Annotated in this window: 57 protein-coding genes (2 of these 57 only partly in view); 46 read left to right on the top strand and 11 right to left on the bottom strand. The window is 40.1% G+C overall.

Translation table 11 applies throughout. The annotated features are described in order from the left end of the window. The 30 genes from BN997_RS20140 to hfq form a co-directional block, all read left to right on the top strand. Positions 1 to 1,148, top strand: partial view of a M16 family metallopeptidase gene (locus BN997_RS20140; RefSeq protein ID WP_042534955.1) — the 3' portion only. It extends 79 nt beyond the left edge of the window; the window shows 1,148 of its 1,227 coding nt (coding positions 80-1,227); the start codon falls outside the window, past its left edge; the stop codon is at positions 1,146 to 1,148. A gap of 101 nt (positions 1,149 to 1,249) precedes the next feature. Beyond that, on the top strand, positions 1,250 to 1,501 hold the full coding sequence (locus tag BN997_RS20135; RefSeq protein WP_042534953.1) for a YlmC/YmxH family sporulation protein: 252 nt from the start codon (positions 1,250 to 1,252) through the stop codon (positions 1,499 to 1,501). Between the two features lie 334 nt (positions 1,502 to 1,835). After that, entirely contained in the window at positions 1,836 to 2,720 is an 885-nt protein-coding gene (dpaA, locus tag BN997_RS20130; protein WP_042534952.1) for a dipicolinic acid synthetase subunit A, read from the top strand. Next, positions 2,717 to 3,322: a dipicolinate synthase subunit B gene (gene dpaB, locus BN997_RS20125; protein ID WP_042534950.1), complete on the top strand. Its 606-nt coding sequence runs from the start codon at positions 2,717 to 2,719 to the stop codon at positions 3,320 to 3,322. Before dpaA ends, dpaB begins: the two co-directional genes overlap by 4 nt. A 39-nt stretch (positions 3,323 to 3,361) precedes the next feature. After that, positions 3,362 to 4,414, top strand: a complete 1,053-nt coding sequence (locus BN997_RS20120; RefSeq protein WP_042534948.1) for an aspartate-semialdehyde dehydrogenase — start codon at positions 3,362 to 3,364, stop codon at positions 4,412 to 4,414. A gap of 161 nt (positions 4,415 to 4,575) precedes the next feature. Beyond that, positions 4,576 to 5,805 carry an aspartate kinase gene (dapG, locus tag BN997_RS20115; RefSeq protein ID WP_042534946.1) on the top strand — a complete coding sequence of 410 codons (1,230 nt, stop codon included), beginning with the start codon at positions 4,576 to 4,578 and terminating at the stop codon, positions 5,803 to 5,805. A 178-nt stretch (positions 5,806 to 5,983) separates the two neighbouring features. After that, complete coding sequence (locus tag BN997_RS20110; RefSeq protein WP_139089224.1) at positions 5,984 to 6,721, top strand: ClpP family protease; 738 nt, start codon at positions 5,984 to 5,986, stop codon at positions 6,719 to 6,721. Beyond that, positions 6,718 to 6,924, top strand: a complete 207-nt coding sequence (locus BN997_RS20105) for a YlzJ-like family protein (RefSeq protein WP_042534942.1) — start codon at positions 6,718 to 6,720, stop codon at positions 6,922 to 6,924. Before BN997_RS20110 ends, BN997_RS20105 begins: the two co-directional genes overlap by 4 nt. Positions 6,925 to 7,191: 267 nt before the next feature. After that, positions 7,192 to 9,534, top strand: a complete 2,343-nt coding sequence (locus BN997_RS20100; protein WP_042534940.1) for an FtsK/SpoIIIE family DNA translocase — start codon at positions 7,192 to 7,194, stop codon at positions 9,532 to 9,534. 177 nt (positions 9,535 to 9,711) lie between these two features. Beyond that, positions 9,712 to 10,437 carry a GntR family transcriptional regulator gene (locus BN997_RS20095; RefSeq protein WP_042534938.1) on the top strand — a complete coding sequence of 242 codons (726 nt, stop codon included), beginning with the start codon at positions 9,712 to 9,714 and terminating at the stop codon, positions 10,435 to 10,437. Between the two features lie 99 nt (positions 10,438 to 10,536). After that, complete coding sequence (yfmF, locus tag BN997_RS20090) at positions 10,537 to 11,826, top strand: EF-P 5-aminopentanol modification-associated protein YfmF (protein WP_042534936.1); 1,290 nt, start codon at positions 10,537 to 10,539, stop codon at positions 11,824 to 11,826. After that, positions 11,819 to 13,114, top strand: a complete 1,296-nt coding sequence (yfmH, locus tag BN997_RS20085) for an EF-P 5-aminopentanol modification-associated protein YfmH (RefSeq protein ID WP_042534933.1) — start codon at positions 11,819 to 11,821, stop codon at positions 13,112 to 13,114. The genes yfmF and yfmH overlap by 8 nt, the downstream gene beginning before the upstream one ends. Next, positions 13,111 to 13,827, top strand: coding sequence for an elongation factor P 5-aminopentanone reductase (gene ymfI, locus BN997_RS20080; protein WP_042534931.1), 717 nt, complete (start codon positions 13,111 to 13,113; stop codon positions 13,825 to 13,827). The genes yfmH and ymfI overlap by 4 nt, the downstream gene beginning before the upstream one ends. 210 nt (positions 13,828 to 14,037) lie before the next feature. After that, a complete protein-coding gene (locus tag BN997_RS20075) occupies positions 14,038 to 14,289 on the top strand; it encodes a DUF3243 domain-containing protein (RefSeq protein ID WP_042534929.1) in 252 nt (83 codons plus the stop codon). Between the two features lie 478 nt (positions 14,290 to 14,767). Beyond that, entirely contained in the window at positions 14,768 to 15,553 is a 786-nt protein-coding gene (locus tag BN997_RS20070) for a DUF3388 domain-containing protein (RefSeq protein WP_042534927.1), read from the top strand. A gap of 301 nt (positions 15,554 to 15,854) precedes the next feature. After that, positions 15,855 to 16,757: a helix-turn-helix domain-containing protein gene (locus BN997_RS20065; protein WP_042534925.1), complete on the top strand. Its 903-nt coding sequence runs from the start codon at positions 15,855 to 15,857 to the stop codon at positions 16,755 to 16,757. Between the two features lie 194 nt (positions 16,758 to 16,951). Next, complete coding sequence (gene pgsA / locus BN997_RS20060) at positions 16,952 to 17,530, top strand: CDP-diacylglycerol--glycerol-3-phosphate 3-phosphatidyltransferase (RefSeq protein WP_042534923.1); 579 nt, start codon at positions 16,952 to 16,954, stop codon at positions 17,528 to 17,530. Beyond that, positions 17,527 to 18,774, top strand: coding sequence for a competence/damage-inducible protein A (locus BN997_RS20055; RefSeq protein ID WP_042534921.1), 1,248 nt, complete (start codon positions 17,527 to 17,529; stop codon positions 18,772 to 18,774). Before pgsA ends, BN997_RS20055 begins: the two co-directional genes overlap by 4 nt. 198 nt (positions 18,775 to 18,972) lie before the next feature. Beyond that, positions 18,973 to 20,016 carry a recombinase RecA gene (gene recA, locus BN997_RS20050; RefSeq protein WP_042534919.1) on the top strand — a complete coding sequence of 348 codons (1,044 nt, stop codon included), beginning with the start codon at positions 18,973 to 18,975 and terminating at the stop codon, positions 20,014 to 20,016. 269 nt (positions 20,017 to 20,285) lie between these two features. Then, on the top strand, positions 20,286 to 21,848 hold the full coding sequence (rny, locus tag BN997_RS20045; protein WP_042534917.1) for a ribonuclease Y: 1,563 nt from the start codon (positions 20,286 to 20,288) through the stop codon (positions 21,846 to 21,848). A gap of 551 nt (positions 21,849 to 22,399) precedes the next feature. Then, a complete protein-coding gene (gene ltrA / locus BN997_RS20040) occupies positions 22,400 to 23,674 on the top strand; it encodes a group II intron reverse transcriptase/maturase (protein WP_042528596.1) in 1,275 nt (424 codons plus the stop codon). Between the two features lie 230 nt (positions 23,675 to 23,904). Further along, entirely contained in the window at positions 23,905 to 24,702 is a 798-nt protein-coding gene (locus BN997_RS20035) for a TIGR00282 family metallophosphoesterase (protein ID WP_042534914.1), read from the top strand. Positions 24,703 to 24,793: 91 nt separating this feature from the next. After that, positions 24,794 to 25,054 (top strand): stage V sporulation protein S, encoded by a 261-nt coding sequence (locus tag BN997_RS20030; protein WP_042534912.1) that lies wholly within the window; start codon positions 24,794 to 24,796, stop codon positions 25,052 to 25,054. Positions 25,055 to 25,309: 255 nt separating this feature from the next. Beyond that, positions 25,310 to 26,869 (top strand): tRNA (N6-isopentenyl adenosine(37)-C2)-methylthiotransferase MiaB, encoded by a 1,560-nt coding sequence (miaB, locus tag BN997_RS20025; RefSeq protein WP_042534909.1) that lies wholly within the window; start codon positions 25,310 to 25,312, stop codon positions 26,867 to 26,869. A gap of 1 nt (position 26,870) precedes the next feature. Further along, positions 26,871 to 27,299 (top strand): YlbF/YmcA family competence regulator, encoded by a 429-nt coding sequence (locus BN997_RS20020; protein ID WP_042534907.1) that lies wholly within the window; start codon positions 26,871 to 26,873, stop codon positions 27,297 to 27,299. Between the two features lie 255 nt (positions 27,300 to 27,554). Further along, entirely contained in the window at positions 27,555 to 28,127 is a 573-nt protein-coding gene (locus tag BN997_RS20015) for an outer spore coat protein CotE (RefSeq protein ID WP_042534905.1), read from the top strand. A gap of 209 nt (positions 28,128 to 28,336) precedes the next feature. Then, a complete protein-coding gene (gene mutS, locus BN997_RS20010) occupies positions 28,337 to 30,934 on the top strand; it encodes a DNA mismatch repair protein MutS (protein ID WP_042534903.1) in 2,598 nt (865 codons plus the stop codon). A 25-nt stretch (positions 30,935 to 30,959) separates the two neighbouring features. Further along, the gene (gene mutL / locus BN997_RS20005; protein WP_042534901.1) at positions 30,960 to 32,846 is read left to right on the top strand and encodes a DNA mismatch repair endonuclease MutL; all 1,887 of its coding nucleotides are present in this window, start codon (positions 30,960 to 30,962) and stop codon (positions 32,844 to 32,846) included. Between the two features lie 39 nt (positions 32,847 to 32,885). Further along, positions 32,886 to 33,818 (top strand): tRNA (adenosine(37)-N6)-dimethylallyltransferase MiaA, encoded by a 933-nt coding sequence (miaA, locus tag BN997_RS20000; protein ID WP_042534899.1) that lies wholly within the window; start codon positions 32,886 to 32,888, stop codon positions 33,816 to 33,818. A gap of 44 nt (positions 33,819 to 33,862) precedes the next feature. Next, positions 33,863 to 34,087 (top strand): RNA chaperone Hfq, encoded by a 225-nt coding sequence (hfq, locus tag BN997_RS19995; RefSeq protein WP_042534897.1) that lies wholly within the window; start codon positions 33,863 to 33,865, stop codon positions 34,085 to 34,087. A gap of 194 nt (positions 34,088 to 34,281) precedes the next feature. On the opposite strand, the gene sigK is transcribed toward hfq, so the two are convergent. The 9 genes from sigK to BN997_RS19950 form a co-directional block, all read right to left on the bottom strand. Continuing rightward, a complete protein-coding gene (sigK, locus tag BN997_RS19990) occupies positions 34,282 to 34,989 on the bottom strand; it encodes an RNA polymerase sporulation sigma factor SigK (RefSeq protein WP_042534895.1) in 708 nt (235 codons plus the stop codon). A gap of 229 nt (positions 34,990 to 35,218) precedes the next feature. Then, complete coding sequence (mnhG, locus tag BN997_RS19985) at positions 35,219 to 35,569, bottom strand: monovalent cation/H(+) antiporter subunit G (RefSeq protein WP_319022568.1); 351 nt, start codon at positions 35,567 to 35,569, stop codon at positions 35,219 to 35,221. Continuing rightward, entirely contained in the window at positions 35,562 to 35,840 is a 279-nt protein-coding gene (locus BN997_RS19980; protein ID WP_042534890.1) for a Na(+)/H(+) antiporter subunit F1, read from the bottom strand. The genes mnhG and BN997_RS19980 overlap by 8 nt, the downstream gene beginning before the upstream one ends. Continuing rightward, positions 35,840 to 36,316 carry a Na+/H+ antiporter subunit E gene (locus BN997_RS19975; RefSeq protein WP_042534888.1) on the bottom strand — a complete coding sequence of 159 codons (477 nt, stop codon included), beginning with the start codon at positions 36,314 to 36,316 and terminating at the stop codon, positions 35,840 to 35,842. The genes BN997_RS19980 and BN997_RS19975 overlap by 1 nt, the downstream gene beginning before the upstream one ends. Before the next feature lie 5 nt (positions 36,317 to 36,321). Next, on the bottom strand, positions 36,322 to 37,806 hold the full coding sequence (locus BN997_RS19970) for a Na+/H+ antiporter subunit D (RefSeq protein WP_042534886.1): 1,485 nt from the start codon (positions 37,804 to 37,806) through the stop codon (positions 36,322 to 36,324). Then, entirely contained in the window at positions 37,799 to 38,137 is a 339-nt protein-coding gene (locus BN997_RS19965; RefSeq protein WP_042534885.1) for a Na(+)/H(+) antiporter subunit C, read from the bottom strand. The genes BN997_RS19970 and BN997_RS19965 overlap by 8 nt, the downstream gene beginning before the upstream one ends. Continuing rightward, positions 38,137 to 38,565 carry a Na(+)/H(+) antiporter subunit B gene (locus BN997_RS19960; protein ID WP_042536329.1) on the bottom strand — a complete coding sequence of 143 codons (429 nt, stop codon included), beginning with the start codon at positions 38,563 to 38,565 and terminating at the stop codon, positions 38,137 to 38,139. Before BN997_RS19960 ends, BN997_RS19965 begins: the two co-directional genes overlap by 1 nt. Continuing rightward, on the bottom strand, positions 38,565 to 40,985 hold the full coding sequence (locus BN997_RS19955) for a Na+/H+ antiporter subunit A (RefSeq protein ID WP_042534883.1): 2,421 nt from the start codon (positions 40,983 to 40,985) through the stop codon (positions 38,565 to 38,567). Before BN997_RS19955 ends, BN997_RS19960 begins: the two co-directional genes overlap by 1 nt. 420 nt (positions 40,986 to 41,405) lie before the next feature. Continuing rightward, the gene (locus BN997_RS19950) at positions 41,406 to 41,546 is read right to left on the bottom strand and encodes a sporulation histidine kinase inhibitor Sda (protein ID WP_042534881.1); all 141 of its coding nucleotides are present in this window, start codon (positions 41,544 to 41,546) and stop codon (positions 41,406 to 41,408) included. A gap of 1,178 nt (positions 41,547 to 42,724) precedes the next feature. On the opposite strand from BN997_RS19950, the gene BN997_RS19945 reads away from it, so the two are divergent. The 11 genes from BN997_RS19945 to BN997_RS19895 all read left to right on the top strand — a co-directional run bounded on the left by BN997_RS19945 (position 42,725) and on the right by BN997_RS19895 (position 51,515). Next, complete coding sequence (locus tag BN997_RS19945) at positions 42,725 to 43,240, top strand: YqeG family HAD IIIA-type phosphatase (RefSeq protein ID WP_042534879.1); 516 nt, start codon at positions 42,725 to 42,727, stop codon at positions 43,238 to 43,240. A gap of 2 nt (positions 43,241 to 43,242) precedes the next feature. Beyond that, positions 43,243 to 44,355, top strand: coding sequence for a ribosome biogenesis GTPase YqeH (gene yqeH / locus BN997_RS19940; protein WP_042534877.1), 1,113 nt, complete (start codon positions 43,243 to 43,245; stop codon positions 44,353 to 44,355). A gap of 83 nt (positions 44,356 to 44,438) precedes the next feature. Beyond that, positions 44,439 to 45,284 carry a shikimate dehydrogenase gene (gene aroE, locus BN997_RS19935; RefSeq protein WP_042534875.1) on the top strand — a complete coding sequence of 282 codons (846 nt, stop codon included), beginning with the start codon at positions 44,439 to 44,441 and terminating at the stop codon, positions 45,282 to 45,284. Beyond that, on the top strand, positions 45,271 to 45,561 hold the full coding sequence (gene yhbY / locus BN997_RS19930) for a ribosome assembly RNA-binding protein YhbY (protein ID WP_042534873.1): 291 nt from the start codon (positions 45,271 to 45,273) through the stop codon (positions 45,559 to 45,561). Before aroE ends, yhbY begins: the two co-directional genes overlap by 14 nt. 101 nt (positions 45,562 to 45,662) lie before the next feature. Continuing rightward, on the top strand, positions 45,663 to 46,232 hold the full coding sequence (locus BN997_RS19925; protein ID WP_042534870.1) for a nicotinate-nucleotide adenylyltransferase: 570 nt from the start codon (positions 45,663 to 45,665) through the stop codon (positions 46,230 to 46,232). Beyond that, a complete protein-coding gene (yqeK, locus tag BN997_RS19920) occupies positions 46,219 to 46,800 on the top strand; it encodes a bis(5'-nucleosyl)-tetraphosphatase (symmetrical) YqeK (protein WP_042534868.1) in 582 nt (193 codons plus the stop codon). The genes BN997_RS19925 and yqeK overlap by 14 nt, the downstream gene beginning before the upstream one ends. Then, positions 46,797 to 47,153, top strand: coding sequence for a ribosome silencing factor (gene rsfS / locus BN997_RS19915; protein ID WP_042534866.1), 357 nt, complete (start codon positions 46,797 to 46,799; stop codon positions 47,151 to 47,153). The genes yqeK and rsfS overlap by 4 nt, the downstream gene beginning before the upstream one ends. Before the next feature lie 5 nt (positions 47,154 to 47,158). Continuing rightward, positions 47,159 to 47,905, top strand: a complete 747-nt coding sequence (locus BN997_RS19910) for a class I SAM-dependent DNA methyltransferase (protein WP_042534864.1) — start codon at positions 47,159 to 47,161, stop codon at positions 47,903 to 47,905. Positions 47,906 to 48,014: 109 nt separating this feature from the next. Next, entirely contained in the window at positions 48,015 to 48,623 is a 609-nt protein-coding gene (locus tag BN997_RS19905) for a helix-hairpin-helix domain-containing protein (RefSeq protein ID WP_042534862.1), read from the top strand. 25 nt (positions 48,624 to 48,648) lie between these two features. Continuing rightward, positions 48,649 to 49,227 carry a ComE operon protein 2 gene (locus BN997_RS19900; protein WP_042534861.1) on the top strand — a complete coding sequence of 193 codons (579 nt, stop codon included), beginning with the start codon at positions 48,649 to 48,651 and terminating at the stop codon, positions 49,225 to 49,227. Further along, positions 49,224 to 51,515 carry a DNA internalization-related competence protein ComEC/Rec2 gene (locus BN997_RS19895; protein WP_042534860.1) on the top strand — a complete coding sequence of 764 codons (2,292 nt, stop codon included), beginning with the start codon at positions 49,224 to 49,226 and terminating at the stop codon, positions 51,513 to 51,515. Before BN997_RS19900 ends, BN997_RS19895 begins: the two co-directional genes overlap by 4 nt. Before the next feature lie 83 nt (positions 51,516 to 51,598). On the opposite strand, the gene BN997_RS22790 is transcribed toward BN997_RS19895, so the two are convergent. Next, positions 51,599 to 51,733, bottom strand: coding sequence for a YqzM family protein (locus BN997_RS22790; protein ID WP_040980284.1), 135 nt, complete (start codon positions 51,731 to 51,733; stop codon positions 51,599 to 51,601). A gap of 369 nt (positions 51,734 to 52,102) precedes the next feature. On the opposite strand from BN997_RS22790, the gene holA reads away from it, so the two are divergent. Further along, positions 52,103 to 53,107, top strand: a complete 1,005-nt coding sequence (gene holA, locus BN997_RS19885; RefSeq protein ID WP_042534859.1) for a DNA polymerase III subunit delta — start codon at positions 52,103 to 52,105, stop codon at positions 53,105 to 53,107. A gap of 76 nt (positions 53,108 to 53,183) precedes the next feature. Here the strand turns inward: holA and rpsT are convergent, their stop codons facing one another. After that, positions 53,184 to 53,444: a 30S ribosomal protein S20 gene (rpsT, locus tag BN997_RS19880; protein WP_042534858.1), complete on the bottom strand. Its 261-nt coding sequence runs from the start codon at positions 53,442 to 53,444 to the stop codon at positions 53,184 to 53,186. 349 nt (positions 53,445 to 53,793) lie between these two features. Here rpsT and gpr point away from each other — a divergent pair, with 349 nt between their 5' ends. From gpr to lepA, 4 genes are all read left to right on the top strand, one after another. Beyond that, entirely contained in the window at positions 53,794 to 54,891 is a 1,098-nt protein-coding gene (gpr, locus tag BN997_RS19875; protein ID WP_042534857.1) for a GPR endopeptidase, read from the top strand. A 123-nt stretch (positions 54,892 to 55,014) separates the two neighbouring features. After that, positions 55,015 to 56,187, top strand: coding sequence for a stage II sporulation protein P (spoIIP, locus tag BN997_RS19870; RefSeq protein WP_042534856.1), 1,173 nt, complete (start codon positions 55,015 to 55,017; stop codon positions 56,185 to 56,187). A 33-nt stretch (positions 56,188 to 56,220) separates the two neighbouring features. After that, positions 56,221 to 56,526 (top strand): hypothetical protein, encoded by a 306-nt coding sequence (locus BN997_RS19865; protein WP_042534855.1) that lies wholly within the window; start codon positions 56,221 to 56,223, stop codon positions 56,524 to 56,526. Positions 56,527 to 56,650: 124 nt separating this feature from the next. Then, positions 56,651 to 57,671 carry the 5' portion of a translation elongation factor 4 gene (lepA, locus tag BN997_RS19860; protein ID WP_042534854.1) on the top strand. The gene runs 788 nt beyond the window's last position, so only the first 1,021 of its 1,809 coding nucleotides appear in the window; the start codon lies at positions 56,651 to 56,653; its stop codon lies beyond the right edge, outside the window.

Raw genomic sequence — 57,671 nt, 5'->3', positions numbered from 1 at the left:
GTATTTGGGTTAAAATTGGATCTAGAAATGAAAATCTCCATAATAATGGCATTTCTCATTTTTTAGAGCATATGTTTTTTAAAGGAACGAAAACAAGAAGCGCACAGGATATTGCAGAAGCATTCGACTCTATCGGCGGGCAAATCAATGCTTTTACATCGAAGGAATATACATGTTTTTATTCAAAGGTTTTAGATACACATAAAGAATTTGCTTTGGAAGTATTAGCGGATATGTTTTTTGAATCTACATTTGATGAAGATGAAATGGAAAGAGAAAAAAAGGTTGTCTACGAAGAAATAAAAATGTGCGAGGATACACCGGATGATATCGTTCATGATTTGCTGGCCGAAGCTGCCTATGGTGAACACCCATTGGGATATCCAATTCTCGGAACAGAAAAACAGCTGGCATCTTTTGATCAAAAGCAATTACAGGAGTATGTAGAAGCTAATTATACACCTGATAATGTAGTTGTTTCGGTTGCCGGCAATGTATCCCATTCATTTATCAATGAGATCGATGCTTATTTTGGCTCTTTTACAAGAAAGGCATCTGAAGAAACAATCATCAAGCCCGCCTTCTTGCAGGAAGCAATTTACCGGAGCAAGGATACAGAGCAGGCACATCTTTGCCTTGGCTATAATGGATATGAAGCGGGAGACAAGCATCTATATCCATTATCTATCATGAATAACGTGCTTGGGGGCAGCATGAGCTCACGTTTATTCCAAGAAATACGTGAGAAAAAAGGACTGGCCTATTCTGTTTTTTCTTATCATGCAGCATTTATAGATGATGGCTTGCTGACCATTTATGCCGGCACAAGAAAAGATCAGCTGGGTCAATTAGAAGAAGTGATGAATTCTACACTTCATCATTTTATAGAGCATGGGTTAACAGAAAAAGAATTACGAAACAGCAAAGAACAGATTAAAGGAAATCTGATGCTGGGATTAGAGAGCACCAACAGCCGAATGTCACGGAATGGACGGAATGAATTATTATTGCAAAGACATCGTACCTTAGATGATTTGATTTTAGAGATTGATGGGATTACCAATGAACAAGTTACAGATGTTATTAAAAATGTGTTTAAGCAAAAGCCGTCACGGGCATTGATAGCACCGGAAGATACGCGCAAGTAAAAGCATGTTTTTCTTATTTTGGACATATAGTATATAAACGAAACTTCATTATTCTAAGGCTGTGACTGACTGCCTTCAGAACAGAGAAAAGGAGTTTTTCTATGGTACGCTTTCGAGATATGGGAGATAAGGAAATCATCAACGTGAACGAAGGGAAAAGGCTTGGGATGCTTGGGCAGACCGATTTAGAAATCAATCCGAAAACCGGGCAAATCGAAGCGTTTATTGTGCCGAGCTATAAATGGTTCGGCCTTGTAAAAGAGGGAGAAGAAACAAAAATCCATTGGAAGTCTATCAAAAAAATAGGGACAGATATGATTATGATTGATACAGAACTCCCTGAAGAAGGCTAAACAATGTAAAGCTTGTTTATTTTGCAGAACAAGGTAATCAGACACACCTTTTCCTGCCGGATAAACAGGCTTTTTTTCTATGTTTTTTTCCCATCGGGACTGCGATTACTCGCCCCATCGAAAACCGTCGCAGCGGACATCTACTCGGCAAGAACCCGATGTTTTAAAGAACAAGCGGTATTCTTGGTTTTTCTTATTTTTCGAAAATAGGTTTTCACCCTTCTTGCCAGGAAGTCGGTATTTTAATGGCTAAATTGTTCACCACTGAATTAAAAATTCATAAACTATATCGAATCATGAATACGTGAAAAGTTGTCTGGAGGTTATACGTAAAATGAGTCGACGGATTGCAGTAATTGGTGGAGATGCAAGGTATTTAGAGTTAATAAAAATATTGAAAAGCAATCATGCTAATGAAGTAATTCTTTGTGGTTTTGATAAATTAGAGCAGGGATTTACAGGATTAAACGAATCAGCACTGGATGAATTGGACCAGAGCAAGCTGGATGTCGTTGTTTTACCGATAACAGGTACTGATTCAAAAGGGAACGTAGAAACTGTTTTTACAGATAAAAAAATTCATTTAGATGAAGCCTGGTTTCAAAAATTACATTCGGAATGTATGATTTTTACCGGGATGACGAATGCGTACTTAACAAGTATGGCGGAAAAAGCGGGCGTTACCTTAGTGCCGCTGCTTGATCGTGATGATGTTGCCATCTATAACTCCATTCCAACAGCGGAAGGAGCCATTATGATGGCTTTTGAGCATACCGATCAGACCGTCCACTCTTCCCGGGTGATGGTTGTAGGATTTGGAAGGGTAGGGAATACGGTAGCGAATAAATTTTCTGCGCTGGGAGCCAAGGTTTCTGTTTGTGCCAGGAGTATAAGGGATTTAGCGCGTATTACGGAAATGGGTTTACAGGCTGTGCCTTTACACGAATTAAGCAATCATACAGAGAACTGTGATATTTTAATCAATACTATTCCGAGCTTAGTAGTAACCAAAGAAGCGATTCAAAATCTGCCGACAAATGCAGTTATTATTGATCTGGCATCCAAACCCGGCGGAACAGATTTTGATTTTGCGAAAAAGCGTGGTATTCAAGCTATACTGGCGCGCAGTCTGCCGGGAATCGTAGCACCAAGAACAGCGGGGAAAATCCTTGCTAATGTGATGGAACAAATTCTGGAGGAGGAGCGTGCGTCAGAATGACATTCAAGAATAAGCGAATCGGCTTTGGCTTAACAGGATCGCATCATACCCTTCCTCATATTTTTCCAATTATCGAGGAATTGATTGAACAGGGAGCAGAAGTCATTCCATTTATAACAGAAATGGTTCAATACACCGATACGAAGCATGGAAAGGCTGCGGATAACGTGAAGAGGCTTGAAAAAGCAGCCAATCATCCTATTATTACCACTATTCCTGATGCAGAGCCCTATGGACCGGATAAACCACTTGATGTGATGGTGATTGCCCCGCTGACAGGGAATTCGATGAGCAAGCTGGCGAATGCCCATACAGATAATCCGGTTTTAATGGCTGCAAAATCAACGCTCCGAAATGAACATCCTTTATTATTAGCTTTAACAACCAATGATGCGCTTGGGTTAAATGCCAAGAATCTAGCTGTATTGCTTAATGCAAAGCACATCTATTTTGTGCCGTTCGGGCAGGATAATCCGCATCAGAAGCCCTCCTCGCTCTCAGCAAATCTGGATCAATTAATCCCTGCTGCAGAGGCAGCGTTAAAAGGAAAACAAATTCAGCCGATTATTGTACCTTATTCCACGAAAAATGTGTTAAAATGAAGTTTAGTTGACATTTAATAAGTGGAGGGAGTTATTGGAATGGCAGAGCAACAAACATATAATGTAGCCATTGTAGGTGCTACAGGGGCAGTAGGTCAGAAAATCAAACAAATACTCGAAGATAAAAAGTTTCCGGTAAACCAGCTTAAATTACTATCTTCTGCCCGTTCGGCAGGAAAAGAAGAAACTTTTAACGGGGAAACGATTATTGTTGAAGAAGCTGCGCCAGAATCATTTGAAGGAGTAGATATTGCACTATTTTCTGCGGGCGGTTCCATTTCTAAACAACTGGCACCTGAAGCTGTTAAAAGAGGGGCAGTTGTGGTAGATAATACAAGTGCTTTTCGTATGAATGAAGATGTACCGCTTGTTGTACCAGAAGTAAATCCGGAAGATATTGCAAAACATCAAGGGATTATCGCCAATCCAAACTGTTCTACCATTCAAATGGTTGCAGCTTTAAAACCGATAAAGGATGCATTTGGTATAGGGAAAATCATCGTTTCTACTTACCAGGCAGTATCTGGTGCCGGAAATGCAGCGGTAGAAGAGTTATATGAGCAGTCAAAAGAATATTTAGACGGTAACGAAGTAAAAGCAGAGATTTTGCCGGTTAAAGGAGATAAGAAGCATTTCCCGATTGCGTTTAACGCATTGCCGCAAATTGATGTTTTTGAAGATAATGGTTTTACATTTGAAGAGATGAAAATGATTAATGAAACGAAGAAAATCATGCATGATGAGGCATTAAATGTTGCGGCAACCTGTGTGCGCCTTCCATTTGCTACCTCCCATGCCGAGAGTGTTTATATTGAAGTAGATCAGGAAGGCCTGAATGTAAAAGATATTTGGAAGACACTGAAATCTGCAGATGGAATCGTCCTTCAGGATAATCCGCAGGAGCAGGAATATCCGACACCGCAATCTGCTGAAGGCAAAGAGGAAGTTTTCGTAGGGCGCGTAAGGAAAGATTTAGATAATCCAAAAGGATTCCATTTATGGGTAGTATCTGATAATTTATTAAAAGGCGCAGCATGGAATACCGTGCAAATCGCACAAACGTTAGTAAAAAGTGACGGCTTTAAAAAGTAATTAGATATCTTAGTATGTGTTTAAGAAGGCTGATAAAAGAAAAGATGCTTTTCTGGAATAATATTTTCATCTCCCTTCTTGAACCTTCTTGTAAATAATGATGTAATCAATCTATTAGACATCCAGAGTGTAACTTCTTGGATAGTGTTGAGGTGTTAATATTGCAAGTATTAGTACAAAAATTCGGAGGAACTTCCGTACAATCAGAAACGAACCGGGAACATGTTATCCGTCATATTAAAGATGCACTTGTTCAAGAATATAAGTTAGTCGTTGTTGTTTCTGCATTGGGAAGAAAACCGGATCCTTATGCAACAGACAGTTTATTAGGCTTAATTGATTTTCCGGCGAATAAAAACTCAAATCGGGAGCTTGATTTGCTGATGTCATGCGGTGAAATTATTTCATCCGTTGTGCTTTCTAATGAGCTGCAAAAAAACCATGTTTCTGCAACAGCTTTGACTGGTGCACAGGCTGGTTTTGTAACGAGTGAAGATTTTAATCGTGCAAAGATAAAAGAAGTCAATCCGGCCCGTATTTTACAGGAATTAGAAACGCATGATGTCGTTGTGGTTGCTGGTTTTCAGGGCCAGAGCGAGTCCGGAGAAATAACAACGATTGGCCGGGGCGGCAGTGATACTTCTGCAGCTGCCTTAGGTGTTGCGTTGGACGCAGAGCGTATTGAGATTTTTACAGATGTGGAAGGAATCATGACCGCAGATCCGCGTGTCGTAAAAAGTGCGCGTCCGCTTGATGTAGTAACCTATACAGAGATTTGTAATCTTGCTTATCAAGGGGCAAAGGTCATTCACCCTCGTGCTGTAGAAATAGCCATGCAGGGGAAAATTCCGATGCGTATCCGCTCCACCTACTCGGAACGGCTGGGAACACTTGTCACATCTTCCCGGATTGAAGAAGCTGGCGCAGATATTTCCGAACGAATGATAACGGGTATTGCGCATATTGCAAATGTGACACAGATTAAGGTGCAGACGAAAGAATCAGCGTACCGGGTACAGTCGGAAGTATTTAAGGCAATGGCTGAAGCAGGTATCTCTGTGGATTTCATTAATATTTCGCCGACAGGTGTTGCTTATACTGTGCCGGCTGAGCTTACGGCAAAAGCAATTGAAATTTTAGAGGTGCTGGGTTTCCAGCCGGAAATTACCGAGAGCTGTGCAAAAGTATCAGCTGTAGGAGCCGGCATGACAGGAGTACCCGGCGTTGCATCTAAAATCGTGCAGGCATTAACCGATTCTGGAGTGCAGATATTGCAGTCAGCAGACAGTCATACAACTATCTGGGTCTTGGTACATGACCACGAGCTAGTTACAGCAGTTAATGCATTACATGATGTGTTTGGTTTAAGCACAGAGGAAGTATCGCTTTAGAATCATGTAAAAAAACATGAAGCAGGATTTTGGCTGCTTCATGTTTTTTTATGGACTCTAAAATATAAGTTTGGACCGGAAATTTCACTTTATTTCTGCATCTCTTCTTCCGTATGATTTTTAACCGATTGTTTATACTAATCGTATATAAATAGCTGGAAGGAGTTTTTGTATGCGAATGGATACGGATGATAACAACGAAAATCAAGGAGAAGAGGAAAATCAGCCGAATGCATCCTCTCTTGTCGAAAAAATTCAGCAGCTGGGACAGGCGAATGTTCCGCAGGCGCCCGATTCAAATATCCATGTTTTATCCATTATCGGACAGGTAGAGGGACATCTTCAGCTGCCGCCGCAAAATAAAACAACAAAATATGAACACTTGCTGCCGCAGCTGATCGCCGTAGAGCAAAATCCTAAAATCGAAGGATTAATTATTCTTTTAAATACAGTCGGCGGGGATGTAGAGGCTGGACTGGCTCTGGCAGAAATGATTGCGTCGATGTCGAAGCCGACTACTTCGATTGTATTAGGAGGCGGTCACTCCATTGGTGCGCCAATTGCCGTTGCTACCGATTATTCCTTTATTGTGCCGACAGCAACCATGACAATCCATCCGGTCCGGTTAACAGGAATGGTTATCGGTGTTCCGCAAACCTTTGAATATCTGGACAAGATGCAGGAGCGGGTCATTCAGTTTATTGTGGAGCATTCCAATATCGACTCGGAAAAGCTGAAAGAGCTGATGTTTGCAAAAGGCAACCTGACTCGTGATATCGGTACAAATGTAGTTGGCAAGGAAGCAGTGGATTATGGATTAATTGATGAAGTCGGCGGGGTTAAGGAAGCAATACAAAAGTTAAACCATATGATTCAAGGGGTACATCCCGAAAAAGAAGAAGGAGATGCTTCATGATCCTCTATACACCATTATCTTATCAGGATATTTTTCCGGAATCGCAAGGAACTGGAAATGAAATACAAGCAGTAGAGTGGCAGGGAAGAACGGTTTTTGTATCAAAAAATAACGATGGCCATTACCAAATTAATCAGCTAATTTCGAGTAATCCGAATGATTATCTGAATCCGGATTTTTTACCAGGAAGAATTATCAGCTGATGGTAATCTATGCTATAATATAGAAATGGTAAAGAGATAAAATGAAGAAACAATACTGGGTGATATTATAACTGGAACAGCAGCCTCTTTAAAGAGCAGACCTGGAAAAGAAGCATGAATACTTTATTTTCCTGATAAAGTCTCTCTGTCAGCATAAAGAGAACTGATTCCAGTTTCCTTGTTTGTTACCCGGGAGAAGAATATTTTTCTTATTTTAAATCTAGCATTATAGTAATCTTTATTTGTTTTACATACGGGGGTGAGAAAATGGCTGCCAAAAAGAGAAAGAAAAGAAAAAAACGGACAACGAAACAGACGAAAGGCCTGCAAATGGAATTGACCGGGTTATTATTGATTTTTATTGCTATATTCGGAAGCGGGGCAGCTATGTTAAGCGGCGGTGCCATCCCTGATTGGCTAGGAAATATCTTTCAGTTTTTTATGGGGATATGGCATTTCCTTATTCCTGTTGCATTATTTTTGATTGGTTTTTATCTTATCTTCAAAAGAAAGGCGCCAGATTTTTTAACAAGAAGGCTGATAGGTTTTTATATTTTGCTGGCCGGTGTTTTATTGCTGACCCATGTACAAGTCATGGAAAGGCTGCTCGCTAATACAGCAGATGTATCTATACTTCGGCTGACCTGGCAGCTTTACTTTCAATATTTAGATGGGACAGGCACCTTGGTGCAGACTGGCGGGGGGATGATTGGCGCGCTGTTATTTACCGTCTCCTTCTTTTTATTTTCAATTGCAGGGTCCCGGATAGTTGTATTTTTCTGCTTATTGATCGGGATTATTTTTATGACAAATCTATCTATCGGCGATTTTGTTAAAAAGGTAGCAGCAGGGTTTAAAGCCACTTTTGCTTATTTTGGGGAACGTATCCAAAGATCCAGAGCAAATCGGGCGGAGCGGAGAGAAGAAGAACAGAAGCAGAAAGAGATTGCCGACACGGTCGTGCCAAATCAGGAAGAGGCTGGCAATGCGGTTCCGGAAGAACAAGAGTACAGTGCTGAAGAGCTTCTGATTAATAATTTTACCGACGTTGCCTATCAAGACCAGCCGGAACCTGAGAAGAACAAAGGGAAAACAACCCCTTCCAAGGAAAAAACGGCCAATATCGATACAGAAGAAGAAACGCATGAAACCATGCCAATGACAGCAACAGAAAATCATGATTATCAATTGCCTTCTATGGAATTATTAGCTAGCCCGGCTCATAATTCACAGCAGCAGGAGAAATCGCATATTCAAGCAACCGTCCGCAAGCTGGATCGTACGTTTCAAAGCTTCGGCGTCAAAGCGAAAATAGCCAAAGTGCATGTCGGTCCGGCGGTAACGAAATATGAAGTATATCCAGAGTCTGGTGTGAAGGTGAGTAAAATCGTCGGTCTTCATGATGATATTGCGCTGGCTCTTGCTGCGAAGGATATTCGAATCGAAGCACCAATACCTGGCAAATCAGCAGTCGGAATTGAAGTGCCTAACAAGGAAATATCGATGGTTTCGCTCCGGGAGGTTTTAGATAAACAATCGTCTAAAGCAAATAAATTGGCATTTGCTTTAGGCCGGGATATTTCTGGAGAAGCGATAGCCGGCGAATTGAATAAAATGCCTCACCTGCTGATTGCCGGGGCGACAGGAAGCGGGAAAAGTGTCTGTGTAAATGGCATCATTACGAGTATTTTAATGCGTGCCAAACCGCATGAAGTGAAAATGATGATGATTGACCCGAAAAAAGTAGAGTTGAATGTGTATAACGGCATTCCGCATTTATTAACACCTGTTGTGACAGATCCGAAAAAAGCATCCAGAGCGCTGAAAAAAATTGTTGCGGAGATGGAGCGGAGGTACGATCTGTTCTCCGATAGCGGTACACGAAATATGGAAGGCTATAATGCATATATCCGCAAACAAAATGCAAATGCAGGCGAGGAGGAACAGCAGCCTTACCTGCCGTATATTGTGGTTCTTGTGGACGAGCTGGCCGATTTAATGATGGTGGCTTCGAGTGATGTAGAAGATGCAATTACCCGGCTTGCACAGATGGCGCGTGCTGCAGGAATCCATTTGATCATTGCAACTCAGCGTCCATCCGTAGATGTAATAACGGGTGTAATCAAAGCCAATATTCCATCCAGAATTGCTTTTAGTGTTTCATCTACAACGGATTCACGTACTATCCTTGATTCGGGCGGAGCTGAGAAGTTACTGGGCCGGGGCGATATGCTTTATGTTCCTGCCGGAAGCTCCAAGCCTACCCGTGTACAGGGAGCATTTCTGTCAGACGAAGAGGTCGAGCGTATTGTAGACCACTGTATTGAACAGCAGCAGGCAAGCTATCAGGAAGAAATGATACCGGAAGAAACGAATGAAGTAACAGAAGAAGTGGACGATGAGCTTTATGAAGATGCTGTCCAGATGATACTTGAAATGCAAAGTGCAAGTGTCTCCATGCTTCAGCGCCGTTTCCGGATTGGATATACCAGGGCAGCCCGGCTGATTGACGCCATGGAAGCACGTGGCATTGTCGGGCCATATGAAGGAAGCAAGCCTCGTTCGGTTCTGGTATCGAATCAGGAAGAAGAGCATTCCACGACATCATAGAGAAACGCGGTTTATCTGCTAAGGATAAGCCGCGTTTTTAAAATACGGAATTATTAAAGTTCAAAATTTACAGAAGAAGTGGTAGGATAAAGTTAGACTGCCAACAGTGTGCGGAATGTACATCCGCCGCTCAGTGTAAAAGACGAACACATCATTTTTACTGAAAGAGGTGAAGAAATGACTTTACGTGAAGATGCCAGACATTTATATTTGCAGGTAATGGATAAAATAAAAGCAGGTATTGAAGCTGGAACGTATAAAGAGGAAGAAAAATTGCCGTCAGAGTATGAGCTTTCCAAACATTTAGGGATTTCCCGGGCAACGTTGAGAGAGGCGTTAAGAATGCTGGAAGAGGATAATATTGTTACGCGCAGACATGGCGTCGGCACGTTTGTAAATTCAAAGCCGCTGTTTCAAGCAGGCATTGAGGAGCTTAACAGTGTGACACAAATGATCAAACAATCGGGAAAGAAGCCGGGAACACAATATATCAGTACAGAGGTATTAGATGCTGCTGAACAAGAGCAGCGTGATTTCAATTTACCTGATCTAGAATTTGTAACGACCATTGAAAGAATCCGCACTGCTGATGACGCTCCGGTTGTCTTTTGTATAGATACGGCACCGTCGTCCTATCTGTCTTTAGAAAAACTATGGGAGAAGGCATCTATATTCAGTACGATTGAAGAAGCTTCCAATAAGCAAATCGCTTATGCAGTAGCGGATATTGAGCCAATTACATATCATGAACGCATCTATAGTATTTTGCAGTGTACACCGGATGAATCACTTCTTTTATTAAAACAGATGCATTATACAAATGAAGATGAAGCTGTTTTATATTCGATGAATTATTTTCGGGCAGATATGTTTCGTTTTCAGGTTGTCCGGAGAAGGGTATGATATATAAAGCAAATATTTCAGGCTTTCTTTCGATATAATGGTTTATAAAGGAGAGAAAAGCGTAAAATAGAAATAGATCGTAAAGAATGGAGGATAACTATGAGCGTGAAGGAAATCAAACAGGTGGAAAATGATATAAACTTTCATATGCTTCCCAATAAAAAGCATAAAACAATTACTTTTGCAGTTAAGTTCCGTGCCCCATTGGAAAGGAAAACTATCACGAAACGGGCACTGCTTCCCTATATCTTGAAACAAGGTACGGCCTCTTTTCCAACGCGTAAAGAATTGCAGGAAGAGCTAGCTGAATTGTACGGCGCAGTATTATCTATTGGCGGTGCTAAAAAAGGAGAAAACCACATTATAACGTTCTATTTGGAAGTGCCGAATGAAAAATTCCTTCCAGACAGCAGTTCTCTGATTGAACGGGCGATTCAATTGCTGCATGAAATTGTTTATAAACCGAATCAGGAAGGACAGGGATTCTCTCCGCAGGTATTTGACAGGGAAAAAGGGATTCTTCGTCAAAATATACATTCCATCAAAGACGATAAGGCAAGTTATGCGAACATTCGCTTAGTAGATGAAATGTGTGACGGAGAGCCGTATAGTATTCATGCGCAAGGTTATGAAAAGGATCTTTCTTCCTTTTCTAATCAAGAACTGTTTACGTATTATGAAACTATCCGCGACGAAGAAGTGATGGATATTTATGTGAGCGGTGACTTTGAAGCGGATCAAATGCTGCAGCTCTTAACCGGTCAATTTAAACGAACGCTCAAGAAAAAGGAAAGCACGCCTTTTAACCAGGAAGCTTTAAAGCGGACAACTGATGAGAAAGAGCTGATTGAAGAAGATCAGATTCAGCAGGCAAAATTAAATATCGGTTATCGGACGAATATTCTTTACCGGGATGAAAAATATCCGGCGTTGCAGGTTTTTAACGGTATGTTTGGCGGTTTTCCAAGCTCTAAATTATTTATCAATGTAAGAGAGAAAAACAGCCTGGCTTATTATGCTGTCTCTCGCGTAGAGAGTCATAAAGGGTTATTATTTGTGATGAGCGGGATAGCGCCGGAGGACTATGAGAAAGCACTTGCGATTATCCGTGAACAGAAGGAAGCAATGCAGAATGGTGATTTCACAGAAGAAGAATTAGAAGAAACGAAATTGCTTATTATTAATCAATTAAAAGAAACCTTAGACCATGCGCAGGGCATGATTGAATTTATGTATCAGCAAGAGGTGGGACATAAAGAAATGCCGGTGGATGAGCTTTTTGAGGGCATTCGGCAGGTAACCAAAGAGCAGGTTATTGAAGTAGCGAATCAAGTGCAGGAAGCTATGGTTTACTTATTAACAAGCGAAGGAGGGGCGGGTCATGAATAAGCGGTATTTTGAAACAGTTGACGAAACCCTATATGAAAAAAAACTGGATAACGGACTGCAGGTTTGTCTGTTGCCAAAGCCGGAGCTGACAAAGACGTATGGTGTTTTTATGACAAATTACGGCTCGATCGACCAAAGCTTTGTTCCTATAGGTCAGACGGAAGCAATCACTGTACCGGATGGAATCGCTCATTTCTTAGAGCATAAATTGTTTGAAAAAGAAGATCGCGACGTTTTTACAGACTTTACCAAGCAGGCGGCTTCTCCAAATGCATTTACCTCTTTTACCGAGACAGCTTATTTATTTTCTGCAACGAGCAATATTGAGAAAAATGTTTTAACATTGATTGATTTTGTACAGGATCCGTATTTCTCAGAGCAATCGGTAGAAAAGGAAAAGGGGATTATCGCCCAGGAAATCAATATGTACGATGACCAGCCTGATTGGCGCCTGTTTATGGGAACGAATAAAGCATTATTCCATAACCATCCTGTCAATATTGATATTGCCGGGACGGTAGATTCTATTTACACGATTACAAAGGATGATTTGTATACCTGTTATCATACATTTTATCATCCGGAAAATATGATTTTATTTGTCACGGGGAATTTTGATCCAGAGCAGATGATGCAATTGATTTTAGAGAACCAGGAGAAAAAATCATTTGACAAGTTAGAGGAGATTCAGCGGGAATTTCCGGAAGAGCCTGATTACGTGAAAGAAAAGAATTTACAAATTAATATGCCGGTGTCTATCCCGAAATGCGCTGTCGGTATCAAAGAGCCTAACCAGCAGCTACAGGGAGAGGATTATTTAAAACGTGATTTATTAACAGATATGGTGCTCGATTATTTCTTTTCAACCGGCGGGGAATTTTATCAAAAACTATATGAGGAAGATATCATTGATAACAGCTTCTTTTTTGAAAGTAATCTGCAAACCTCCTTTGGTTATGTTTCCATCGGATCCAATACGAACCAGCCTGACGTATTCTCTGCACGGGTACAAGAAATGCTATTATCAACCAGAGAGATGGAAATTAGTGAAGCTGCCTTTGAACGTATGAAAAAGAAAAAAATGGGGCAGCTGCTCCGTGCGATGAATTCGTTGGAGTTTATTGCTAATCAATTTGCTACATTATCGTTTAAAGACGTGAATTTACTTGATATCGTGCCATTCATCCAAAAACTGACTGTCCAGGATATCAATGACTTTTTAAATACATGGATTGAAGAAGACCGTCTGGCAACCTGTACGATTCAAAAGCAGACGGTGGAAAAATGAAGGGGAATATCCTCTTAATCGGAGCAAGCGGAGATATCGGTTCTGCTGCTGCCAAAAAACTGATGAGTGATGGATATCACCTTATCCTGCATTATCATTCCAATCAGGCCTCAGTAGAAGCATTGATGGAAGTCGATAAACAACATGCTGTTTTAGCTGCTTATCAGGCAAATTTAGCAAATGAAGCAGAGGTGAATGCGTTTATCGAAGAAATATCCTTTGCGGTGGATGGGATTGTTTTCGCCGGCGGTCATGCTCATTATGGGCTGTTTCAGGATATGAAGCCGAAAGAAATGGATGATTTACTACAGGTTCATGTGAAATCACCGTGGCTGATTACCCACCATTTTTTACCGGATATGATTCGCCAGAAACGGGGCGCTATTTTATTTGTGACAAGTATGTGGGGAGACCATGGGGCAAGCAACGAAGTGGTTTACTCCAGCGTAAAAGGCGCTCAAAATATATTTGTAAAAGCTTTGGCGAAAGAAGTGGCGTTATCAAATGTTCGTGTAAACGCAGTAAGTCCCGGTTTTATTGATACGAAAATGAACCATAACCTATCTGCGGAAGAGACACATGCTTTTATTGACGAGATCCCTGCTAATCGTGCCGGACGACCGGAAGAGGTTGCTAATGCAATCAGTTATTTACTCAGTGAGGAATCCAGTTATATCCAGGGAGAAATTATCCGCATTAATGGCGGATTATAAGAACAAATGGACATGTATAAATTCCTCATTTCCTCAAATACTAAAGATGCTTAAGGCGAGTTACAGAGCATGCTGTTTAAAAGCCCGTATCAGGCGGGGTTATAGTAATGCTTTAGGCTGAAAGGCTTTATCTTTGGCAGCAGAGTAACCAGCAGGCAGATGGAGGAATCCTTCATTTGCACAAGAATACGTTTGAGGAGGCATGGCCAAATGTCAGTATTAGATAACTTTGATTCATGGAAAGGCTTTTTAAAAGGACGTTTGCAGCAAGCTGAGGAAAATGGTATCAACCATGATACGTTAACAAATTTAGCAGCTGAAGTCGGTGATTACCTCGCAGAAAGTGTAGATGCAAAAACACCGGAAGAAGAGGTATTGAAGGAGCTGTGGAGCACAGCTTCTGAAGAAGAGCAGCAAGCTCTTGCCAGCGCGATGATTAAACTTGTCCAAAAGCATGATTAAAATGATGAATAATAAGAAGAGGAGCTGTATAGGATTATCTATATAGCTTCTTTTTGTGTATCCTTTGAGAAATGGATTTCATTTGTGCCAAAAAGTATTTCGATGCAGTAAAAAAACATCATTCATTTTTTTATTTTGAAAAAACGTTAAAGAAAACGGAGTAAGCCAAACCTGTAAAGGCGTAGGATTTTCTACGTCAGGGATGGGACTACGATTACCAATGTTGTCAGGTTAGTGAATTTTATTAATTTTGATACAGATAGTTATAAAACCATGATGCTTATACTTTTTTCCTTGAATTCATTATATTTTCTCAAAGTGCAAAAAATGAATGGAGAAAAAGGGATTAGTAGTTTAGGAAATATAGAAAAAATGGTATATTATAATAGAAGGTTCATCTATTTTTCGATATGATAGTACATAGTATGACATAATAAGTTGCCTGACCAGAAAAAACTACTTCTAAAAGGAGCTTACAATGGATAGAACACAGTGGTATCTAGAATATGAAAATTTAAAAAATCGTCCGGGATTATTAGGTGAAATCTCCTCTCTGCTTGGAATGCTTTCAATAAATATTATTATGATCAATGGGGTTGAAAATTCCCGGAGAGCCATGCTTATCCTGTCTAAATATGATGAAAATATAACAAGACTTAAATATATTTTAGAAACAATGGATGCAATAAAAGTACATAAGCTTCGTAAGCCTAAACTGCGGGATAAAATTACCGTCCGGCACGGAAAATTTATTCATCACGATAATGAAGACCGTAAAACAATCCGTTTTGTGCGAAATGAGCTTGGACTTTTAGTTGATTTTATGGCTGAATTATTTAAAGTGGAAGGGCATAAGCTTATTGGGATAAGAGGGATGCCCAGAGTAGGAAAAACGGAGTCCGTCGTTGCAGCAAGCGTCAGTGCAAACAAAAGGTGGTTGTTTGTATCCAGCACCATGATTAAACAAACAGTACGCAAAAACTTAATTGAAGGAGAATACGATTCGGACAATATCTACATTATTGACGGCATTGTCTCTAAAAGAAAAATGAACGAAGAAGAGCATTGGCAGCTTATCAGAGAGATTATGCAGCTGCCGACCGTTAAAGTAATTGAGCATCCAGATATATTCGTTCAATCTACAGAATACAGCATACAAGATTTTGATTACATTATTGAGCTGAGAACACATGAAGATCAAGAAATCACTTATGAGACAGTAGAAAATGAGGATTTGCGACAAGACGGATTCTCGATGTTTTAAAAAGAAAAGCGTAGAGCGCCCGTTTAAAAACGTAGAGATTGGAGCGGCACAACTGAGATAAAGGAATCACGGTGAGGTGACGAACCGATGATGACTTTCACCCGCGGGGCATAAGTGCGACTATCGCTCTGTCTGCGCCTGCCGGCTTGCCAATCACTAAGTCTTCTTTATCGTAGGGCGTGACGTGAAATCTCTAAAGTTTGGCGCTCGGAGCTAGACAGTTATATCTCTAGCTTGAGATTAAATTTACGGAATAAGTTATACTCTCTTAGTTTAATTAAAAAGGTGGAAGGTGTTTTAAATGGATGTTGGTGAAAAGCTGAAAGAGGCACGGCTGGCGAAGGATATTTCTTTGGACAGCCTGCAGGAAAAAACAAAAATTCAAAAAAGATACTTGGTTGCCATTGAAGAAGGCAACTTTGATATTCTTCCGGGAAAGTTCTACACACGTGCATTTATTAAAGAATATGCGACAGCAGTAGGAATTAATCCGGATGAAATCATGACCGATCATAAAGAGGAGCTTCCTGCTACAGAAGAAGAGAATGTACAATACAGCAGGATACAGCGAACGAGAAAAGAAAGCAGATCAGATAAAGAATCACGTTCCTCGTCTATTATTCCAACGGTAACTGTGGTTTTATTGATTATCGCTATTATCGCGGTAGCTATCTTTTTCATCCGTCAGAGCTCTTCTCCGAGTGACGGGGAACCAGTTGAGGAAGAAAACAGCAACGATGGCGGCATGATTATTGATGATTCCGGTGAGGGAGACGGTAATGGCGCTGCGGATGATAATGCAGATGACAGTGAAGGTGGAACGGAAGATGAATCGGCAGAAGAGGAGGAGACAGAAGAAAATGAAGAAGTCTCCGTAGAGGTCGTTGAAGAAGGAACAGGTAATTCTCCAACTTCTGAACTTGAAGTCACTGGTGCTGGTGAAGAAGCTACATTAATTTTGGAATCTGCAGATGATGAACAGAACAGCTGGCTGGAAATAACCGGAACAGATGATGAATCTTTATTTAGCGGGAATTTTGATGCAGAAGCATCTCCTGTAGAAATTGATTTAGCTGATGAAGAATCGATTTCGTTGAACATAGGTAATTCATCAGCAGTGACGATTTCTATCGATGGAACAGATATCGAGTATCCGACTTCTGCTATCCATCAGCGCATCAATTTACAGATGAACAATGAATGATTGGAGTAAAAGTAAACCCTCCTTTTATATAGGAGGGTTTACTTCTTGCCCATTGGGAAATTATAAAATAAATGCATCCTTCGATAGGGCTAATAATTCTGGTATGGTCTTTAAGAAGGATGTCAACGCAGCTAACATGTTAAACAACAAAGTATAGGAAAGCTGCGCAGCAAGTTTTTGATGGAGGGTGTAAAATGAATTTACCAAATAAGTTAACTTTTTCTCGTATTTTAATGATACCTCTTTTTATTATATTGATGAGTGTTCCGTTTCCATGGGGAAGCTGGGATATTGGAAATGCAGAATTGCCTGTTGCCCACTTTGCGGCGGCCTTGATTTTTATCATTGCAGCCTGCACAGATTGGGTGGATGGCTACTATGCAAGGAAGTATAACTTAGTTACTAATTTAGGGAAGTTTATGGATCCTTTAGCGGATAAACTTCTTGTTTCGGCGGCTCTCATTTTGTTAATAGAAATTGAACTGGCTCCGGCTTGGGTAGTTATTATTATTATCAGCAGAGAGTTTGCTGTTACGGGATTAAGACTCGTTGCAGCAGGCGAGGGAACCGTAATGGCTGCCGGCAGCATGGGCAAATTAAAAACAGCAACACAAATGATTGCAATTGCTGCTTTGTTATTGCATAACTTTCCATTTTCTTATATGAATTTTCCATTTGGTACAATTATGTTATATCTATCCTTAGTATTCACCATCATTTCAGGGGTGGACTACTTTGTTAAAAACTGGAGTATAATGAGGGATTCGAAATGACAAAAAATTATCAAGCAGAAATCGTTGCAGTAGGGACAGAGTTATTGCTTGGACAAATAGCGAATACAAATGCACAGTGGCTGTCGGAGCAGCTGGCTACGTATGGAATAAATGTTTATAACCATACTGTGGTGGGAGATAATTTAGATCGTGTTGAACAGGCATTTCGTCTGGCGCAGTCACGTTCAGATATTGTAATTGTTACTGGCGGGCTGGGACCGACGGAAGATGACCTGACACGGGAAGGCTTTGAACAATTAACAGGCCTTGAAATTATAGAAGATAAAACAACAATGGAAAAGATAGAAAGCTATTATAAAGAGCGAAACCGCACGATGACACCGAATAATCGGAAGCAGGCCCGTGTTTTCAAAGGTGCCACTGTATTAAAAAATAATGCAGGGATGGCTCCGGGAATGTATATCGACTATCAGGATACGCATTGGTTCTTTCTGCCGGGCGTTCCTCGGGAAATGAAGCAAATTTCTTCAGAAGAGCTATTTCCATTTCTGGAAAACTTAACGGGTAAACAGCAGGTTATTCAATCTACTGTGTTGAAATTTATCGGCATCGGCGAATCCAATCTGGAGCATGAATTAACAGATATGATTCATGAACAGACAAATCCGACGATTGCTCCGCTGGCACAAGACCAAGGAGTGGTTATCCGGGTTACTGCGAGTGCTGCATCGAAGGCTGAGGCACAAAAACTGGTTGCAGATAAAAAACAAGAAATTTTAGCGCGTATTGGAGCATACTGCTTTGGTGAGGATGAGCAGACGATTGAGAATAAAGTAATGGAGCTGTTGGCAGAAAAAGGAAAAACATTAGCTGCCGCAGAAAGTTTAACAGGCGGATTATTCTCTAGCAATCTTGTATCGGCGGCTGGAGCATCGAATGTCTTTGCCGGCAGTCTGGTAACGTATCAGACAGCAGCAAAAGAAGCTTTATTGGGCTTGACGCCGGAATGGATTTCGGAATATGGGGTCGTAAGCAAGGAATGTGCCGAAGCAATGGCAGAGCAGGCTGCCACGAAATTAAATACACCTACCGCTATTTCCTTCACCGGAGTCGCTGGTCCGGAAACGCAGGAAGAAAAGCCGGTCGGACAAGTTTATATTGCCATTTACGATGAGGGGAAAATAGTGGAATCAAGTTCTATTCTTTTATCAGGCAACCGTAATAATATTCGTGAAAGAGCTGCTTTAAAAGGGTTTGAATTATTATATCAATATTTGAAATAAAAGTTTAAAAAAGGAAGTTTTAATAATTAACCCTTACCTGACTTAGAGATTTCCTTTTTTAATACGTTTTTACAAGTGATTTTAAATTTTAAGGCAAATTCTGTCTTGAAAATATAAGAACATTTATTCGTCTTTTTGCTTGTTAAATTGATGAAATCATTGTATGATGGATACAGATAGATAAAGGAGGAATTTTCGGTGAGTGATAAACAACAAGCTTTAGATATGGCTTTAAGACAAATAGAGAAGCAATTTGGTAAAGGTTCCATTATGAAAATGGGAGAGAATGAAATACCGAAGATTGCTACGATTCCAAGCGGATCGCTGGCTTTGGATGTATCCCTTGGAATTGGTGGATATCCAAAAGGAAGAGTAGTAGAAATATATGGTCCGGAATCTTCCGGTAAAACAACAGTAGCGCTCCATGCTATTGCAGAGGCGCAAAAACAGGGCGGGCAGGCTGCTTTTATTGATGCAGAGCATGCACTTGATCCTGTTTATGCAAGAGCGCTTGGTGTGAATATTGATGAGCTTTTATTATCACAGCCAGATACAGGGGAACAGGCTTTAGAAATTGCTGAAGCACTTGTACGAAGCGGCGCAGTAGATATTGTTGTCGTCGATTCTGTAGCAGCACTTGTACCGAAGGCAGAGATTGAAGGGGAAATGGGAGATTCTCATGTCGGCTTGCAGGCCCGGTTAATGTCACAGGCACTCCGTAAGCTTTCAGGAGCAATCAATAAATCGAAAACAACAGCTATCTTCATCAATCAGATTCGTGAAAAAGTAGGCGTGATGTTCGGGAATCCGGAAACAACTCCCGGCGGCCGTGCGTTAAAATTCTATTCCTCTGTGAGACTGGAAGTGCGCCGTGCTGAAACCCTTAAAATCGGCAATGACGCTGTAGGGAATAAAGCCCGTATTAAGGTTGTAAAAAACAAAGTAGCGCCTCCATTTAAGCAGGCAGAAGTAGATATTATGTATGGCAAGGGCATTTCAAAAGAAGGGGAAGTTCTGGATATTGGTTCAGACCTTGATATCGTACAAAAAAGCGGTGCCTGGTATTCTTATAATGGAGAACGGTTAGGTCAGGGCAGAGAAAATGCAAAACAATACCTGAAAGAAAATGAAGAAGTATTTGAAGAAATCAGCAAGACCATCCGTGATCACTATGAACTGGACAAAGAGCCGGAACAAAGTGAAGAAAAATCAAAAGAAGAGCAAGAAAGTCTGGACCTTTAATATAAACTAAAAAACCATAGTCAGTGCTATGGTTTTTTAGTATCTTCTAAAATACATATTCAGTATGTACGCAGATGATTTATCAAGATTTCCAATATATTATAATTTATATCGGGAGTTCCTTGACATTCAAGCTTGTGAGAATTAATATTAATAGTGTATAATTTTATAATTTGTATTATGAAATTACCTTTATTTTATGCATTTGAAAATGTGATATGCCGACAAATACGCAATTTACAATTTTATAGGCAATAGGAGGTGAAGTTATGAACACTGTGATTATTATCATCTCCATTTTGCTTGCTCTAGTCGTCGTATTTGTTGTTGGTTATCTGGTACGTAAATCTATTGCAGAAGCTAAAATTTCTAGTGCGGAAACCTTAGCGAAACAAATTATGGAAGAAGCACGCAGAAATGCAGATACTGCTAAGAAAGAGGCGCTTCTAGAAGCAAAAGATGAGAATCATCAGCTTCGGAGCCAAGCCGAAGATGAGATTCGTGAGCGTCGTATGGAAGCTCAGAAGCAAGAAAATCGTCTGATGCAAAAAGAAGAAAATCTGGACAGAAAAGGTGAAACATTAGACAAACGTGAGGTTCTGCTCGAACAGAAAGAACAAACTCTTGTGGAACAACAACAACAAATGGAAGAAATGAAAAGCAAAGTGGAAGCTATGAAAGACGAGCAGCAAGCTGAGCTTGAGCGCATTTCAGGATATACAACCGAGCAGGCGAGACAAGTTATTTTAGAGCGCATCGAAAAAGAAGTACAGCATGAATCAGCAGTCATGATTAAAGAAGCTGAAAATCGTGCGAATGAGGAAGCTGATAAGAAAGCAAAAAATATCTTATCGCTTGCACTGCAAAGATGCGCAGCTGACCACGTTGCTGAAACTACGGTTTCTGTTGTGAATTTGCCGAATGATGAGATGAAAGGCCGTATTATTGGACGGGAAGGCCGAAATATCCGTACCTTAGAAACATTGACAGGAATTGATTTAATTATTGATGATACACCTGAAGCGGTTATTCTATCCGGTTTTGACCCAATACGGCGTGAAATCGCACGAATGGCGTTAGAAAGACTTGTACAAGATGGCAGAATCCACCCTGCGCGTATTGAGGAAATGGTTGAAAAATCGAGACGTGATGTTGACGAATATATACGTGAAGTGGGCGAGGAGACAACATTTGAAGTTGGTATCCACGGATTACATCCGGATCTTGTGAAGATTCTAGGTCGTTTAAAATATCGTACAAGCTACGGTCAAAATGTCTTGAAGCACTCAATGGAAGTTGCTTACTTGTCAGGACTGCTGGCAGCGGAATTAGGAGAAGATATAAATCTTGCTAAAAGAGCTGGTCTGCTGCATGATATCGGAAAAGCGATTGATCATGAAGTAGAAGGCAGTCATGTTGAAATTGGTAAAGAATTAGCAATGAAATACAAAGAACCAGAAGTGGTTATTAATTCAATTGCTTCCCACCATGGAGATGAGGAGGCAACCTCTGTTATAGCTGTATTAGTTGCAGCTGCAGATGCACTTTCTGCCGCCAGACCGGGAGCTCGAAGCGAAACCCTTGAGAATTATATCAAGCGTTTAGAAAAATTAGAAGAGATATCTGAGTCGTTTGAAGGCGTAGAGAAGTCATTTGCCATCCAAGCCGGTCGTGAAATTCGTATCATGGTTCGTCCTGATGATATTGATGACATGGAATCAGCGAGAATTGCACGTGATATCAGAAAACGTATTGAAGGGGAGCTCGACTACCCTGGACATATTAAGATTACGGTTATTCGGGAAACAAGAGCAGTTGAATACGCAAAATAAAGCAAGGGCGGCAGATGTCGCCTTTGTTTTTTTATGTGCGCCAGGCATGGCGACTATCTAGGTGGTGGAAATCCACTGTGGAGGTACACATCGACCAACCACTAGAGAAGCGCAAAGCATTTATCGTGAGGTAAAGGCTGAAGGAAGCGTGTATCAAAATCTTGGCTCGACGGACAGAAATCTGATACGAAGGCTCTGTAGGCGGATAAGGCTCCATAACAAGTCAAAATCCAAAAGATGTGCGTAACCCTGCAGAGTAAATTAGGCGAGTAAAAGAGGAAAGATAGTTGTCTTACCCTGGGAGGTCTCACGGACAGCTGAGGAGTCCCCTAAAAAGAAAGCTGGTCGAAAAAGGTTTATCGTGAGAAGTCAGCCGATGCCGTAGTAGTGATGAAAATCATGAAGGGCTGAACAATTTATAGTGTTTCTACGCCATGAATGCACGAAGAATAAACTTCTGAATGTGTTAATGATGAAAGTATGAGCGTATCTCAGAGGATAGTCAAAATAGAAGTGTTCTCCGTCACATGAAAGGAAAGGAAGAAACGAGTGTGGAAATTTTAGAAAAGATTTTAAGCGATCAAAATATGAACGAAGCCTATCTTCGAGTGTACCGAAACAAAGGTGCAGGTGGGGTAGACGGCGTAACAGTAAATGAACTGAAAGCATACCTAAGGAAACACAAAGAGGAATTGCGAACGCAAATCCAGAAAAGAAAATACAAACCAATGCCAGCACTGCGCGTAGAAATTCCGAAAGAAAATGGAAAGATGCGCAAATTGGGTATTCCAACAGTGGTTGACAGAGTTGTCCAACAGGCAATTAGTCAAGTGCTCAGCCCGATATTTGAAAAACAATTCAGTGACTACAGTTATGGTTTCAGACCAAGAAGAAGTTGCGAAATGGCAATCACGCAAGTATTGGAATATATCAATGACGGATACCAGTGGTTAGTGGATATTGACCTGGAACGATTTTTCGATACTGTCCATCATGATAAGTTAATGCGAATAATCTCGCACACAATCAAAGATGGTGATGTCATTTCTCTGATACGAAAATACCTCGTAAGTGGTGTGATGGTCGATGGGAAATATGAAGATACAACTATAGGAACCCCACAGGGAGGCAACCTTAGTCCACTTCTAAGTAACATTATGTTGAATGAGTTAGATAAGGAACTGGAGGCAAGAGGTCTGCGTTTCGTAAGATACGCAGACGATAGCCTTATCTTTGTCAAAAGTGAAAAGGCGGCAAATAGAGTTCTTACTTCCATTACAACATTTATCGAAGAGAAACTGGGGCTAAAGGTAAATATGGAGAAAAGTAAAATCTCACGCCCTACGAAAACAACATTTCTAGGCTTTGGTTTTTACTATGACTCAAATAAGAGGAAATTTCAACCGAGACCCAGTAAAACGTCGGTTCAAAAATTCCAAAGGAAACTGCGCCGATTAACAAAGCGAAATTGGAGTATTTCCTTAAACGACAGAATCATCAAGTTAAAACAGGTCATGTATGGTTGGGTCAACTATTTTAGGGTAGCTAATATGAAGAGCGTTTTAGAGTCTATAGATGCGAAGTTGCGCTCCAGAATAAGAGTAATTATCTGGAAACAATGGAAGAACAACAAAAAGAGAATTAAATCTCTCATACAACTTGGTATACCAAAGGAAGAAGCCAAGGGGCTAACCTATTGTAGGAAAGGTTTCCGATTTACTGGGTTGTCGAAAGTTGTTCAGAGAGCATTGTCTAATAAAAGACTAAAGCAAAGAGGTATCCCCTTTGCCTTAGACCGTTATCTAAAAGTACACACTGAAATATAAATTGAACCGCCGTATACGGAACCGTATGTACTGGTGGTGTGAGAGGGGCGAAAAGTTATTTAGCTTTTCCCTCTACTCGATTGACTTAGAATAGCAAAAAAAGCGTTATGTCACAAAACAAATCAGGGAAAGATACAAACGAGTACAGTGAATGCTTGGCCTGTTGTCTTTCATAGCGGCTGAGATAACATAATGATATCGTTTATATGGAAAGAAGAGAGGTAGAAAAAATGAAAATTTTATTTATTGGTGATGTGGTAGGTTCTCCAGGAAGAGATATGGTCGCAGAGTATTTGCCTAAATTAAAAGAAAAATATAAGCCAAGTGTAACTATTATTAATGGAGAAAATGCTGCTGCAGGAAAGGGTATTACGGAAAAGATTTACAAGCAATTTTTACAAGCTGGAGCACAAGTAATTACAATGGGAAATCATACGTGGGATAAAAAAGAAATTTTTGAGTTTATCGATCAGGCTCCTGCGCTGATTCGTCCAGCGAATTTTCCAGAGAATAATCCGGGAAAAGGAATTGCCTATACAAACATTAACGGAAAAGAAGTTGCTGTAATTAATTTACAGGGAAGAACCTTCCTTCCGCCAATTGATGATCCCTTTGATAAAGCAGATCAATTAGTAGAGGAAGCGAAGAAAAGAACCAATACGATTTTTGTAGACTTTCATGGTGAAGCAACAAGTGAGAAACAAGCAATCGGCTGGTATCTGGACGGAAGAGTAACGGCCGTTGTCGGGACGCATACGCATACGCAAACTGCAGACGAAAGAATATTGCCCAGAGGTACTGCATATATATCTGATGTGGGGATGACAGGACCGTATGATGCGATATTAGGTGTGGAGAAAGAATCTGTTATTAAAAGATTCCAAACTTCCCTTCCAGTACGTTTTGAAATTGAAAAAAAGGGAAGAACACAACTAAATGGAGTATTCATTAGTACGGACGATTCGACGGGGAAAGCAGCAAAGATTGAACGGATCCTTATTAATGATGATCATCCTTTCTTTGCATAGTATTTGCCCGTGATGCAGTCGAACAAGGTATACATCTCCAGAAGAAATAGTAGCAATAAAAGTATAAATAGCACATGAGGAGGTACTAGTGATGGAAGTTTTAAAAGTTTCAGCAAAATCAAATCCAAACTCAGTGGCAGGGGCTTTGGCAAATGTACTTAGGGAACGAGGTACGGCTGAAATTCAGGCAATCGGTGCGGGAGCGCTGAACCAATCCGTCAAAGCAGTTGCTATAGCTCGCGGTTTTGTAGCACCAAGCGGAGTCGATTTAATCTGTATACCGGCATTTACAGATATACTAATTGATAATGAGGAACGGACAGCGATTAAGTTAATTATTGAGCCGAGGTAATGAATATTTCAAAGGGTTGTCGTTCCAAAAGAAAAACAGGCAGCCCGGATTGGATAGGGGCATGCCCTTCTCAAATTAACGGGTGATTTAGGACTTATTCCTTTATGAAGCAGAAAAATCTCTTTTTTCCTACGTGAAAAAAGAGATTTTTTATATGTTTCAGACGTTGAGTATTGTACAATTATTATGTAGGCTTTATACTGTAAGTTAGTGCATCAATACATATGAATCGATGAAAGAAAGGGGATCAACCTGATGAACGAAGAACAGCGAAAACAACAGGCCCAGATTCGTAACGAAGAAGCTAATATAGAACGAATTAAAAATACATCCAGCGAAGAGTTCATTGCTAAATATTTTCAAATGGAGTATGAGCCGCAATCTCCAGATATAAAGAAAGCAAGAAAGCGTCGCAAGGAGGATATTCAATTTCATTATGATTTCTCCATCCCGGAGGATATGCAGCGAATTGGCGAGGGCAAAAAATTTCTGATCCGCACCTATGGCTGCCAAATGAATGAGCATGATACAGAGGTGATGGCCGGTATTTTGTCTGAAATGGGCTATGAATCCACCAATGTAACAGAAGAGGCCGATATTATATTGCTTAACACGTGTGCTATTCGTGAAAATGCGGAAAATAAAGTATTCGGTGAAATTGGCCATTTAAAACCATTAAAATTAGAAAACCCGGATCTTATTATCGGTGTCTGCGGCTGTATGTCACAAGAAGAATCCGTAGTTAACCGGATTTTGAAAAAACACCAGCATATCGATCTAATATTTGGGACCCATAATATCCACCGTCTACCGCACCTTGTTAAAGAAGCGTTATTCGGAAAAGAAATGATTGTTGAAGTGTGGTCTAAAGAAGGCGATATAATTGAGAATCTGCCGAAAGTACGTAAAGGAAAGACCAAAGCATGGGTAAATATCATGTATGGCTGTGACAAGTTCTGTACGTACTGTATTGTCCCTATGACCCGCGGGAAAGAGCGCAGCCGCCGTCCAAAGGATATTATTCAGGAAGTCCGCCACCTCGTCGCACAGGGCTATAAGGAAGTCACTCTTCTTGGACAAAATGTGAATGCATATGGAAAGGACTTTGAAGATATCGAATACGGTTTGGGCGATTTAATGGATGATATTCATAAGATTGATATTCCGCGTGTCCGCTTTACAACTTCCCATCCGCGTGACTTTGATGACCGTCTGATTGAAGTGCTGGCTCAGGGCGGGAATCTTCTGGATCATATTCATTTGCCGGTTCAATCCGGAAGCAGTGAAATACTGAAGAAAATGAATCGGAAATATACACGGGAAGATTATTTAGAGTTAGTTAGAAAAATCCGTGAAGCCATGCCGCATGCCACATTGACTACAGACATCATTGTAGGCTTCCCGAACGAAACAGAAGAGCAGTTTGAAGAAACAATGACATTAGTGGAAGAAGTAGGCTTTGAAGCAGCTTATACATTTATTTATTCACCTCGTGAAGGGACACCGGCTGCAAGGAAAAAGGATGATGTACCTGAAGAAGTAAAAAAACAGCGCTTATATCGTTTAAATGAACTTGTTAATAAACAATCAGCAGCTTCCATGAAATCTTATCAGGGTGAAGTTGTCAAGGTGCTTGTCGAAGGGGAAAGCAAGAAAGATCCAGATGTTCTTGCCGGCTATACAGAAAGAAATAAATTAGTAAACTTTAAAGGACCAAAATCCGCGATTGGCCAAATTGTAGAAGTAGAAATTACAGAAACGAAAACCTGGTCATTGAATGGTATTATGGTAGAAAATAGAGTTGAGGTGGAATAAGATGGCGATGTATGAACGTAAAGAAGTACTTGATGAAGCCAGAAAGTTAGCGGCAATGCTATCGAACACAGAAGAAATCGAGCGTTTTAAGCAAGTAGAAGCTAAATTAAATGAAAATAAAAAAGTCCAAAGCTTGATTAAGAAAATTAAGACGCTGCAAAAACAGGCAGTTAATTTTCAAGCATATGATAAGAAGGAAGCTTTACAGCGTATCGAGCAGGAAATTGACAGATTGCAAAATGAAATTGATGAAATTCCGGTAGTTCAGGAATTTAAAGAGACACAAATCGTGGTCAATGATGTTTTACAGCTGGTTTCCAAAACAATCTCCCGTACGGTTACAAATGATATTATTGAATCAACAGGCGGCGATGTGCTTAAAGGCGAAACCGGCTCCCAAACACAGAATAGTTCCAGCTGTGCGCACTAAACTGAGGATTGTTTAATAAAATAAATAAACAGACGAAGCCGGGCAGTGAGCTGTCCGGCTTTTTGTTACCTCGCAGCGTGTTTCAAGTTGTCAATAAGCAATTTTTGGGCATCCGATGATAGCCCATTTTTTCAAAATAAAAACCTTTCAAGCTCTCCTTCGCGCCTGCTTTTCTTTTTTCTTGGCAATAGTTATGCACTTTAGGTATTTGCCGTGCATAAAATGACTATGAAAAAAGAGGAGGTAAAATATATCATGACTTTTCTTGATAAAGAATATAGAGAAATCATTACGAAAGCAGTATGTGGTAAAGGCAGAAAATTCACAAAAGATACCCATACAATAACTCCAAGCCATCGTCCGACAAGTATTCTTGGGTGCTGGGTGATCAATCATTTATACCACGCGAAGAAGAAGTCTGAGGATACTGTCATTATCAGTGGCAGTTATGATATTAATGTATGGTATTCTTACAATGATAATACGAAAACAGAGGTTATCACAGAAAGGGTGGAATACACAGATGTAGTTCCGTTATCTGTTAAGGACGATAATTGTATCAATGATGAATACGATATTATCGCAAAGGTACTTCAGCAGCCTAATTGTTTAGAGTGCATGATTTCAGATAAGGGCGGCAGTATTACCGTCGATATTGAACGTGAATTTGTCGTTCAAATTATTGGCGAAACCAAAATCTGTGTAAAAGTAAAACCTAACTGGAAGAGCGATGACGAAGAAGATGATTTTATGTGGGACTATGAAATGACTGATGATGAGGCAGAGGATATCAGACCGGACTTTATCCATCACAAACACAAAGATTAACATGAAACGAGGGTAGCCATACTCTCGTTTTCTTTTACACCCTAAGGAAATGATAAAAACGAAGCATTCCTTTCTTTTTTAGTGAATGTTTCGTTTTTCTAAGAACAGGATGGGACAAGAATCGGGGAGATTATGCTATAATGGAGTTCGATTCCATTTAAAGATACGTGAAAAAAATAGATAATTTAGCAAGCTGGAGGAACTATTTCATGACAAAATTAACACCAATGATGCAGCAATACATAGACATTAAGTCGCAATATAAGGATGCTTTTTTATTTTATCGGCTTGGAGATTTTTATGAGTTATTTTATGAGGATGCTACAAAGGCTGCGCAGGAATTAGAAATTACCTTAACGAAGCGGGCCGGGGGCAATGATCCGATTCCGATGTGCGGTGTTCCTTATCATTCTGCAGAAAATTATATCAAGGTATTAATCGATAAAGGGTACAAGGTAGCCATCTGTGAGCAAGTTGAGGATCCGAAGACAGCGAAGGGCGTGGTCAAACGGGAGGTTGTCCAAATGATCACCCCGGGTACGGTGATGGAAAGTAATATGCTTGTGGAAGGTGAAAACAATTATATCGGCAGCCTGTCTCATTTTGGAGATGGTTCCTTTGTCATTGCGTATAATGACTTATCAACTGGAGAGAGCCGCCTGGCTTTAATGCAGGATGGCTGGGACAGTGTGATTCATGAATTTTATCATCAGCCGGTAAAGGAAATCGTGATTTCCTCTTCTTTGCCGGAAGAATTGCAAGCGCAGCTCAAGGAGCGGCTGCAGGTTACATTATCCTATCAGGATGAAGTGAATTTTAATGCGGAATTTCGTGAGCTGAGTGAGAATTTAAATGATGAACGTCTGATGGAGGCCTTCAGCAGATTATTGAATTATATCCAGAACACACAGAAGCGTTCCTTAGATCATCTGCAGCCGGCAGAAGTGATTGAGCTCAAGCAATATATGAGCCTGGATATGTATTCCAAACGCAATTTAGAGCTGACAGAGTCGATTATGAAAAAATCAAAGCACGGCAGCTTATTATGGGTTTTGGACAAAACGGTAACCGCAATGGGCGCAAGAATGCTGAAAAAATGGCTGGAGCGGCCGCTGTTAAATCAAGTTAAAATAAATCAGCGGTTAGAAGTCGTCGAGACCTTTCTGAATGCTTTTATGGAACGGGAAAACCTGCGGGAAAGCTTAAAGTCGGTATATGACTTAGAGCGCTTATCCGGAAGAATTGCATTTGGGAATGTCAATGCAAGAGACTTAATCCAATTAAAGCAATCCCTGCAAAATATTCCGGCGATAAAAGAGACGCTCAATGCGCTTCATGTTCCTGAAGTGAGCGAGCTGGCAGATGCCCTGATTTATCCTGATACTATTGTTGAAGTGCTGGAAAACAGCTTAGTCGAAGAACCGCCGCTTTCTATTAAAGAAGGGGCTTTGATAAAAGAAGGCTATCATGAAGAATTAGATAAATACCGCGATGCGTCTAAAAACGGAAAACAATGGATTGCATCCCTGGAGAAAAAAGAGCGGGAAGTAACTGGAATCAAGTCGCTGAAAATAGGATATAACCGTGTGTTTGGCTATTATATTGAAGTGACGAGACCTAACCTGCCTTTATTACAAGATGACCGCTATGAACGGAAGCAGACGCTTACCAATGCAGAACGCTTTATCACACCGGAGCTGAAAGAAAAAGAAACACTTATCTTAGAAGCAGATGAAAAAAGCGTAGAGCTGGAGTATGATTTATTTATTAAAATCAGAGAGCAGATAAAGCAGGATATTCCGTTAATTCAGCAGCTTGCGCAAATTATCAGTGAAATAGATGTATTGCAGGGCTTTGCGACAATCAGTGAAGAAAATAATTATAAACGTCCGGCTTTCCAGGAAGGTGTCTTCTCTGTAGAGGGAGGACGGCACCCCGTTGTCGAGCAGGTGATGAAGACCGGAACCTTTGTACCAAATGATGTACAGCTGGATGCTGACAACCAGATGCTGCTTATTACCGGCCCGAATATGTCTGGTAAAAGTACCTATATGCGTCAAGTAGCATTAATCGCTATCATGGGACAGACTGGCTGCTTTATACCGGCTGAATCAGGAATCTTGCCTGTTTTTGATCAAATTTTTACACGGATCGGTGCAGCGGATGATCTAGTTTCTGGACAGAGTACCTTTATGGTAGAGATGCTGGAAGCCAGGCATGCGATTCAAAATGCTACCGCCAACAGTCTGATTTTATTAGATGAAATAGGACGTGGAACAAGTACGTACGATGGCATGGCCTTGGCTCAGGCGATTGTAGAGTATATCCATAACCATATTCACGCCAAAACCCTTTTCTCCACGCATTATCATGAGCTGACAGCACTGGAGGATTCCTTAGAGCATTTAAAAAACATTCATGTCCGTGCGGAAGAGCATGAAGGAAATGTTGTTTTTCTTCATCAAATCAAAGAAGGAGCAGCAGACCAGAGCTATGGTATCCATGTTGCTAAATTGGCCGATTTGCCGGATGAGTTAATCAATCGTGCTTCTGTTATTCTGGAAAGCTTTGAAAATAATGATTCCAAAGAAGCGCAGAAAGAGGAAGCTCCTTCTCTTGAACCAGAAGAGGCCGAATCAGCTCAATTATCCTTTTTTGCAGAGGAAAACAGTAAAGAACATAAGCCAGCGAAGTTAACTAATAAAGACAATGCAGCCTTAGAGGAGCTCAAAAGCTTAAATATATTAGAGATGAACCCGTTAGAAGCTATGAATGAATTATATCGCCTGCAGAAGAAATTAAAGTAACACGCATTTAGAGGAAGGTGATAATATGCCAATTCAACAAATGCCGGATAGTCTGGCAAATAAAATCGCAGCAGGAGAGGTGGTAGAACGTCCTGCTTCGGTAGTTAAGGAAATCATTGAAAATAGTATCGATGCAGGTGCCACCTGGATACGCATCGATGTACACGAAGCCGGATTATCGGAAATACGCATTGTCGATAATGGGGCTGGTATTGCTGCAGAGGATGTGGAGAAGGCTTTTTTGCCGCATGCGACCAGTAAAATAAGCACAGAAACCGATTTGTTCCATGTGACCACACTTGGATTCCGTGGAGAGGCACTGGCAAGTATAGCTTCTGTCAGCAGACTGTCTATCCAGACCTCCCAAGGAGACGTTGCCGGAGTATCGCTTGAATTAGAAGGCGGAGAAGTTGTCAAAAGAGGCAAGAGCGATGCCCGCCAAGGTACGGAGATTGTTGTCAGTGATTTATTCTATAATACACCGGCACGGTTGAAATATATGAAAAGCCTTCATACTGAGCTGGGACATATATCAGATGTTTTGAACCGGATGGCATTAGCGCATCCGGAAATTCGGTTTGAAGCAACGCATAATGGCAAAGGGCTCCTAAAAACTTCAGGCAATGATGACATGCTGCAGGTCATTTCGCAAGTGTATGGAATGAGTGTGGCCAAGCAAATGTCCCCAGTTGAACATAAGACGCTGGATTTTACGATTACCGGCTATATTGCGAAGCCGGAGGTGACAAGAGCATCCAGAAACTATATGTCAACGATTATTAATGGCCGATTTGTCCGCAACATTGCCCTGAATAAAGCAATTATTGAAGGATATCATACGCTGCTGCCGATCGGCCGTTCTCCAATTGTTGTTCTTTCTATTGAAATGGATTCGATTCTGGTGGATGTGAATGTCCACCCTGCCAAGCTGGAAGTCCGGTTCAGTAAAGAAAAAGAGCTGTATGCAGCAGTCAAAGATATGATCCAGGCTCATTTTCGGAAAATGACACTTATCCCGGAAGTAACGAAAAAGCCGGAGCCGAAGCAAAAATCAGAACAGCATACGTTTCAATTTGAAACAGAGCCTGCTTCTCCATTTCAGGAGAAAGAGAAAAAAATAGAAGCGGAAAAACCATCTGATGCTGTTATCAGAGAAGACAATCGGTATCAGGAGGAAGACCCCGCCTTTCTTCGTGAAGAGAACACCCATATTGAAGTTCAAAGGCGCGAACAGGAATCAGCACCTGCCCCAGAAGGAAACGTCTCTGAGGAGCTTATAATGGACGCTCCCGTTCCTCCGATAGAAAAAGCATCCGAGCAGGTTCAGCCTCGGGTCCCAATGATGTATCCAATCGGGCAGCTGCAGGGAACCTATATTATGGCACAAAATGAAAATGGCCTGTATATGGTGGATCAGCATGCTGCACAGGAGCGGGTAAAATATGAATTTTTTAAGCAAAAGCTCGGCAAACCAATCAATGAGTCACAGGAGCTTTTAATACCGCTGACCTTTGATTTTTCTAAAAAAGAGGCTATCTTTATTGAAGAAGCAAAGGATACGCTAGAAAAAGCCGGATTATTTTTTGAACCGTTTGGTCACCAGACCTATGTTATACGTTCTCATCCAACCTGGTTTCCGGCTGGCCTGGAGGAAGAAATTATCCGGGAAATGGTGGAGCAGTTTATTCAGGAATCAACAGTGAATGTAGAAAAAATACGGGAAGAAGCAGCGATATTAATGTCTTGTAAACGGTCGATCAAAGCAAATCATTATTTAACCAGCGAGGAAATGTTCCAGCTGCTCGAAGACTTACGAAGTACCACCGATCCTTTTACATGCCCGCATGGAAGGCCGATTATTGTTCATTTCTCTACCTATGAATTAGAAAAGATGTTTAAGCGTATTATGTAGAATAGAAGCAAAAAAATAATGAAGTTGAGGAATAAATAAATGAAGAAAAAAGTAGTTTCTATCGTAGGACCAACAGCAGTCGGAAAGACAGCATTAGGAATTGCTGCTGCAAAAAAGTTCCGGGGGGAAATTATCAGCGGAGATTCCACACAGGTATATAAGGGGATGGATATCGGTACAGCTAAGGTAACACCGGAGGAAACGGAAGGCATCCCTCATCATATGATTGATATTATTAAGCCGGAACAGCCATTTTCTGTTGCCGATTTTCAGGAGCACGTGAAATATCATATTGAAGCAATCCACGAACGGGGCAACCTTCCAATCATTGTTGGCGGGAGCGGCCTGTATATTCAATCTGTACTGTTTGATTACCATTTTTCCGACCAGCGCCGCGACGAGAAGTTAACGAAAAAGCTATTTCAGCAGATCGAAGCAGAAGGTCCGGATAGCCTGTATGAGCGTCTGAAGCAGGTTGACCCGGAGCAGGCCAAAAAAGTTCATCCGAATAATCACAGGCGTCTTGTCCGCGCCTTAGAGGTCTATGAGCTGACCGGACTGACAATGTCGGAGTATCAGAAAGAGCAGCAGCCAGAATCCCCTTATGATCCATATATTATCGGATTAGATATGGACCGGGCTATATTATATGAACGGATTAACCGCCGCGTGGATAATATGATAGAAGCTGGATTAATGGAGGAAGTCAAGTTTCTTATTGCAAATGGCTATAAAAACTGCCAGTCGATGCACGCGATCGGCTATAAGGAGATAGCAGCTTATCTAGACAACCGCTTATCACAAGCAGAAGCTGTCAACGCGATTAAACAAAACTCACGCAAATATGCGAAAAGACAGCTTACATGGTTCCGGAATAAGCTGGATGTAAATTGGTATCAGCTCACGGAGAAGGAAGCTGCACAACAAATGAAATTAATTTTAAATGATTTAGCAGGATTTTTAGAATCATAAATCGAATAAAGATGTATAGATAGAAAAGAGGAGGAACTTATTTTATGGCTCAATCCGTTAATATTCAAGATCAATATTTAAATCAATTGCGAAAAAATCATGTTTTTGTCACTGTTTTTTTAACCAATGGCTTTCAATTAAGAGGGACGGTCAAAGCGTTTGATAACTTTACGGTGCTGTTGGAAACAGACGGCAAGCAGCAGCTTATTTTTAAACACGCTATTTCTACATTCTCTCCATCGAAGAATGTGGAAATTGAAAAAGAATAGAGATGTGAGGAGAGGAGCTTGGTTGAGCTTCTCTCTTTTTGATATGGGGAACAGGTTAGGATTATACGTGATACACGAATAAGCCTCTCTTTGAACTTAATCAACAAGAGAGGCTTAAGGCTTCACTTCATTTTGTTTACTTACCAGCCAACATATTTCATTAAATATAAATTGGATTCTTTTTAATCACACAATCACAAGGAAGGATGCTCATTCCGGTAATACTCATGAAATACCTTCATCAACGCTCTTTTTTCAATCCGGGAAACATAGCTTCTGGAGATGTTTAACTTCTTTGCAATTTCACGTTGAGTCATTTCATCCTGATCATTTAATCCGTAACGATACACAATTACTTCCCGTTCGCGGCTGTCTAAAATAGAAAAATACTGTTCAATCTTTGAAATTTCCATATTTAATTGGATATACTCAATTACATTTTCATTTTCAGCTTCTAATATATCAATTAAGCTGATTTCATTTCCTTCTTTATCTTGCCCAATTGGATCATGCAGGGAGACGTCTTTTTTGACTTTCTTAAGTGCTCTTAAATGCATCAGTATTTCATTTTCCACACAGCGGGCGGCATAGGTGGCCAGTTTGGTACCTTTTCCTGTAGAAAAGCTTTCGACTCCTTTGATTAAGCCGATGGTGCCGATAGAAATTAAATCTTCCATATCCTCTCCGGTATTTTCAAATTTCTTAACCAGATGGGCTACGAGACGGAGATTATGTTCAATCAGTTTGTTTCTGGCTTCTTCATCTCCTTCCTGCATCAATTGGATGTATTTTGCTTCTTCCTTAGGGGATAGTGGCTGGGGGAAAGACTGGTTCTTGACATACGAGACGAAAAATAAAGCTTCTTTAATAAACAGTCCAAGTGCAGATAATATCATGGACAAATCCCATCACCTCCAAGAGTAAGCATCTTTCAACCTTCTAGGTAATTGCCTATAGCCTATTCTTATGTGTGGAAGAAGAAAAACGTGTCTGTCCATACAGAATGGAAAAGCTAAAAAGGAGAAAATAATTTTATTTTCCTCGCCAATTCGGGATTTTTATAAGGGAACGATCTATATAAAAAGCTCCAATTTCTCTTGATAACAGGAGAAATCGGAGCTTTTATTTCATTTAATTTGATTGGTTTTGATCTGTATCGTACATTTCTTTTAAATCATCGGTTATTGTATTTTTATCGAGTTTTACTCCATTCCGGTAAGCTGATCTTGTAACCATCAGACTGGCTACCGGAGCTGTCAGGAATAAGAACAGAATAGCTAATAATATTTTTGCGTTCATTTCGCCCTGGGTTAAAAAGTGGATAAATACAGCCAGCATAATAAAAATAACACCTAACGTCGCACTTTTACCGGAAGCATGTGCACGACTGTAGACATCCTTTAGCCGGAGTATACCGATGGCGCTCACTACGGCAAAAAATACACCAATGACAACAAAGACAGTTACAATTGTTTCAATCATCGCGGTCAATGACAACACCTCTTTCCAGGAATTTTGAAAGGGTCAAGGTCCCGACAAAACCCAAAATAGTAAGTACGAGAACAATGTCAGAGAACACGGATGTGTCTTGTAAAATCATCAGTATCCCGATAAAACCGACAAGCAGAACACCAATAGCATCCAACGCCAGAATTCTATCCTGTGTAGACGGACCAATCATAACACGGATAAACAATAAAACGAGGGCGACGGAAAGTGCACTCAATGCAACAATCAAAATTGTATCAAACATTATTTCGTCACCTCCATGATTGCTTTTTCAAAAGAGTCCTGGATATCCTTGATCATAACTTCTTTATCTGGCACATCGATTGAATGTACATAAATGGTTTTGCTGTCATCTGAGAAATCCATGGAAATCGTTCCAGGAGTCAAGGTGATCAATGCTGCCAGGATAGAGATTTCAAAGTCTGATTCTAAACGTGTTCTGACAGCAACAATTCCAGGCTGATGATCTTGCTTCGGATTAAGCACTACTTTTACAACATCAATATTTGCTTTGATTAATTCAATCATAAACAAATAAATTAATTTCATAATCGCCCAGACTTTTTTTAAATAAAAATCAAACTTTAAGAAACGTCGTATAACAATTAAAATTAAAATCCCAATGAAATAACCGCAAAGAAAACTTACGAATGTATACTCATTTTGTAAAAACATCCAGAGTATCGCGAGCAAAACGTTTATTAATATTTGAAAAGGCATAGCAACTACTCCTTCAGCACAGATTCAATATAATTTGTAGGATTCATAATATCTTCTGCAACTTCCATCGAATAGGTGAAAATTGGTTCCGCTGCAAATCCTAAAATAATGGTAAGTGCAACAAGCGGTAAGATCGGCAGTAACAGTTTTCCTACGGGAATCTTTGCTTGTGCCGCTGTATGCTTCTGCTTGCCCCAAAAAGCGTAACTGAAAATTTTCATCATAGAAAATAAGGTCAGAAGCCCAACCAGGAGCGCTACCGCAGAAATGACATACTGTTGTTCCTCAAAGCCCGCTAATATTATCGGGAACTTACTAAAGAACCCGCTTAACGGCGGAATACCTGCTAAGGAAATGGCAGTGATAAAGAACAGCCAGGCAAGCCAAGGATGGGTTCCAATCAATCCGCCCATTTTCTTTAAATCAGTTGTTCCCGTAATTTTCTGTGTTGCTCCAGCAAATAAGAAAAGTGCTGTTTTTACAATCATGTGATGCGCAATATAGTAAATGGCACCGGCAACAGCTAAAGGAGTGAAGATACCAAGACCCATCACCATATAGCCGACCTGGCTGATAATATGATAGGAGAGAATACGCTTGAAATCAAATTGCGATACAGCTCCAAGAACTCCGAATAACATGGTAAAACCGGCAACCGTAACAATTAATCCTTTGTGCGTAAAGCCTGTATCATGATTGAAAATTACAGTAAATGTACGGATAATCGCATAAATACCTACTTTGGTCAACAGACCCCCAAATAAGGCTGCTATAGCAGCAGGAGGACCGTAATAGGACTTCGGAAGCCAAAAATAAAGCGGGAATAAGGCTCCTTTAGAAGCAAAAACAATAAACAGCATAATAGCTACTATATTGAGTGCGCCAGTCTGGTCTAATTCCGAAACACGCTGGGCGATATGCGCCATATTCATTGTTCCGGTAATAGAATAAATCCATGCTATCCCTACAATAAAGAGGGCGGATGCAAAAATGTTGATAATTACATACTTAAAGGACTCTCTTAACTGATAGCCTGTCCCTCCATGAACAATCAATCCATAAGAGGCAATCAACATTACTTCAAAGAACACAAATAGATTAAATAAATCGCCTGTTAAAAAAGAACCGTTGACCCCAATCATTAAGAAAAGATAAAGCGGGTAGAAAAACTGCTTTTCACGGTCTCTGGCGATTGTCTGGAAAGCAAAGAACAGACAAACGGTACCTACTAAAGTAGATAAAAGCAGCATCAGTGTTGAAAGTAAATCTGCAACGATAACAATTCCAAAAGGTGCCTCCCAGTCGCCGACTTCCAATACAAGCGTTCCGTGCTGGTATACATAAATTGCTAAATAAACGGAAAGTGCCAGTAAAGCAAGCATTGTAATTCCGCTTATCACACGCTGTATCGTGTGTCGTTTGTATAAAAGTATAAGTATAGCGCCGATTATGAAAGGTATAATAACCGGCAGAATAATTACATTACTCATCAGCAGAACCCCTTAATTCTTCTAAATCGTCTGTTTTATGCACTTTATATGTCCGATAAGACATAACTAACAATAAAGCAGTAACAGCAAAAGCGATAACGATGGCTGTCAGTACCAGCGCCTGAGGCAGCGGATCTGTATATGCTTCTGCATCAAAACTTAAAACAGGAGCAGCGCCGCGCTGCAGACCGGACATCGTTAATAATAAAAGATGCACGGCGTGAGAAAGTAATAATGTAGCTGCAACAACGCGGAGCAGGTCTTTAGACATAAACAGATAAATCGTTACGCTAAAAACAATTCCTATGACAATTGACATTAATAGTTCCATTATTTATCATCCTCCGCAATCGTCAGAATAATTGCAAGTGCACTGGCCAGTACAACAAAGTAAACACCTAAATCAAAAGGCAGTGCGGTGGTCAATTCAACCTCTCCCAGGATTGGCAGTCTAAAATAGTCAAAGAATTGTTTTAGATAAGGAAAACCAAAAACCATAGAGACCACACCTGTTACACTGGCAAAAAGTAACCCGATGCCGATTATTTTTATATAATCTAATCGAATGACCTTCTTAATGGAATTTAAGCCAAATGAGAGGTACAAAATAAGAATGGCACTTGCAGTCATTAGACCTCCAATAAATCCTCCGCCAGGGCTGTTATGACCTGCGAGCAGTAAATAGATAGAGAAGGAGAGGACAATCAAAATAATGAGTCTGGTCAATGTCTGCAGCATCATATTATTTGGTTTTTTCATCATACGTCCTCACTTCCTTTAAAACGTAATCGTATTAAACTGACAACGGTTAATACCGCTAAAGCGACAACAAGCACTTCCAGCATGGTATCAAGACCACGGAAATCCACCAGGATAACATTTACGATGTTATATCCTCCAGCTTCTTCCTTGGCATTTTCAGTATAGTACTCGGAAATCGAAGAATAATTTGCCTCTTGTCCCAATGAAAATGCAGACAGGGAACCAAGTGTAATTATCAGCCCAAATCCAATGGAAATGATTAATTTAACAGCCTTCAATTTTGGAGGTGTTTTTACCTTCTTCAATTTCGGCAAGTGATAAAAGACAAGCATAAACAAAATAACGGATACGGTTTCGATAAGCAGCTGCGTCAATGCTAAATCCGGAGCTCGGAACAGAACAAACAATAGAGCTACGATAAAGCCGCTGACACTTGTTGCAATAATTAATGCTACCCGATTATTAATAAACGGAATAACAATAACAGACCCGATAAATACTGCAATGACAAACCATACGTAAATTGGCACCGGTGATAAATCAAGCGATTGGATCGCCGGTAAATTATAACGGTACATCGTATAGGCCATTATCAATATGATAAATGTACACATATAGATGAAGTAATCTCTTAACCTGCCTGTCATCTGGATACGTGTTAGCCATTGAGACCCTTTTACTAAGCCGTCATATCCATAATCATAGGCGTAGTTGAACAAATCACGTTCCCCGCGGTAGAATGCGGTATTTTCCCATTTTTTAAAGGTCATAAATAAGATGACACCCAATACTACCACACCGATTGTCATCCATAACTCTGGTGCTAAAAAGCCATGCCAGTGAGTGATGTGTACATCAAAAAACTCTCCTGGAGAAAGAATGCCGGGTGCGATAGCAGCCATAGCAGGCTCGATAATGGAGTACGCTAACAGATTAGGGAAAAGCCCGAATACAACAACAAGAACAGCGAGTATGATAGGGCTAATCAGCATACCGATCGGAGCCTCATGCACGTGTTGTACTTTTAGCTTACTGCTATCGAATTTACCCATAAACGTCTTTGAAAACATCAGGATACAATATAAGAAGGTAAATACGCTGGCAATCCAAGCAATAATCGGAATGATAAATCCAAATGTTTCTAAATGGAAAATACCGTATTCCGTCACATTCAGCATCCCTGTCAAAAACATCTCTTTACTTAAAAAACCATTAAATGGAGGCAATCCTGCCATCGAAGCCAGTCCAATAAGAGAAATGGTTGCTGTAATAGGCATAATGGTCATTAAACCGCCCAGTTTACGGATATCTCTTGTACCTGTCTCATGGTCAACGATTCCGGCTGCCATAAACAGACTTCCTTTAAAGGTTGCATGGTTAACCAGATGAAATACCGCTGCTAAGATGGCGGTCATGTATAACGCATTGTCCCCATCCTGAAAATAGAACGCAGCAGAGCCTGTCCCAAGTAAACTCATGATTAAACCGAGCTGACTTATGGTGGAAAAGGCCAGAATTCCTTTTAGATCCTTTTGCCGTACTGCTGAAATAGAGCCCCATGTTAAGGTAACTAATCCGGCAATGGTAATAATCCAGAACCATTCTGGTGCACCTCCGAATACCCCGGTCAATCTGGCAACAAGATAAATTCCTGCTTTTACCATAGTTGCAGAGTGAAGATAAGCACTGACGGGTGTCGGCGCTTCCATTGCATCTGGAAGCCAGATGTGGAATGGAAATTGAGCCGACTTGGTAAATGCGCCTAGTAAAACCAGAATCATTGCCGGGATAAATAATCCGCTCGCCATCACAATGTCCGCATTTGCTATCAGCTCCCTGATACTGAATGTGCCGGCAATAACGTAAAGTAAAGAAAAACCAGCGAGCATGGATAATCCGCCGAAAACGGTGATATACATTGATTTTTGAGCACCATAAATAGATTTTTCTCTCGTATACCAGTAACTGATTAATAATGAAGAAGCGATACTTGTTACTTCCCAGAAAACATAAATAACAATTAAGTTATCGGAAAGAACGACTCCTAACATAGCACCCATAAACATTAAAAGATAGACATAGAAATTGTTTAACTTTTCTTTTCGTTTCGACAAATAGTAAATAGAGTAGAGAACAACGAGTGCTCCGATTCCTGTAATCAATAATGCGAAGAGCAGACTTAGACCGTCAACATATACGTTGAAGTTTATTCCGAGGGAAGGAACCCAGTCCAAATTATTTAAAATTGCTTCGCCAGATGATGTTCTAGGTATAAAAGATAGAAAATAAATGAATAGTACCAGAGGCAGAATCAAAACAAACCAGCCAGTATGTATTCTCTTTAAATACTTATACAAGAATGGAATAAGTATGGCTGCGATAAACGGTGATAAAACAGCCCAGTGTAGTAACGTCAAAAGTAATTCCTCCTTTTACAAAAATAGCGAATTCCTTTTAACTGTAGAGCAAAATAAAATACTTTAAATATTCCTTCAGTTAAAAGTGTTCAAGTTCATTTCTAATGTTGAAAACAAAAAGCCTGCCTATTATGAATAAGAAATAGGGGTGGAAGCTTTCTTTTTACAGAGCACATAAAGGTTATTCGGTGTGATAATGAAGGGGGAATACCATGCTTTCTATTTGTTCTCCATCTCTTTACGGTTTTTTTGCACAAAGTTAGAGTGCTACATTTGATTATAACCTATTCAGAAGATGGATGCATACAAAAAGAATGTGATGATCAGGATGGAAAGCTTGTATTTTAAATAGGAAGAAACAAGGGAAAAAACGAAAAAAAACTTCAATTTTTAAATTGAAGTTTGGGAAACAAGACAAAATTATACAGATTCTTTAATTTTATGAGATAGAGATCTTTTATGGATTTCTTCCTCAAACAAAGAAAGAAAATCAGGACTTAAGTTTAATGATATTGCTTTATAATATGATTCAAGTAATAGTTCGTCCGATAATGTTTCCACAATACAACCTCCTCAAGTGTCAGCATTTCTATTAAGTTAATAATAATTTAACACGTGTATCTTGTGTTAACAAGCTATAACTTATCTACATATAGTTGTATATAAGTTGTGTATAAGAAGGTGGGTAACCCTGCTTACTGTTGTTATTAAAACATTTTTATGTTGATAAAGTTATCCACAAAATCGAAAAATATCAGAATTTGTCGAACGATTTTCTAGAGATAGATGTATTTTTAGGGATCAGGCTGCATAGTTTCCGATCAACAAAAGAAAAAATTGGAAATCGCTGTCGATTAGGCGAACATTCCTAATGGAGGCAATAATTCTTTGAAACGCTAGTCAGTTGTAGTAGGATTAGGTATAATGTGATGTAGCATGAATACTCCCGCCACTTAATTTCATCTGAAATTTGAAGTGGGGGTTTCTGGGGTATCGACTTTACAAATGACGATTAAGCCCCAGTGGAGTTGACACATTGATGTGCTGAAAACATCCAACCCCGCTATCCCATTGGACCTGCCTTTGGGATTACATTTCAGCCTGCTTGAGGTTCACACGTTTGTAGCAGTGTAACTGGCTGGGACTGCGATTACTCGTCCCATCGAAGGGCTTTTGTAAGAATCCAACTTTAAGAATGGTGAGAACTCAAAATTCTAAGTAGGAGATCCAACAGCCAGTATCGGCCCGATTCGTTCAACTAATATCCAGGGGGAAAGAACCCCCTGAATAAAGTTTCACTTTATGTGCCTTGGCTGAAATGTTTGGCTTGAACATTTTATGTGACAAAGCAACGATTCTCGCCACAACCTTTTATTGGTTTAGTTTTCAAAGAACATCTTTCAAAAATATTATACCATGCAAACTTATGTTCGCAAATGTGGAAAAAGACGATTCAGTTCCTACCTGCTTGGCTTCACTCTGTGCATTCCGACGTACAAATGTTTTCGATGGGACGAGTAATCGCAGTCCCAAATGTTTTCGATGGGACGAGTAATCGCAACCCCTGGACGTTGCGGGGTTAGCCTGGCTTGAGGTTGGGATTCCTTTCGCCTAATGATGATAGAATTTCTTTATCTTGTATATGCGGATTAAGTTAAATAACAATGTTTGTATAAGTAAAGCACTATAGTATGCAAGGAACAAATATGTTAATTTATTGGAAATCTTGAGGTGTGTATATGTTTTCTAAATTTTTGCCGGATGAGCAAATTGATCAAATTTTTGACTTGAAACCAGAGAAATTAAAAGAAAAGGGAATCAAGGGGATTATCACGGATTTGGATAATACGCTTGTTGCATGGGATGTGAAAGATGCAACCCCTGATGTGATTACATGGTTTAAAACAATGGAAGAAAATGATATAAAAGTAACCATCATATCAAATAATAATCAAGAACGTGTCACCGTTTTTTCGGAGCCGCTTGGAACTCCCTTTGTTTTTAGTGCCAGAAAACCTTTGAGCAGAGCTTTTAAGACTGTTGCAAAGCAAATGGATTTAAAAAAAGAAGAAATTTTAGTCGTCGGTGACCAGGTGATGACGGATGTCCTCGGAGGCAATATGGCCGGATTCTATACTGTACTGGTCATTCCTGTAGTGCAGACAGACGGAAAAATAACAAAGATTAACCGTTTTATGGAAAGAATTATTTTAAAAAGAATTAAGAACAAGGATAAGCGTTATAAGGAGGAATAAGGTTGGAGCAACATATTTGTCAAGGGTGCGGAAGTATTATTCAGACAGAGCATCCGAATGAAGCAGGATATGCGCCAGTCAGTGCATTAGAGAAAGACGTTATTTTATGTAAAAGATGTTTTCGTTTGAAGCATTATAATGAAATTCAGGATGTGTCGATAACGGATGAAGACTTTTTGAAAATGGTCAGTTCCATACGTGATAGAAATGGATTGATAGTGCATATCATCGATGTATTTGATGTAGATGGTACGCTATTAAGTAATTTGCCAAGAATCACGGGGGACAACCCGATTATTTTAGTTGGCAATAAGCTGGATTTATTGCCAAAATCGACAAATGAAAATAAGTTAAAACAGTGGCTGCGTCATGAAGCGAGCCAGCTGGGAATCAAAATAAAGGATGTTGTATTGATTTCTTCTGTAAAAGGAAAAGGAATAGATGAGCTGAAGGAAAAAATAGAAGCGCATCGGTCTGGCAAGGATGTATTTATTGTTGGTGTCACGAATGTCGGGAAATCAACATTTATCAACCGTTTAATTAAAGAGTCAACAGGAGAAGAAGAGGCCATTACGACGTCTTACTTCCCGGGAACTACATTAGGATTTATCGAAATACCATTAGATGAAGATTCATTTTTAGTAGATACACCGGGAATCGTTAATAAACAGCAGATGGCACATTATGTTTCTGAAAAAGAATTAAAAATGATTACACCCAAAAAAGAAATTAAGGCCAGGGTTTATCAATTGCAGGAACAGCAGACCCTATACATTGGCGGCTTAGTAAGGATGGACTTTATTAAAGGAGAGAAACAATCGTTTGTATGTTACTTCTCGAATGACTTAACGATTCACCGTACAAAACTGGAGAATTCGGATGAATTATACGAGAAGCATGCCGGGGAGCTGTTGTCTCCGCCGTATAAAGAACAGTTGGAGAACTTCCCGCCGCTTACGGCACACAGCTTTAAAATAGAAAAAGGAAAAGTAGATATTGTTTTTCCGGGATTAGGCTGGATCAGTGTGCAGGGCGAGGGGGCTACGGTAGCAGCCCACAGTCCCAAAGGGGTTTCCGTAACCACCAGAAAATCCCTTTTATCCGGCCAGCAGTAAGCAGGTAAACTTCTGAGAGAACACAAAAATAATATCGGATCCAACTATTTATCATAGAGAGAAGAGAGACAGGAGGCGTACCGTTGAGTTTAAAATTGAAATTAATCGGTTATCCCATCAAGCATTCCTTATCACCTTGGATTCAGACTTCCTTTTTAGAGCGTTCCGGTCTGGAAGGTTCTTATAGATTGCATGAAATAGCAAGTAAGGAAATTTTTGGTGAGGAAATGAAGAAGTTGAGAGAAGAAGAAGTGAATGGATTTAATATTACGGTTCCTTATAAGCAAACAATTATTCCTTATCTGGATAGAATTGATATTACTGCGGAACGCGTGGGGGCAGTCAATACCGTTTCTTTGGAAGGAAATGAATGGGTCGGGTATAATACGGACGGAATTGGCTATGTGCAGGCATTGCGCGATAAGTTTCCTGATATGGACAGGAATATAGATGTTCCTATTTTAATACTCGGTGCCGGCGGAGCTGCACGAGGTATTTTCCATGGACTGATTCAGGCAGGCTATACGAATTTGACGCTTGCCAACCGGACGAAGTCAAAATGTGAAGATATTATAAAAGGAACCAGTGCTTCTGTTATCACGCTGGCAGAGGCTGAGAAAAACATTGCAGCATATGATGTTATTATTCAAACCAGCTCTGTTGGGATGGAGGAAGCAAAGCAAATCGTAGACCTGTCTAATTTAAAAGCAGGCACGATTGTCAGTGATATTGTATATCAGCCGCTTGTGACACAGTTTTTAAAGCAGGCAGCGGAAAAAGGCGGCCGGATTCATTATGGACATACGATGCTGCTTTATCAAGCACAGAAGGCATTTGAAATCTGGACCAACAAAAATGTCGACGTCACTGGAATGGATGAAGAGATGATAACCAAGATAAAAGGGGATAAAGCAGATGTTAACCAATAAACAAAAGCAATTTTTACGAAGTGAATCGCACCATATTAAGCCTATTTTCCAGGTTGGGAAAGATGGGGTAAATGAAAATATGGTCACACAAATCAGCGAAGCATTAGAGAAGAGAGAATTGATAAAGGTCAGTATTCTTCAAAATTGTGTAGAGGATAAACATGTTGTTGCTGAACAGATTTCTGCCGGCACGGAAGCAGAAGTGGTACAAATCATCGGCAATACGATTATTTTGTATAAAGAGTCAACGGACCATAAAGAAATTAAATTACCATAAACAGAGGCTGTTCATAAAACCGCCAGCGGTCATAATGGGACGAGTAATCCAAATGACGCTTCATGTTTGAAAGCATATTAATAATTTCAGAAGGTGAGTCTTTGAAAAAGATTGGAATTTTAGGCGGAACATTTAATCCGCCGCATATAGGACATTTATGGATTGCTGAAGAAGTAAGAATCCGAAAGCAATTGGATGAGATATGGTTCATTCCGACGCGGACACCACCTCATAAAGATACCGTCGTTTTGGATGCATCCCATCGCTTGCGGATGCTTCATTTGGCAATCAAGGATAATCCTTATTTTCAAGTAAACGCGCTAGAGCTTGAAAGAGAAGGGAAATCATACACTTATGACACGATAAAGGAACTGACGGCGGACTTTCCTGAGGCTGATTTCAGCTTTATTATCGGCGGGGATATGGTAGACTATCTGCCAAAATGGAATCGGGTAGAGGAACTAGTTCATATGGTTCGTTTTATAGGTGTATCGAGACCGGGATATACATTAGATACGCCTTATCCTGTGGAACGCTTGGAGATACATCCTTTGGATATTTCCTCTACCTTTATCAGAAATCGATTAGAAAAAGGGGAGAGAGTTCGTTATTTGCTTCCTGATGGTGTGATGAATTATATTAAGGAGAATCAGATTTATGAATATAGATAACCTGAAGGCAGATTTGAAGGAAAGACTGACGAAAGGAAGATATGAGCATACGTTGAGAGTAACTGATACAGCAGCAGAGCTTGCTGTAAACTTTCATGAATCCGTAGAAAATGCTACTATCGCTGCCTTATTTCATGATTACTGTAAATGTGATTCCTTAGAGGAAATGAAGCAAACCATTAAAACGAGCAGCGAACTTCCGGATTTGCTTCTTTCATTTCATCATGAATTATGGCATGGACCAGTTGCATCGGTCCGGATAGAAGAAAATTATGCAATTACGGATCAAGAGATAAAAGATGCTATTTACTTCCATACAACGGGAAGAGCGGATATGACAAAGCTGGATAAAATTATCTTTATCGCTGACTATATTGAGCCGTTCAGAAATTTCCCCGGGGTAGAGGAAGTGAGAGAGACAGCTAAGACAGATTTAACAAAAGCATGTTACCAGGCAGCAAAGAATACGGTTCGTTTCTTGATGGAAAGGGACAACACTGTATATCCTGACAGCATTCATGCTTATAACGACTTAAATCAACACATTTTTGGAGGAATAAAAAAATGAATAATAAAGAATTAATACAAGTAGTTGCAGAAGCCTGCGATGATAAAAGAGCAGAAAATATTGTTGCCTTAGATATGAACGAAGTATCTTTAGTCGCTGATTATTTCGTGATTTGCCACGGAAGCAATGAACGGCAGGTACAAGCAATTGCCCGGGCAATCAAAGAAACTGCAGAAGAAAATGGAAAAGACATTAAAAGAATGGAAGGCTTTGAAGAAGCGCGATGGGTTCTTGTTGATGTCGGTGATATCGTTTGTCATGTTTTCCATAAGGATGAAAGATATTATTATAATTTAGAAAAATTATGGGGCGATGCGGACCGTATTGCGCTGAATATTACGCAGGAAGGGTAAGGAAAATGGTGTATCGAAAAATGGCTGCGGTCTATAATCGGCTGATGGATAATGTCCCATATGATGATTGGGTGGTTATTATTCAGCAAATGATAGCTCAGACAGAAAGACCAGTGCAGTCAATTATTGATTTAGGCTGTGGTACCGGAGTCATTACCCGGAAATTAGCTGCCGGAGGATATACAATGACGGGGGTAGACCAGTCCGGGGACATGCTGCATGAAGCGCAAAAGGATCTAGAACCTGCAGATGGTATCAGCTGGTTAGAAGCAGATATGACAAAGCTGGATGGTGTGGAGCAGCGTTATGACATGGCAATCAGCTGCTGTGATGTAATAAATTATGTAACAGACCTTCAAGCTGTAGAGCAAGCTTTTAAGAATGTTTATCAGTTGTTAGAACCAGACGGGATATTTTTCTTTGATGTCCATTCCATGCACACTGTAGAGGATATCTATATCGGCCAGACATTTTCCGATGTAATGGAGGAGGCGGCTTATATCTGGGAGTGTATCCCGGGAGAGGAAAAAGGAGAAATGTACCACCATGTTACCTTTTTCCATCAAGAAGAAGAAGACCGCTTTATTCGTTTTCAAGAAGAACATCATCAACGGACATTTCCGATAGAAGTATATAAAAATATTTTAAAAAATATCGGTTTTAAGAAAATCCATATCTATGCTGATTTTTCATTAGAAGCAGATAATTGGGATGAACAATCAGAAAGGATTTTCTTTTTGGCTGAAAAATAAGCTGCAAAAGTGTATTTTAATCTATTTTCTGAGGAAAAGGAGATTATCTTTCTTTGTCGAAATACTAAGTAAGAGGGTACTATTTTGACAAAGAAGGAGGTAATACCTTTTGTATTGGTTAAAGAAAAATAGTTATATTTTTATTGTGATTGCAGCTGTTATTATTTTTTTTATATTTATCAGCAAAGAAGAACCGTCCAGCCCGTTATCCGCCTCATTAATATCTTCAGATTTGGAAGAACCAACAGAAGCCCCGCTTACTGAGGAAACTCCGGCAGAACAACAAGCACGAACAGCAGTGGTCGATGTAAAAGGAGAAGTGATGCAGCCGGGAGTATATGAAATGGAACAAGGTGACCGGATCAGGGATATTATTGACCGAGCTGACGGGTTTACCGAAAATGCAGATATTCTACAAGTGAATTTAGCACAGGTTGTTCAGGATGAGATGGTTGTCTTGATACCTGCTGTCGGCCAAGAAGAACCTGCAGTGAATGCTCCTGCGGGGGAGCAGACAAATAACAATAAGATAAAAATAAATACGGCTTCCAGTGAGGAGCTGACCCAGCTTCCTGGTATCGGACCTGCTAAAGCGGAAGCGATTATTGCCCATCGTGATAATCATGGATTGTTTCAAACACCAGAGGATTTATTAGAGATTTCTGGTATTGGAGAAAAAACACTGGAGACGCTGATCGAGCATATCCAAGTGCCGTAGAAAATAAGGGAAAGAGGGGATCATCATGGAGAGAATTGCTTGGGATCAATATTTTATGGCGCAGAGTCATCTACTAGCTTTAAGAAGTACGTGTACCCGCTTAATGGTAGGCGCTACGATTGTCCGGGATAAACGTATTATTGCCGGAGGTTATAATGGAAGCGTTTCTGGGGATGTACATTGTATCGATGAGGGCTGCTACGTCATTGATGGACATTGTGTACGGACGGTTCACGCGGAAGCAAACGCACTGCTGCAATGTGCGAAATTCGGAGTGCCGACAGACGGCGCTGATGTATATGTTACCCATTTTCCCTGTCTGCAATGCACAAAACAGCTGATTCAAAGCGGTATTAAAAATTTATTTTATGCAGAAGATTACAAGAATCACCCTTATGCAGTCCAGTTATTTGAAGAGGCTGGCGTGCAGACACAAAAAGTACCGTTGGTTGATGCTGTAGTGGATACAAAGTTTGAAGAAAAGACTGCTTTTATACATGCGCTGATGGAAAAATTGGATGCATCCAATTTGACGCCGGATGAAACAGAGACAATAAAAGCCGATGCAGAGCGGCTGTTTTTTAATGAAGAGAGAAAGCAGTGAGGGGATATTGGCATTTTCCTGCAATTGCCGCCGTGTCAGCCATTTTATATCATTTATTGGATATGAAATGGCTGCTCCTTCTTTTTATACTCTGGCTCATTTGGCTCAAGCTTCTGAAAAAAATGAATGTCACCGTTTGGCTGGTTACAGTGTTCAGCTTTATCACCTTTCTATCTATTATTCCGATTATTCCCCAGACCGTCTATGAAGAAAGCTCGATAGATGCAGAAATTACCGGGAAAATCGAAGGAGAAGTAAAGCTTAGCTCCAAACAAATCCAATTCACCCTCCAACCTCTACAAAACTCCTCTAAACTTTTAGTTACGTATTTTCCTGAAAAGGATGAAGATTTTCGTGAAATTCCTCTTGAGCATGCTTTATTTCACGGCTCCACCTGCACCATTCAGCAAACAGTTGAAATTCCCCCTTCCAGTACAAATCCCGCACAATTTGATTTCCGTCAATTTTTACTGCAAAAACAAATTACCCATCAGGCTGTTTTAGAGGATTTTAATCAAATTAACTGTGCCGCTGAAAAAGGCATCCTTCCATTACTTTATAAGGTGAGGACAGAGCTGCTGAATGAAATGGAGGGTACTTGGAGTGATTATACTGCCCCGTGGATTAATGCTATCGTTTTTGGAGACACCTCAGCAATGGGAGAGCCTGTTACAGAGTTATTTCAGCGGTTTGGTCTCTCGCATATTATTGCTATCTCAGGCACCCATGTCACCTTGGTCATTGCTATTTTATATTTGATTTTAGTGAAAGGAAACCTGCTGACGAAAGAGAAAACACAGCTGTTTTTAATCCTGTTTCTGCCGCTTTACGCCATATTGGCTGGAGCGAATCCCCCTGTTCTCCGTGCTGCTTCAATGATGGTTGGACTCCTTCTATTTCAAAAGTTTCGATGGAAACTGCCGTATTCCGATTTGCTGTGTATTATCTTTATGGTGTTTATTCTTTGGGATCCTTATATCATTTACCATATCGGATTTCAGTTTTCCTTCGCAGCAACCTTTTCCATACTTCTGTCTCAGGAATGGATCAGCAAGTCAAAATCACCTGTTTGGAAGTTCTTTCAAGTGAGTTTTATTGCTCAAATGGCAATTCTTCCGCTCCAGATTTATTATTTCAATATCTTTCATCCGTTGTCTATTCTGATGAATCTGACAGTTATTCCTTATTTTACCTTCTTCGTCATCCCGCTTATGTACGTTTTTGCAGTTGTTCATTTTTTACCAGATAGTATGCTCGTCATATTGGATAAGCCTTTTACATTTATTCATGAAAGGGTTCTGGGAGCTATTGAATGGGTCGATAATACATTCGTTCCGCCTATGTATCTAGATCAGTTATCCATCTTCAGCGTCATGTTTTATTTTGCTTGTTTTTTCTTGTTTATGAAGTTTTTAGAGCGAAGACAGGAAAAAGCAGCTTGGATTGCAGGGGTTCTTTTAATCCTTCCAGTTTTAATGACGGCAGCCAAGCCGTATTTTCAGGAGGAAGGTATTGTGACCATGTTTGATATGGGGCAGGGGGATGCTATTTTAGTGGAAGCAGCAAGAAGAGAAGCAGTTGTTATGATCGATGCTGGCTCTGCTTTTCATTTTGAAGATATGGAACCGACCAGAGGAGTGTATAAAAATATTATTCGTGCTTATTTTCATCAGCGGGGGATTAAAGAACTGGATGCGATTATTGTTACACATGACGATGTCGATCACTTTGGGAGTGTCCGTTTTATTTTAGAAGAGGTAAACGTAAAGGAATTAATGGTAAGCGCCTATTTTGATCCAGTGCTATTAGAAGAGTTCCAAGCAATTCAGCCATCATTAAATATAACGCAGATTGGATCAGGGGATGTACTGAACTTTCATGATGCTATTTCCTTTCAGGTATTGGCGCCGGATATAGATACGGGAAATTCAAATAACAATTCGATTGTTCTATATACAAATTTTGGCTTGAAATGGCTGTTTACTGGAGACATCAGCAAGAAGATTGAAGAAAAAATAATACATGATTATCCTGCACTGCAAGTCGATATTTTAAAGGTGGCACACCATGGCAGTAAAACATCTACAGGAGAAGCATTTATAGAAGCGGTTCAGCCGCGTTTCGCTTTAATTTCAGCCGGGAGAAATAACCGTTATAATCATCCAAATGAAGAAGTATTGGACATATTAGAAAATAATGGAATTCAAGCGTACCGCACGGATGAGGATGGGGCGATTCAATTTTATTACACGGCGGAAGGAGGAACCTTTTCAACCTTTTTACCATAAAATAAAAATAAAAGAATAAACCTTACCGGACAACAAAAAAAGAAGAGATAGCATCCCTTCTTTTTGACCCTCTATCTCTTTTATTATTGACCAATTACGCTGATGGTAACGCCCACCGCAAAAATGATAAAGAAAAAGAGAAATGAAAAGGTAAATCCTTTAATGGAGTCTACAACATCGCTGCCTTTGTACTGCGGATCTTTTTCGAATTCGTTCAAGATATACCCCTCCTCTGCTCACTATTATAGTATAAATCATCCACATAAAAAAATCTACATTCTTTACATGATTCCTTCTTCTATATGGTAACAGCCAATTTTAGCAACAGTTGACATCTATAGTTTTTGCACAGAAGCGCAAATTATATATAAGCAAATATCGTTCTTAAAATTTGTTTCTAGAGCTTATTTTAAGGCGTTTAATATAGATGCTTCATAAAGGAAGGATGCAAAAGTTTTGCGGTTCTTCCTTTATTTTTTTGTTGCGTTTATGTCTGCTTCCTTATAGGATAAAAAGAGACGAGTTTATCCATGGAACATTCACATGCTCAGTATCGAAATAATGTCTAGATGGGAAGCGTAAAATGCATGATGGACCAAATAAAAAAAATAAAAACTAATCAGATTCATCCGGTTTACTTTGCTTTTGGAACAGAATCCTTTTTTCTGGAACAATTAAAAGACCGGTTAGTAAAAACAGTTTTAGACGGAGATAAGACTAATTTATCCCTTTATGATTTAGAAGAAACCTCCATACAGGAAGTATTAGCAGATGCAGAAACATTTCCATTTTTCGGTGAACGCAAATTAATATTTGCCGCCAATGCTTCTTTTGTGAAAACAAAACCCGATAAAACACCGTTTGAACATGATTTAACGTATTTACAGGAGTATCTGCAAAATCCTCCTGAGTATTCGGTGTTATTGGTTATAGCGCCTTATGAAAAATTAGATGAGCGTAAAAAAGTAACAAAACAATTAAAGAAACTGGCGTCCCCCGTGGATTGTCAACAAGTAAAAGAAAAAGATGCAAGAAATTGGATTCAAAGTCTGATGAAGTCATATGAGATAGAAATTGAACAAGAGGCGATGGAAATATTGGAAGCAGAGGTCTCTAATAATATCCAGCTCCTGCAAAGCGAGATGGAAAAGCTGGCTCTTTATGTTGGAGAAAATGGGGTTGTTACAAAAGATATTGCACAGCAGTTAGTGTCACATACCCCGACCACTACGTCTATCGCACTTGTCGATGCAGTTATGAAAGGAAGTATTCAGGAAGCAATTCAAATTTATCAGGATTTAGAGAAAATGAACGAGGATCCAATTGCGATGATTGGACTGCTTGCTTACCAATTTCGTATGATTTTAAGAGTGAAGCAGCTGAAAAAGAAGGGGTATTCTCAATTCCAAATTCAGAAGCATATTGGCGCACATCCATATGTTATTAAAGTAGCAATGGCCAGAGAAGCTAAACTGCCCGAAGAGCGTCTGTCTTACATCCTTTGCCAGCTTGCAGAAACGGATGCCAAAATGAAGCAGGGACTGATGGAAAAAGGGCTGGCATTTGAATTACTGTTGATGGATTTAGTATAGTGAGCTGCGTTTCAAAAACATAATAAAAGGTGAAGTATTTACGGCAATTGTCCGTACTTACTTCACCTTTTATTTATTATGATGCGTTAACTTTTTTTGCTAAACGAGATTTTTGACGGCTAGCAGCGTTTTTGTGGATAATTCCTTTTTGAGCCGCTTTATCAATTTGCTTGTTCGCAGATTGGAATGCTGCTTTTGCATTTTCCACATCGTTTGCTTCTACAAATTTTTCTACACGTTTAATCTCCGTACGCATTGCAGAAAGCTGGGAAACGTTATTAGCCCGTTTCTTTTGGTTAACTTCTACACGTTTGATTGCAGATTTAATATTTGCCATGTTTATTCACCTCCTAAAAAGTATACGATTTTAAAAAACATGTTTTAGAGGTTGTTCAAGCTGAATTGCTTCTGAACATGCCCTTTTGTATGCTTTCATCAATTGTCTATATTCACAGTACGACAAGAGTATTTTACCAAAGCTACCTAATCTTTTCAATAGAATTGTTGCTTAATCAATAAATTGGTATGAATTTATTCCAGGCGTGCATGCTAAGAATGTTTGAAAACAGGAGTTTATCCGGTGAAATTTCCATCTAAAAATAAAGTGTAGAAGGAAAGCTTTATTTTTAGATAATGGAATTTTATTTTATCAGAATAAAGCATATTGAACAAAGGGGTGCGGTGTAATGAAAAATAGAGAGGATCATTTTCAAGTAAGAACAGACTTAGCTGTAGAAGCAAAGGATATGTATACGGAAAAGCAAGACAATAAACAGAAGGAAGTTGCGGGTGTCACATTTAAAGAAAGCACGATAAAGGATATAAATATTTCCTATGTGACGATTGATGAGGCAGGCGCTGAACAAATTGGGAAGAAGCCGGGGAACTATGTCACCATTCATACTGACGGTGTCAAAAAGCAAGATACAGAGAAACAGCATCAAGCAGCGAAGATTTTAGCAAAAGAGCTGGAGGAATTAATGAGAAAGCAAGACTTGCCTGATCAGGCCTCTTGTCTGATTGTGGGGTTAGGTAATTGGAATGTAACACCGGATGCTTTGGGTCCGATGACGGTAGAGAAAGTGCTGGTAACCAGTCATTTATTTCGTCTTCAGCCGGAATCTGTGGCAGAAGGATATAGCGAAGTAGCTGCGATTACACCGGGTGTGATGGGAGTGACAGGTATAGAAACCAGCGATGTGATTTTTGGGATTATCGAAAAATACCAGCCTGATTTCGTTATTGCCATTGACGCGCTAGCATCGAGATCTATCAGCAGAGTGAATGAAACCATTCAATTATCGGATACAGGTATACATCCAGGTTCAGGGGTTGGCAATAAACGAAAAGAAATAAGCCGTCAGACACTCGGTATACCTGTGATTGCTATTGGCGTGCCAACGGTGGTGGATGCAGTTACTATTACAAGCGATACCATTGATTACTTATTGAAACACTTCGGTAGAGAATGGAATGAAAGAGATGATCCATCTAAATCCTTAACTCCTGCTGGTATGAATTTCGGCTCGAAGCAGTTAACAGATGAGGACTTGCCTGATAAAGCACAGCGTGAAAAGCTGTTCGGCATTGTTGGCGGCCTGTCGGAAGAAGAAAAAAGACAGCTGATAATGGAAGTATTAACGCCGATTGGTCATAATTTAATGGTTACGCCTAAAGAGGTAGACGGCTTTATGATTGATATGGCTGAAGTGATAGCAAATGGGCTGAACGCTGCATTACATGAGACAGTAACGATTGATAATTTTTCAAGCTATTCCAGGTAGCCGTATGAAGCTTTAACATCCTCTATCAAGTCTATTTTTTCTTTTTACACGGTTCTACTTTCTCTAGTTTACTCATAGGTTGGACTATAGAGTTATTAGAGAAAGGTGGCATCGTGTATTTTTATGAAAAAAAATAACTGGAGCAAAATGGTACAAACCTTTTCTCGACGAAGCGGGCTTTATATTATATTTTTTGTCAGTATATTTCTTTTAATAAGTATATTAACGGCAGTCCAGCCTGCCTATCGATTTTCATCAGATACGTTATCGAATTGGACGAAGGAAATGGATAGTGCGATTTTTTATCATTTGATTACAATGGAAAATCGTGCTTATAAGCAGAGTTTTCCGGAAGGGGAAGCAGAAATACCTCAATTATCTGGTGTGTTTCTTGAGCTTACGTCTAATGTGAAACCAACAGATCCCAGGAGCTTTTTTGGTAATGAAATTCCAGGTTTTTCGATATTTGACAATCAATTATTAATGGCAAGTGAAAATGATTTTACTCACTTTCCGATTGAGTCCAATCCGCCTTTAGAGGAAGTATTAAGGGAAAGGGAAGCGGTGCTGACAGGTGAAGATGAGGAGGAGACAGGAGATGCAGAAGAAACAGAGGAAACGGAAAGCAAGCAAACAACTGGAGACAGAGATGTTGTGTTTATTTATAATACCCACAACAGAGAGTCGTTTTTACCGCATTTGCCAGATGAAACAGACCCCAATAGCGCCATGCATGGGGAGATTAATATCACAAATGTCAGTGATCGTTTAGCAGAAGGTCTTAAAAGGAAAGGAATTGGCACACAAGTAGATAATACAGATTTCGGGGAGCTCCTGAATGAAAGAGGCATGGGATATCATCAATCCTACGAAGTCTCTCGGGATATTGTTGCGGAAGCAGTGGCCGGCAATCAGGAGATTCAATACATGTTTGACCTTCATAGAGACGCCCTTCGCAGAGACAAGACGACACAAACGATTGAAGGCGAAGATTATGCAAAGATTTTATTTGTTATCGGCACCGGGCATCCGGATTATGAAAGGAATCTGAAAGTAGCAACAGAGCTGCATGGATTGATGGAAGAAGAATATCCGGGTTTAAGCCGGGGAGTGTTCCAAAAGGACGGATCAAGCGGGAATGGCGTTTACAATCAGGATATGGCAGAAAATGCATTGTTGATTGAATTTGGCGGTGTAGATAACACGATGGATGAGCTGTATCGTTCTGCTGATGCCTTAGCAGAAGTATTCAGCGACTATTATTGGGATGCCGAAGCCGTTCAGTCTGATGAATAAGTATGTGAATATTCTTATGTAAGGAGCGATTTGATGCGAAATATTATTATATTATTATTGCTCGTCATCTTTTTTCTGAGCGGACTCGTATTTGGAATGCAGAAGAATGAGCCGGCTGAACAAACGGTATCCTCCGACACTCCTGCAGTTGAAGTAATAGAGGATGAAGCGCAAGATAGAGAGGAACAGGAAGAGATTATTGTTGCAGAAACAGATGTACTTGAAGGTGGAAATTATTCGTTGACCAACCGTACAGCAGCTACTATGGGAGGCATCGTCAAACAATTATTTGAAGTAATTGTATCCATCATGTATGGAATAGGAGAGTTGTTTTTTTAATCAACACCTAAGTTAATCATTGAATCTCAAGGCGTCAATTGCTATAATCAATGCTAGTAATTGACGCCTTTTGTTATGGGAAGAAAAATAGGGGCTACAGGAAAAACTTAGGAGTGTGCGTGAAATGACGAATAAAAAAAGAAAGGTCAGAAACTTTTCGATTATTGCCCATATCGATCATGGGAAGTCTACATTAGCTGATCGTATTCTTGAAAATACAGAAACCGTGACAAAACGTGAAATGAAAGACCAGCTGCTGGACGGAATGGATTTAGAGCGTGAACGCGGAATAACCATTAAACTGAATGCAGTACAATTAAAATATACAAACCAGGCTGGCGAAGAATTTATTTTTCATTTAATCGATACGCCAGGCCATGTTGATTTTACTTATGAGGTATCCAGAAGCTTGGCAGCCTGTGAAGGAGCGATTCTTGTCGTAGACGCAGCACAGGGGATTGAAGCGCAGACCTTGGCAAACGTTTATTTAGCGATGGAAAATGATTTAGAAATCATTCCGGTAATTAATAAAATTGATTTGCCGAGTGCTGATACGGAAAAAGTGAAAAAAGAGCTGGAAGATGTGTTAGGGATCGACGGCGATGAAGCAATTCTAGCTTCTGCCAAAGCAAATATAGGGATTGAGGAAATTCTGGAGCGTATAGCAGAGGTTGTTCCAGAGCCCCCTGGAGAGGCTGAGGACCCGTTAAAAGCGTTAATCTTTGACTCGCTTTATGATACTTACCGCGGGGTTATCGCTTATGTTTGTGTGAAGGAAGGCTCTGTGAAAGTCGGAGACAAAATTAAGATGATGGCTACCGGAAAAGAATTTGAAGTGAATGAAGTCGGGGTATTTACACCGAAGCAGCTTGCCAAAAAAGAGTTGACGGTCGGGGATGTTGGTTATTTAACTGCATCGATTAAAAATGTCGGTGATTCAAGGGTCGGAGATACGATTACGTTGGCTGATCGACCAGCGGATACAGCGCTGCCTGGTTACCGCCGTCTGAATCCAATGGTATTCTGCGGACTATATCCGGTAGATTCTAATGATTACAATGATTTAAGAGAAGCGTTAGAACGTTTAGAACTGAATGATTCTTCCCTGCAATACGAAGCAGAGACTTCCCAGGCGCTTGGTTTCG

This window comes from Oceanobacillus oncorhynchi, from assembly GCF_000821065.1.
GTDB lineage: Bacteria > Bacillota > Bacilli > Bacillales > Amphibacillaceae > Oceanobacillus > Oceanobacillus oncorhynchi.
This window is presented reverse-complemented; position numbering and strand designations above follow the sequence as displayed.

Coding starts and splice junctions, on each gene's coding strand:
- BN997_RS20135 (WP_042534953.1), top strand. CDS start 1,250: ATGGTACGCTTTCGAGATATGGGAGATAAGGAAATCATCAACGTGAAC.
- dpaA (WP_042534952.1), top strand. CDS start 1,836: ATGAGTCGACGGATTGCAGTAATTGGTGGAGATGCAAGGTATTTAGAG.
- dpaB (WP_042534950.1), top strand. CDS start 2,717: ATGACATTCAAGAATAAGCGAATCGGCTTTGGCTTAACAGGATCGCAT.
- BN997_RS20120 (WP_042534948.1), top strand. CDS start 3,362: ATGGCAGAGCAACAAACATATAATGTAGCCATTGTAGGTGCTACAGGG.
- BN997_RS20110 (WP_139089224.1), top strand. CDS start 5,984: ATGGATACGGATGATAACAACGAAAATCAAGGAGAAGAGGAAAATCAG.
- BN997_RS20105 (WP_042534942.1), top strand. CDS start 6,718: ATGATCCTCTATACACCATTATCTTATCAGGATATTTTTCCGGAATCG.
- BN997_RS20100 (WP_042534940.1), top strand. CDS start 7,192: ATGGCTGCCAAAAAGAGAAAGAAAAGAAAAAAACGGACAACGAAACAG.
- BN997_RS20095 (WP_042534938.1), top strand. CDS start 9,712: ATGACTTTACGTGAAGATGCCAGACATTTATATTTGCAGGTAATGGAT.
- yfmF (WP_042534936.1), top strand. CDS start 10,537: ATGAGCGTGAAGGAAATCAAACAGGTGGAAAATGATATAAACTTTCAT.
- yfmH (WP_042534933.1), top strand. CDS start 11,819: ATGAATAAGCGGTATTTTGAAACAGTTGACGAAACCCTATATGAAAAA.
- ymfI (WP_042534931.1), top strand. CDS start 13,111: ATGAAGGGGAATATCCTCTTAATCGGAGCAAGCGGAGATATCGGTTCT.
- BN997_RS20075 (WP_042534929.1), top strand. CDS start 14,038: ATGTCAGTATTAGATAACTTTGATTCATGGAAAGGCTTTTTAAAAGGA.
- BN997_RS20070 (WP_042534927.1), top strand. CDS start 14,768: ATGGATAGAACACAGTGGTATCTAGAATATGAAAATTTAAAAAATCGT.
- BN997_RS20065 (WP_042534925.1), top strand. CDS start 15,855: ATGGATGTTGGTGAAAAGCTGAAAGAGGCACGGCTGGCGAAGGATATT.
- pgsA (WP_042534923.1), top strand. CDS start 16,952: ATGAATTTACCAAATAAGTTAACTTTTTCTCGTATTTTAATGATACCT.
- BN997_RS20055 (WP_042534921.1), top strand. CDS start 17,527: ATGACAAAAAATTATCAAGCAGAAATCGTTGCAGTAGGGACAGAGTTA.
- rny (WP_042534917.1), top strand. CDS start 20,286: ATGAACACTGTGATTATTATCATCTCCATTTTGCTTGCTCTAGTCGTC.
- BN997_RS20035 (WP_042534914.1), top strand. CDS start 23,905: ATGAAAATTTTATTTATTGGTGATGTGGTAGGTTCTCCAGGAAGAGAT.
- BN997_RS20030 (WP_042534912.1), top strand. CDS start 24,794: ATGGAAGTTTTAAAAGTTTCAGCAAAATCAAATCCAAACTCAGTGGCA.
- miaB (WP_042534909.1), top strand. CDS start 25,310: ATGAACGAAGAACAGCGAAAACAACAGGCCCAGATTCGTAACGAAGAA.
- BN997_RS20020 (WP_042534907.1), top strand. CDS start 26,871: ATGGCGATGTATGAACGTAAAGAAGTACTTGATGAAGCCAGAAAGTTA.
- BN997_RS20015 (WP_042534905.1), top strand. CDS start 27,555: ATGACTTTTCTTGATAAAGAATATAGAGAAATCATTACGAAAGCAGTA.
- mutS (WP_042534903.1), top strand. CDS start 28,337: ATGACAAAATTAACACCAATGATGCAGCAATACATAGACATTAAGTCG.
- mutL (WP_042534901.1), top strand. CDS start 30,960: ATGCCAATTCAACAAATGCCGGATAGTCTGGCAAATAAAATCGCAGCA.
- miaA (WP_042534899.1), top strand. CDS start 32,886: ATGAAGAAAAAAGTAGTTTCTATCGTAGGACCAACAGCAGTCGGAAAG.
- hfq (WP_042534897.1), top strand. CDS start 33,863: ATGGCTCAATCCGTTAATATTCAAGATCAATATTTAAATCAATTGCGA.
- mnhG (WP_319022568.1), bottom strand. CDS start 35,569: ATGATTGAAACAATTGTAACTGTCTTTGTTGTCATTGGTGTATTTTTT.
- BN997_RS19980 (WP_042534890.1), bottom strand. CDS start 35,840: ATGTTTGATACAATTTTGATTGTTGCATTGAGTGCACTTTCCGTCGCC.
- BN997_RS19975 (WP_042534888.1), bottom strand. CDS start 36,316: ATGCCTTTTCAAATATTAATAAACGTTTTGCTCGCGATACTCTGGATG.
- BN997_RS19970 (WP_042534886.1), bottom strand. CDS start 37,806: ATGAGTAATGTAATTATTCTGCCGGTTATTATACCTTTCATAATCGGC.
- BN997_RS19965 (WP_042534885.1), bottom strand. CDS start 38,137: ATGGAACTATTAATGTCAATTGTCATAGGAATTGTTTTTAGCGTAACG.
- BN997_RS19960 (WP_042536329.1), bottom strand. CDS start 38,565: ATGAAAAAACCAAATAATATGATGCTGCAGACATTGACCAGACTCATT.
- BN997_RS19945 (WP_042534879.1), top strand. CDS start 42,725: ATGTTTTCTAAATTTTTGCCGGATGAGCAAATTGATCAAATTTTTGAC.
- yhbY (WP_042534873.1), top strand. CDS start 45,271: ATGTTAACCAATAAACAAAAGCAATTTTTACGAAGTGAATCGCACCAT.
- yqeK (WP_042534868.1), top strand. CDS start 46,219: ATGAATATAGATAACCTGAAGGCAGATTTGAAGGAAAGACTGACGAAA.
- rsfS (WP_042534866.1), top strand. CDS start 46,797: ATGAATAATAAAGAATTAATACAAGTAGTTGCAGAAGCCTGCGATGAT.
- BN997_RS19910 (WP_042534864.1), top strand. CDS start 47,159: ATGGTGTATCGAAAAATGGCTGCGGTCTATAATCGGCTGATGGATAAT.
- BN997_RS19900 (WP_042534861.1), top strand. CDS start 48,649: ATGGAGAGAATTGCTTGGGATCAATATTTTATGGCGCAGAGTCATCTA.
- holA (WP_042534859.1), top strand. CDS start 52,103: ATGATGGACCAAATAAAAAAAATAAAAACTAATCAGATTCATCCGGTT.
- rpsT (WP_042534858.1), bottom strand. CDS start 53,444: ATGGCAAATATTAAATCTGCAATCAAACGTGTAGAAGTTAACCAAAAG.
- gpr (WP_042534857.1), top strand. CDS start 53,794: ATGAAAAATAGAGAGGATCATTTTCAAGTAAGAACAGACTTAGCTGTA.
- spoIIP (WP_042534856.1), top strand. CDS start 55,015: ATGAAAAAAAATAACTGGAGCAAAATGGTACAAACCTTTTCTCGACGA.
- BN997_RS19865 (WP_042534855.1), top strand. CDS start 56,221: ATGCGAAATATTATTATATTATTATTGCTCGTCATCTTTTTTCTGAGC.